This window comes from Asticcacaulis benevestitus DSM 16100 = ATCC BAA-896 (assembly GCF_000376105.1).
Classification (GTDB): domain Bacteria; phylum Pseudomonadota; class Alphaproteobacteria; order Caulobacterales; family Caulobacteraceae; genus Asticcacaulis; species Asticcacaulis benevestitus.
This window is the reverse complement of sequence record NZ_AQWM01000001.1, coordinates 1-56211: the sequence shown is the minus strand read 5'-3', so window position 1 is coordinate 56211 and position 56211 is coordinate 1. Positions and strand designations below refer to the sequence as shown.

Sequence of the window (56211 nt, the reverse complement as noted above, 5' to 3'; positions counted from 1 at the left end):
CGGCATCGCACCCGACGCCACCATCCACCTCGATTTCGCCCTGCGCCGCCTGGCCGGCGTGATCGATAACCTGCTGATCTATCCCGACAACATGCAGAAGAACATCGACCGTCTCGGCGGCCTGGTGCACAGCCAGCGCGTCATGCTGGCCATGACGCAGAAGGGCATGTCGCGCGAGGATTCGTATTCGGCCGTCCAGCGCAACGCCATGAAGGTGTGGCGCGGCGAGGGTAACTTCCTCGATTTCCTGGCGGCGGATGAAGATGTATCGAAGTTCTTCACGCGCGAACAACTGGAGCCGTTCTTCAATCTCGATTACCACACCAAGCACGTGGATACGATTTTCGCCCGCGTGTTTGGCGCTTAAGTTACACAAAAGAGCCCCACCACCACGCCTCACCTCAGGCGCTGTCCCCCTCCCCGAACATGTCCGGGAGGTATAAGAATTAATGCATACCCTGCTCCTCCCCGCTTGTCGGGGAGGGGGACCATGAGTGAAGCGAAACGAAGTTCCGCGAAGCGAATGGTGGTGGGGCATCTTACTTTCAAGGCCTCCCATGCCCACCCTGCTTACCGATCAGTTCGACTTTGCCGGCTATGAAAGCCGCTTTACCGGCAAGGGGCGCATCCGTCTCGAAGGCGCGCTGGCCGCTGAGGACGCCCTGCGCGTTCACCATGCGCTCGAACAGCAGACGCCGTGGGAACTGCAACTGGTCAGCAAGACGGGCAAGCCGGAAATCCTCTCCAGCGCCGAACTGAACACCCTGTCACCCGACATCATCCAGACCAAGCTACAGGACGCCGCCGAACGCGCCCAGTCCGGCCTCTCCTATCTGCGCCTCGGTCTCGACCTGATGGAGGCCGACACCATCGCGCTGGCGCCGCTGGCCAATCTGATCAAGTCCGAAGCCTTCGCGGCCTTCTGCAGCCAGCTTACGGGCCTCAGCGGCCTCGAACTGATGAGCTTGAGCGCCGTCTGTTATCGCAATGGCGATTTCTTCACCCAGCACACCGACCAGTCGGCCCGCCTGAGCTTTGAGTGGAACTTCACGCAGAACTGGCGTTCGGACTGGGGCGGCCAGATGCTGTTCCATTCGCCCTCGGGCGATATCGAAGGCGGCATCATGCCGCGTGTGAACGATCTGTCGCTGTTTGCCGGCGATCAGCCGCGCTCCATCGCCTCAGTCGCGCCCTATGCCGGCGGCCCGCGCTTCTCGATTACCGGACGGTTCGGCTGAATGGCGTCATAAGTAACTTGCTTAGACAAAGCAGGCTTCTTGAACACGTCTGCATAAAGAGTCATCGATACGTAAATGGCCAGGTATGTCATGACATTGACCGAATGTTCGTATGCCCTGCGGCCATCCCCAAACTGCTGTTGCCACAGGCAATGGACGTCTTCCCATGCGACCAAGAAAAATAATGGGATGGTAAATGACAGGAGAAGTAATCGCGGCAGTTCAAGCCAACTTTTTCGGCGACGGTAGCTTATGATGACGGTCGGCAGGAACAGTACCACTCCGGACGTCAGAAAAAAGGGAACGTACCAGTCCGATCGGATATCACCATATAGGATATCACCATAGATGATGACATAACTGACAATGATTCCTGCAAAAACGAAAATGACGAGATAAAATAAAGCTACCAGACGGTTTTTGAACCGCAACGCCTCAGCATCTTGTCTGGCTATAATATCCTTTAGCATATCCGCTCCGTGCTATTTATGCACCGTCGGTGGTGGTGGCGGCGGTGCATCTACCGGCTGCGTATCCAGCGGCGGCGGTGGCGGCGGTGCGCCGATCGGCTGGGTATCGAGATCGGAATGTCTGGGCATGGTGGCGCAACCGGCCATGGCCGTGGCAAACCCGATGATCATGAACGCAATAACAACCGACTTCATCATCATCTCCGTATTGAGAATTTAGCTTTTAAGGGCTTCTCTGGCCTGGGCCAGGAATTCCGCCGCCTTGGTGCGGACTTCGGATTCGCGCACGGCGATATTGGAAGCCGTCAGATCACCGAGGATCTTGCGAATCACGTCTTCTTCCGAAGGCTGATCACTCTCGGCGCGGACAACCGCCCGGGCGTAGCTTTCCGCCGACTTGCCCGACAGCCCCATTTTCTCAGCCCCCCACATCGCCATCATGCGATTGCGGCTGGCGGCAGCCTGGAATTCAAAGGCATCGCTGCCCTGAAACGGGACATCAATGGCTTTAGAGCTGGCTTCAGAAGAATTTTTGTCGGTCGAAGGCATGGGTGGCGGAACCTTTCAGGGTAATCCGGTTTTAGTTCCCCTTACGTCCCGGTGCAACCACAACCGACACTTTATCGACCGTTTTCTTACGCGACGCGCGCTCAAGGCGCATTTTCCCGGCGCTCCATGTTAAAAAAGCGACGAAATTCCCCGTGCGCGCCCTGTACATCCACTGCGTTTTTGTTTATTTGCGGGCGCAACTGGCATTCTCTATGATGCTGATGACCATGGCCCCTGAAATCCCCGCCTGTGAGCCTGACGGCCTGGCGCCGCTCATAGGGCCCCGCCCTTGTTCCGGACAATCCGCTATCCGGGATATTTTCCAACACTGGACACGCATATGACCACCAAGACCCGCAAGAAAATCTACGAAGGCAAGGCCAAGATTCTTTATGAAGGCCCCGAGCCCGGCACGCTGGTCCAGTACTTCAAGGACGACGCCACCGCCTTTAACGGCGAGAAGAAGGCGCAACTCGAAGGCAAGGGCGTCATCAACAACCGCATCAGCGAATTCGTGATGACCAAGCTGAACCAGATCGGCGTGCAGAACCACTTCATCAGGCGCCTGAACCTGCGCGAGCAACTGATCCGCGAAGTCGAGATCATCCCGCTCGAAGTCGTCTGCCGCAACGTGGTGGCCGGCTCGATGGCCAAGCGCTTCGGCCTGCCCGAAGGCCAGGCCCTGCCGCGTTCGATCATCGAATTCTACTACAAGAACGACGCCCTCAATGATCCGCTGGTCACCGAGGAGCACATCACGGCGTTCAACTGGGCCAACACCCAGGAAATCGACGATATCCTCGCCACCACCCTGCGCGTCAACGACTTCCTGTCGGGCATGTTCGCCGCCGTCGGCATCACCCTCGTCGACTTCAAAATCGAATATGGCCGCCTGTTCGAAGGCGATTTCGCCCGCGTCATTCTGGCCGACGAAATCAGCCCCGACTCGTGCCGCCTGTGGGATTCCACCAGCGGTGAGAAGCTCGACAAGGACCGTTTCCGCCGCGATATGGGCAATGTGATCGAATCCTACACCGAGGTCGCCAAGCGTCTCGGCATCATGGGCGACATGCCCCGCGTCATTGAAGGTGGAGCGCAGTAAGAGTTATGAAAGCCAAGGTCCACGTTTATCTGAAGCCCGGCGTTCTGGATGTTCAGGGCAAGGCCGTCGAAGGCGCCCTGCACGATCTTGGCTGGGGCGGCGTTTCCAATGTCCGCGTCGGCAAGCTGCTGGAATTCGATCTCGACGGCGCCGATCAGGAAGCCGCCAGGGGCGAACTGAAGGCCATGTGCGAAAAGCTCCTGGCCAATACGGTCATCGAATCCTACAAGGTTGAGGTCGCGTAACATGACGTTCAAGGCAGCCGTTCTCGTCTTCCCCGGTTCCAACTGCGATCGCGATTGCAAGACCGCCGTGGAAACCACCGTCAACGGCAAGGTTGATATGGTCTGGCACGAGGACACCACCCTGCCCTCCGGTCTCGACCTGATCGTCATTCCCGGCGGCTTCTCCTACGGCGATTACCTGCGCTGCGGCGCCATGGCCTCGCTGTCGCCAATCATGCAGGCGGTCAAGGCCGAAGCCGAGCGCGGCATGTCGGTGCTGGGGATCTGCAACGGCTTCCAGATCCTGTGCGAAGCCGGCATGCTGCCGGGCGCCCTGCTGCGCAATTCTGCCCTGAAATATGTCTGCAAGCCGATCGAACTGAAGATCGAGAACCGCAAAACCCGCTTCACCAACGCCTATGGCAATGCCCAAAGCGTCTGGATGACCCAGGGCAATGGCGACGGCAACTTCTTCGCCGATGAGGCGACGCTGAAGGACATCGAGGACAACAACCAGGTTGTCTTCCGCTACGCCGAAAACCCCAACGGTTCAATGAACGACATCGCTGGCCTCATCAACAAAAAGGGCAATGTGCTCGGCATGATGCCGCACCCCGACCGCGCCTTCGAAGACGCGCTCGGCTCGGCCGATGGCGGTCCGCTTTTCCGCAGTCTGGTCGGCGCGCTGCAAAGCGCCTGATCGCGCTAAGACGGAGGGGGAATGTCCGTCGAAAATTTGAAACACAGTTGGTGGTTTCCAGCACTCGCTCTCCTGTGGTTCGTGTTGGCTATGGGGCCACAAGTCTTAACTTCAACGGTTTTAAAGCTGTCATCGCAAGAGGCCGCTGCGGTCATCACGACCGCTCCCTTGGAACATGTTACCTGCAAATATCAGTTCAGTGTCGGCGATCGCTACTTTATCGGCAAAGGGCATGACTGCGCCAACGCCCCTGTCGGCGGCTCCATTACTATCTATTACTGGCCGACCCATCCCCTGATATCAAGCAATGTGGTTCCCGGTAGCGATTCCTCCGAAATCCTTTCGGATATCGTTATTGGTCTCCTGATTTTTATGGGAGCCACTTTGATAGCTTCCCTGAGATCTCGAGACGATTAATGCGGCGGTATATTGCTAAAGTGCGTCCGCATGATAATCGTATACGATTGTAGGCGATAGAGGACTGCCCCATGCGCGCGATGACGACCCTTCTGACGACCGCCGGTATCATTAGCTTGATGCTCACCGCTCAAGCCTCAGCAGCCCCCGCGGTTACGGAAGCCGATGTCGTCGTCAAGGATTTCCATTTCCACGATGGCGAAACCCTGCCGGAATTGAAGCTGCACTATCGCACGCTCGGCACGCCGCACCGTAATGCGCATGGCAAGATCGACAACGCCGTCATGATCCTGCACGGCACCGGCGGCTCTGGCGCGCAATTCCTAGCGCCGCAGTTCGCCGATGAACTTTACGGCCCCGGCCAGCCGCTCGACGCCACGAAGTATTTCATCATCCTGCCGGATAATATCGGCCACGGCGGATCGTCCAAACCGAGCGATGGCCTGCGCATGGCCTTCCCCAAATATGACTATGACGACATGGTGGAGGGCCAACGCCTCATACTGGCCAAGGGGCTGGGCATCGAGCATCTGCGCCTGATCTTCGGCACATCGATGGGCTGTATGCACATCTTCGTCTGGGCCGAGGCGCATCCGGATTTCGCCGATGCCTTGATGCCCATGGCCTGCCAGCCCATCGAGATCGCCGGTCGTAACCGCATGTGGCGGATCGGCTCGATCGACGCTATCAAGGCCGATCCGGCCTGGCAGGGCGGCAACTACACCAGCCCGCCCGCACAGGGTTTGCGAACGGCCGCCGCCCTATCGGTGATCGCCGGCAGCGCACCGGAATATCTGCAGGCGCAATACCCGACCCGGCAACAGGCCGAGACCTATTGGCGCGAACGCATCGACAAGAACCTGGCCTCCACCGATGCCAATGACATGATCTATCAGTATGACGCCTCGCGGAACTACAATCCCTGGCCGGGTCTGGAGCGCATCACAGCGCCGATGACATGGATCAATTCGGGCGACGATTTCATTAATCCACCCGAACTCGGCATCACCGACAAGGCCTTGCAGCGCCTGAAAACCACGCACATCCGCCTGATCCCGTCCTCGCCGGAAACACGCGGCCACGGCACCCATACCTGGGCGAAATTCTGGAAGGATGACCTGAGCGACCTTCTGAAACGGACCGCCAAACAGCCTCAGTAGCTTTACAAATCTGTCACGACCTGTAGAAACTGGTTTCAAGAGTAACAGAGGTTAGTATCATGTGGCGTAGGTTTGCAGTGGTTGTGGTGGCGGGTATGGCGCTTTTGGGCTGCACGCCGAAAAAGCCGGACACCAGCCTGGGTTATCACAAGGCGACCTGCTCTGCTCTTTATGCCGGCCTGAAAAATGTCGAGTGCGGCACGATGGTGGTCGAGGAAACGCGCGGCGCCAAAAACGGCCGCACCGTGGCCCTGCCCGTCGTCATCGCCCGCGCCACAGAGGCCAAAAAGCCCGATCCGGTCATCATGCTGCATGGCGGCCCCGGCGGCGGCATGGTCGAGAACCTGGCCTTTAGCCTGCGCCAGAAGAACCGCGTCACGCCCGATCGCGACTGGATCTTCTTCGATCAGCGCGGCACCGGCAAGTCCAATCCGTCGTTTGATTGCGGCGACGCGCCCCTGTCGGACGCTGGCATCACCAGCGACGCCGGTGTGAAGGTGCTGTCAGACTGCATGGCGAAATATCAGGCCGCCGGTTATGACCTGACGCAATACAACAGCGCCACGATCGCCAAGGATATCCGCGACCTGCGCACGGCCCTCGGCATCAAGAGCTACAATCTCTACGGCGGTTCCTACGGCACGCGCGTCGCCATGGCGGTGATGCAGCACGATCCGGAAGGTTTGCGCGCTGCCGTCCTGTCCTCGACCTGGCCGCCGGAAGGCAATGCCACTGCCCCTCTGCCGGCGCTGGTTTCGCGCGAAACCCGTCAGGTGCTCGGCTATTGCGAGGCCGACGCGGCGTGCAAGGCGAAGTTCCCCGGCATGGAAAAACGCCTCGACGCCCTTCTTACCACCTGGCTGAGCACGCCCGCCGTGGTGGATGGCAAGACCTATACCGCCGACCTGCTGGCGGCCTTCCTGCTCGATGAAATCTATTCACGTGACGGTGCCCAAAGCCTGCCGATGACGCTCGATACGATCATGAAAGGCGACTACAAGACTCTGGATAAATTCGAGAAAACCCAGGCCGGCTATACCGAGGGCCAGTTCTTCACCACCTTGTGCAACGAAGAATTCTCGTTTGAAAATCCCGCCGATCTCGACAAGATCGATCACAAGGATCCGATTCAGGTGGCCACGGCGCGCGACACCAGACGCTTCTTCGCCGTCTGTCAGGCCTTCAATGCCGGCAAGCCTGATCCTGTCGAAAACCTGCCCCTGACCAGCGACATCCCAACCCTGATGCTGTCGGCCGATATCGATGCCGGCTGTCCGGCAGAGTTGTCGGACGCGGTGGTCAAGCGCCTGAGCCACGGCAAGAATTACTTCTTCCCCAACCGCACCCACACCATTGCGGGCAGCGATTGCGCCAAGGCGATGATCCGGCAGTTCCTGGAAACCGCCGATCCGAATGTTGACGCCTCGTGCATCAAGACGGACCAGGCGAAGTTCATGTTCAATCTGGGCAAGTAAGCACCCACGAGGCCATGACGCTTCCCGCCGTTTCAAGTCGTTAAAACGGATATTTTCTGTGCGGGCGGCGTGACATCGGGCTTTGAATCCCCTATATGCGCGCGTATGAGCACAACATCCCCCGCACCCGCTAAATCCATGGCCCAAAAGGCCCTCGAATATGGCCTCAAGGCTGACGAATATCAGGTCATCCTGAACCGTCTTGGCCGCGAACCGAACGACGTCGAACTGGGCGTCTATTCGGTCATGTGGTCGGAGCACTGCTCATACAAATCCTCGCGCCTCCATCTGCGCAAGTTCCCGGTCACCGGCCCGCGCGTCATCTGCGGCCCCGGTGAAAACGCCGGCGTCATCGATATCGATGACGGTCAGGCCTGTATCTTCAAGATGGAATCGCACAACCACCCGTCCTTCATCGAGCCCTATCAAGGGGCTGCGACCGGCGTTGGCGGCATCATGCGCGACGTCTTCACCATGGGTGCGCGCCCCATTGCCCTGCTGAACGCCCTGCGTTTCGGTGAGCCCGATCACCCCAAGACCCGCCGCCTCGTCGAAGGCGTCGTGTCGGGCATCGGCGGCTATGGCAACTGCGTCGGCGTGCCGACCGTGGCCGGCGAAACCAATTTCCACGCCGGCTATAACGGCAACATCCTCGTCAACGCCATGTGCGTGGGCCTGGCCGATGCCGACAAGATCTTCTATTCCGCCGCGCCTGAACCCGGTCTGCCGGTCGTTTATTTCGGCTCGAAAACCGGCCGCGACGGCATCCATGGCGCCACCATGGCCTCGGTCGAATTCTCGGAAGACTCCGAAGAAAAACGCCCCACAGTTCAGGTTGGCGATCCGTTCGCCGAAAAGCTGCTGATCGAAGCCACGCTGGAACTGATGGCGTCGGGCGCGGTTGCCGCCATTCAGGACATGGGCGCCGCCGGCCTCACCTCGTCGTCGGTCGAAATGGCCGGCAAGGGCGGCCTCGGTATCACGCTTAACCTCGACAAGGTGCCGCAGCGCGAAACCAATATGACGGCCTATGAGATGATGCTCTCGGAGTCGCAGGAGCGCATGCTGGCCATCCTGAAGCCCGGCCGCGAGGAAGACGGCTACCGCATCTTCAAGAAGTGGGGCCTTGATGCCGCCGTTATCGGCGAAACCAACACATCCGGCAATATCGTGCTGCTGCACAAGGGCGAGGTCGTCTGCGACCTGCCGCTGGCCCCGCTCTCCGACGATGCGCCGCTCTATGACCGTCCGTGGGTCGAGCCACACGCCGAGGCCCCGATCAGCCACGCAGACGTGCCAGCGCACGATCTGAACGCCGCCCTGCTCAAGGTCATCTCCTGCCCCGACGAAGCTTCAAAGCGCTGGCTGTGGGAGCAATACGACCGTCACGTCATGGCCGACACGCTCTCCGACAGCTCCACCGGCCACGACGCCGGCATGGTCCGCGTCCACGGCACCAAGAAGGCGCTCGCCGTCACCTCCGACTGCACCCCGCGCTATGTCCAGGCCAACCCCTATGAAGGCGGCAAGCAGGCCGTGGCCGAAGCCTGGCGCAACCTGACCGCCGTCGGCGCCGAGCCGATCGCCATCACCGACAACCTGAATTTCGGCAGCCCGGAAAAGCCCGAGACCATGGGCCAGATCGTGCGCGCCATCGACGGTATGGCCGAGGCCTGCCGCGAACTCGATTTCCCGGTCGTGTCCGGCAATGTGTCGCTCTACAACGAGACCAACGGCATCTCGATCCCGCCCACGCCGACCGTCGGCGCGGTCGGCCTGCTGAAGGATTACGATCAGCGCGTTGGTTTCAACAAGGTGCAGCCGGGTCAGGTGATCATCCTGATCGGTGAAACCATCGGCGAAATGGGCTCGACCCTTTACCTGCGCGAAGTCTGTGGCATCGAAGCCGGCGCCCCGCCCAGAGTCGATCTGGCCTGCGAAAAGAACAACGGCACCCTGGTGCGCCGCCTGATCAAGACCGGCGTTGCCAAGGGCGTCCATGACCTTTCCGATGGCGGCCTGCTGTCGGCGGCGGTCGATGTCGTGCTGTCGTCGAAGGTTGGCCTGTCCCTGAAAAACCCGACCGATCTGGCCGACCATATCTTCGCTTTCGGTGAGGATCAGGCGCGTTACCTGATCGCGGTCGATGAAGCCTCCGCGCATCTGGTCGTCGCTCAGGCGGCGGAAGCCGATGTGCCGGCCGCGGTGATCGGCGTCGCCAGCGGCACAGACCTGACCTATGCCGGCCTGTCGCTTAGTATCACGCAACTGCGCGAAGCCCATGAGCACTGGCTGCCGAACTACATGGCCGGCAAGGCTTAGGTTCCGGCTATTCCGGTCAGTTCCCAGCGGCAATCCGTCCACCGAAACGTCAGCGCCAGCTCATCATTGCTGTTGGCGTTGATGTAGATGGTGGCCAGCCCGTGCGCCTTATCGAGCGAGGCGTCGCTTAAGCCCTCCCGGAACAGGTGATGCAGGTCGCCCTCCACGCCGTTGCAGGCGTAGAGATCGCAGTAGCGGCCGGTCTTGTTAGCGAAGTCGTTTTGCAGCGTGCGGTAGGCCACCTGCGCGCCATCGCTGCCGAAGCTCACCCCGTCATCACTGACCATTTTGAGCAAGCCTTCCGGATCATTGCCTCTGACCGCTTTCAGCGTGTCCCTGACAGTGCCATCAAGCGATGACGCCATATCGCGCGCGCAGACCGCCGGCTGGGCGCAGGCCGGCAGCGACAGGGCGGTAAGGGCCCATAGGGCTGCGGGTGCGCAAACGTGTTTCCAGAGCATCTGTATCTCCTGTTATCGCCACACCATAGCGCAGGCGCAGGCGCTTAACAAATTGCGCAAAATGGCCCTTCGAGAAAGAACCTTAAATCTCTCTTAACCGGTTTGCGGCCTATGCTGGCCTTGGGGTTTACCGTACTGCGAATCTGATTCCGCCGTGCTCACTGCCCGCAATTTTAGCCGTGGGACGGTTTTGACATGATCATCGTGATGCCGACCTGCGATTATGCCGACGGGGAGCGCTAACCATGCGCTATCGCCCCTTCGGCCGCTCGGGTCTGGCGCTGTCAACAATCGGCCTGCGCCTAAGCTTCGATAAGCTCGGCGGCAATCCGACCCTGCTACAGAAGCTGATCATCTCCGGCCTAGAAAACGGCATCAACACCTACCATTTCGACAGCACCGATACGGCCTTCCTGCAAAGCGCCGCCGATGCCTTTTCGGTGGTCGACCGCAAACTGCTGTTTGTGTCGGTGAATGCCCACGACTCCCATCAAGTGCCCGATCGCAACACCTATGCCTTGCCACCGCTGAAAGAACGCCTGCGCGGCGTCGTGAAGGACAGCGGGCTATTGTGGATCGATTTGCTCAACTTCGCTCAGCCCGGCGCGACCATCCTGTCCGATGACTGCCTCAACTTCCTGCTTAGCCTGCAAAAATCAAAGATGCTGCGCTATCTCGGCGGTATCGGCGAAACCGACGACATCGCCGATCTGATCGAGTCGGGTGAGTTCAACGTCATCATGACGAGCTTCGATATCGATTCAAGCTGGGACAAGCGCCGGCGCATCGACGACGCCATGACGCGCAATATGGCGGTTATCGCCGCCGACTTCTTCCCTGAGATGTATCGCAAGGAATCGGACGTTGTGCCCAAGGCGGCGCGGCGCGGTTTCTTTGGCGGCAAGGCGAAGAATCCGCTGGCCGGCGCCGGCACGCACGCCTTCCTGCACCAGACGCCCGACTGGACCCCGGAGCAGCTTTGCCTGGGCTATGCCCTGTCGCAGCCAAGCATGTCGTGCATCCTGATCGACGCCGAAAGCCCCGAGCACCTGGAATCGCTGGCCGATGTGCCGGAGCGTCACCTGCCCTCGTCCGTGCCCGCCCAGATCGAAATGGCCCGCTTCAACGAGCAATCTAAAGCAGGCTGACGCTTGCTTAAGATTGCATTTTTCGTAAGAGATTGCGCGCAAACGTGCGCGACGGCTAATTCGCCTTGCCAGATGCCACCTCGCCGGTGACATCTGGAAAATTGTTAGTCTGGGCGAATTTCGCTCTGGCCCTTTATTAAAGCGTCCGACACGCCTATATGCAGGTCAGATCATTTGTTGCAGGAGAGCGTAGCGTGAGCGCGGAAACCGACACCCAGACCTTTATCGACTCCACCATCAAGGGGCACGACATCGTGCTGTTCATGAAAGGCACGCCTGAAGCCCCCAAATGCGGCTTCTCCAGCCTGGTGGTGCAGGTGCTCGATCACCTCGGTGCTGAGTATGTCGGCGTCGATGTGTTGCAGGACAATGACCTGCGCGAGGGCATCAAGACCTATTCCGACTGGCCGACGATTCCGCAGCTTTACGTCAAGGGCGAATTCATTGGCGGTGCCGATATCGTCCGCGAAATGTTCCAGTCCGGCGAACTGAAGACGGCGCTGACCGAACAGGGCGTGATTGAGGCGTAAAATCGCCTCTTTTATAACTGCGGTTTTCGGTTCCCCCCCTCCCGAAATAATCGGGGGAAAACATGACATCTTTTTTTTGCGTAAGGGCATAGCTGCGCTTGCCGCAACGATGATCCTGGCGGCACCAGGTGGTCATGCCGCCGAAGCCGGCGCCAAAAAGTTTGGTGCTCTGCAGGGGAACGCATTTTCGGCTCAAAAAGCGCGTAAAAAAATAGAGCGCCGATCTGGTTCAATCAGATCGGAACAGGCTCTGGAAGGCCGGGGCCTCTTGCGCTCACACGTATGTCGCCTCCCCTTTTGGTGCCCCCACGGACATGTTCTTTTGTTGAATACGTACCAAGACAGCAGAAAGCATCAAAGCGCTAACCTCCGTAGTAAATACATTTATCAAGGTTGTATTCTTTAAACTTTGTATTCAGTTTTGAAAATTCTGATTTCGAAATTGAGGCATAATGCAATCTATCAAATTTTAAATACGCCTTTTTCATTTGACCATAAGATGGATATACGAACTTATCTTCACAATTGCCCCCAATGTAAATACCATCATATTTTCGAAATGCTTTCAAATTGACGCTGTACTTTTCCAGATACTTATCCTGAACGTCTTTTTGTCTGATCGTATCCTCGATCATATGCCGAGCGACTTTTGTTACATCGATGTTTTTATCTTTTGGTGCGTTCGCCAATACAATTTCCATTGCATGCTCTTTGGCATAATTGACGTCATTTTCGTCAACGAAACCATGAAATAGTATTACCGCACCATGACTGATGTATATATAACGAGCGGCTGGCAATATGTAGTTGACGCAACTTGACGCACAATAATTCTCGACTATTACGCTGTACTTTTTATCTATTTCGGCGCCAGCCTTCATGGATATTTCAACTTCGCCGCCCGGAGAATTTACAATTATTGTATTCAGATTGCCGTCTCTATTAGATTGAAGGCACCTAACAAAAGACTCGTCTATCGGTCCAGAAATACGAAGGCGGGCCTCACTGACACGCTCGCAGACTACCTCCTGATCGTGGACTAACAATTCTAAGTTATGGGCGAAATCCAATTCATTTGCTCCAATTTGAAAAGGCGTAATCGCTTAGATCACGCAAGCTCTAGTAGGCACCGTCGCGGGCCTGGCTGTCCAGAACGCTCAATATTTGTCCGGCCACCATATTAGCGCCCGTGCCATTGAAGTGGCCGTTGTCGTAATAGAGGGGAACGCCCTTCATCTGCCCCACGCAGCGCGACTTGGCGCCCCGTGAGCAGAGCGGGTCGACCGGGTTCACCGTCGTGACGTCAGGTTTTCTGCCCTCCTGGTCAATGAAAGTAATCGCCTTCTGCGCGCGGGCCTTGTGCAGGCCAAAAGGCAAGACGGTCTCATCCAGGCTTCCCGGCAGGCGCAGGCGTGACATCGTGTACGAGGGCAAATTCTTTGCATCTCGGCACCTAAACTCTTACATTACAACAGCTTGTGTCGCGTACCAAAGAACGACCTTTGATATGCGATTATGAGTCAAGCCTTCAACGATGTCCACTTTTTGTTTGCGCCGCAGCATAAGATCTGTGCCTGGCTTCCGCGCCTAATAGAAAACCCCGGAAGATCGCTCTTCCGGGGTTTTCCGTTTCGATATTCGGCCAGAACTTAGGACGAATAATATTCGATAACCAGGTTCGGTTCCATCTTGACGGGGTACGGCACTTCGGCCGATTCCGGCAGGCGAACCAGACGGGCGCGCATGGCCTTGGCGTCGAGTTCGATATAGTCCGGCACGTCGCGCTCAGGCGATTGCAGGGCTTCGAGAACCAGAGCCATGTTGCGCGAACGCTCGCGCACTTCAACCACATCGTCCGGCTTCACGCGGTAAGACGCGATGTTGACGCGCTTGCCGTTGACCAGAACGTGACCGTGGTTGACGAACTGACGGGCGGCCCAGACGGTCGGCACGAACTTCGTGCGGTACACGAAGGCGTCCAGACGGGTTTCGAGCAGAGCAATCAGGTTTTCCGAGGTGTTACCCTTGCGGCGATCGGCTTCTTCGTAGGTGCGCAGGAACTGCTTCTCGGTGATGTTACCGTAGTAACCCTTCAGCTTCTGCTTGGCGCGCAGTTGCGTACCGAAGTCAGAGATCTTGTTCTTGCGGCGCTGACCGTGCTGGCCGGGGCCATACGAGCGCTTGTTGACGGGGGACTTCGGACGGCCCCACAGGTTTTCACCCATGACGCGGTCGAGTTTGTACTTGGCGCTGTGGCGCTTCGACATAGTAGACCTATAATCTAACCCTGACCGGCCTCCCCGCGAGAGTGCGGAGGGCGATTGCAACGGCGGCTCAGGATCAACCCGTAGTAACGCCAAAGCGTGAGCCATGGCGTGAAGTCGCGGCTTATGTCGGAAAGGTGGGCGTGAGTCAAGCGCCGTAAGGCATTTTTGCGCAAATCAACGCTTGCGCCTTTACAGATAGCCGACTTAACTGAGCTGGCACATTCGTACAAGACGGCGGGACGGGGCAAGGCTACGCTATTCACGTAAACCTCAGGAAAGGCAAGACATGCCGGCCGACACGTCCTTTTCAGAAACGCCAATCGATATCCGCACCCGCGAGGAACTGATCTTCCTGCTCGCCGAAGCGGCGGAGATCGAGCATAACCTGATGTGCTGCTATCTGTTCGCCGCTTTTTCCATGAAGACCGAGGCCGACGGCCTGACACCCGAACAGGCCAGGATCGTGGCTGGCTGGCGGCGTGATATCATCTCGATCGCGGTCGAGGAGATGAGCCATCTGGCTCTGGTGGCCAATATCACCATCGCTGTGGGCGGCGCGCCGCATTTCAGCCGTCCGAACTTTCCGATTTCCGCCGGCTATCACCCCTCCGGCGTGGTGGTCGAACTGCACCCCTTTAACAAGTCGACGCTCGATCACTTCATCTATCTCGAACGTCCCGAAGGCAATGACCGTCCCGATGGCGCGGCTTTCGCGCAGAAGGCCCAGCCCTATGACCGTAATATGGGCGCGGACAAGCTCATGCCCAACGGTCAGGATTACGCCACGGTCGGGCACCTCTATCGCGGCATCCGCCAGGCACTGGAATCGCTGAGCGCGCGCCTCGGCGAAAGTCATCTCTTCATCGGCGATATGTCCTTGCAGGTCGGGCCTGACCTGACGCCCCTGCCCGGCCTGACCGTCGTCAAATGCCTCAAGACCGCGCTGGCCGCCTGCGACACCATTGTCAGTCAGGGCGAAGGCGCTGATGGTGACAACGCGCGCTCGCACTACAATCGCTTCCTTGGCATGTGCGAGGCCTATCACAAAATGGAAGCCGCTGATCCCGGCTTTGCGCCGGCACGACCGGTGGCCAGCAATCCGGTGATGCGGCGGGGACCGGACCGCGGCAATCTGTGGGTCGATGCGCCAGAGGCCGCCGCGGTGATGGACCTCGCCAACGCCATCTATAATGTGATGCTGCGCGCCCTTTCCCAGGGCTTTGCCGATCACGACCCTGTGCGCAAGCGCGCCTTTATCGATGTGTCGATCGACGGCATGTATGCCCTGACGCCGGTGGCCGAACATCTGACGCGCCTGAAGGCCTCGACCACCGTGCCGGACGTGACCGCCGGCATGTCGTTCGCCACCCTGCGCGATGTCACGCCCCTGCCCCACGGCAAGGCGGCGCTCGCCTTCATCGCCGAACGTCTCGAAGAACTGGCCACGGGCATACCGCGCGCCTTGAGCGGCGAACTGGCGGAAGGGACGCAAAAGCGCCTCTCCACCCTGGCGAGGAAACTGAGAGACATACATATACCAGAGCCGAAGAAGGAGAGCGTGATGGCCGAACCACGGGTAACAGGCGATCCGCAGACCACGCCCGATTCCGCCTCCGCCGCTTCCACACCCAATCCGCCTTCGGGGGCTGCGGAAAATCACGGCCAGACGCCGCCGATCGAGCGCGCCGAAGGCAAGGACGTCATCATCGAATTTGAAGCCAAACGCTGTATCCATGCCCGCTTTTGCGTGCTGCAGCAGCCTGGCGTTTTCAAGGCCAATGTTGTCGGCGAATGGATCATGCCGGACGATGCCGATTGCGCCGACAATCTGGTGGCAACGGCGCAGAACTGCCCGTCCGGCGCCATTCAATACACACGCAAGGATGGCCGCCCGCAGGAACTGGCGCCGCTGGTCAATCTGGTGCAGGTACGCGAAAACGGCCCCAATGCCTTTCGCGGCCAACTGACGCTTAACGGCGAACCGATCGGTTACCGCGCCACGCTTTGCCGCTGCGGACGCTCCAAAAACAAGCCGTTCTGCGATGGCGCACACAAGGAAGGTGATGATCCCTTCCAGGCCACTGGCGAACCGGAAACGGGCGATGTCACCGCACTTGAGGTGCGCAATGGCGAGATCAGCATCAACCCGCAAAAGAACGGGCCTTTACGCCTTTCCGGCAATGTCGAGATCCTGAGCGGCACCGGTCGGACCATCCGCAAGGCGCAGGCCCTGCAACTGTGCCGCTGCGGTCATTCGGGCAACAAACCCTATTGCGACGGCAGCCATGCCCGCGTCGGCTTTGTGAGCGAATAGCCCGAGGCATAAAGAGTTTATGTTTGAGCAACCGTTTCTACCCACTATGCCTATAACCGCGCGCCCCGCTGACCCGCGCGCGCTGGGCGTCCTGAAAGCCCATGCCGTCGAGGTCGACCGCCTGTCCCAGGAAAAACTGAAGCAAGAACAAAGTCTGCGCGAACTGGTTCTTGATTAACGCACGCCACCTGTATGATATAGCGCAATCTTCATACAGGGCTCCACGCGTCCATGCACAAGCTTGAATACCTCATCGAACGCGTCATCCTCGGCAGCCGCTGGCTGCTGGTGATCTTCATTCTGGGCCTTGCCGCGGCTTTGGCGGTCTATGGTATATCGTTCTGCGTCAAGCTCTACACGATCGCCCTGCATACCTTCGACTACGATCCCAACGAGATGATCCTGGCCATGCTGGCCCTGATCGACGCGGCACTGGTGGCCTCGCTGATCGTTATGGTGATGATCTCCAGCTATGAGAACTTCGTGTCGCGTTTTGACGCCAACGACCATGAGGACAAGGATCAGGTCAGCTTCCTCGGCAAGCTTGATTCCGGCTCGCTCAAGATCAAGGTGGCGTCGAGCATTGTCGCCATTTCGTCGATCCACATGCTTCAGGTCTTCCTCAATCTCGAAAAGTACGAAAACGAGAAGATCATGCTGATCATCGCCATGCACCTGACCTTTGTCGTGTCGGCCCTGCTCTTGGGGTTTCTTGAAAAAATGAACGCCAAGCCTAAATCGCCCGGTCCTGGCGGCGCCTGACCCTTTGCCGCTACCGACACCGAAGCGTTGTCCGGGCGGTGCAGGATTCGTCCGTTTATCGAAGAAAAACCGTATTCGATTCAATACTGATCATGGCGTCGACCTGCCGACCTTCCAGTTCCTTGCTGATGTGCTGGACATCAATGAGCTTGAAAGGTTTGGCGAGAATGTAGTCGACATGGGATCTGCGCGCGCGATTGATCGCCTCAGAGATACTGTCGCTTTCCGTGAAATCACCGGCGGTCATAACCGCGATCGCAAGGCCGGGCTGGAGCGCCTTATATTCGTGGAGATGATCCAGCGAATTATCCTCCGCCAGAAAAACATCCAGCAAAAGCAGGTCGAAAGACGCCCCGGCCAATTTCTCCAGCGCCTCCGCATGGGATGCCACGCTGTCTGTACGAAAGCCAAGCTGCTGAAACATAGCCCCGATGGCCTGGGCTTGTACGCGGCTGTCTTCTACAATTAAAACTGTCTTCTGCATAGGGTTACTCACTACAAAGAGCGGCGGCACACGGGTTGGGTCAGCGAGCGAAAGTATCAATCCTGACACAACTGCACAATAATGCTGTTATCAAAACCCCTAAAGGATAGTTAAAAACAACGCTGGCGTGAGGCGAATTGCATCATAACGCATAAAATTTGTTCAAGTTTCAATATCTTCCAACAGACGTCTATCGAATATCAAAAAGGGAATGGCTTTAGCCCATTACGCCGCCCCGATGGCCTCGGCCACCCAGGCCTGACGCGCCTGCGGAGACGGCTTGCCAAACAGATAGCCCTGCCCGGTCTCGCAGCCCATTTGCGTCAGTCGCAGCGCGTGCGCATGGGTTTCGATACCTTCCGCCGTTGTTTTCAGGCCAAGGCTGTGGCTCATGGCGATGATAGCCTTGACCAGCTTCCGGCTTTCCGCGCTCTCGCTCATACTCATGACGAACGACTGGTCAATCTTGAGCTTGTCAAAAGGCAGGGACCGCAGGTGTTGCAGACTGGAATAGCCCGTGCCGAAATCGTCGAGCGCCAGCGTCATCCCTCTGGCTTTCAACGAGATGAGGGTTCGGCGCGCCACGTCGACATCGTGCACCAGCGCGTTTTCGGTGATTTCGATTTCCAGACAGGTGGCGGAAAAACCGATCCTGTCCAGGATGTCGCAAATTTTTGTGCTGAGCTGAGAATCCCGAAGCTGGACCGGAGAAATATTGAGCGAGAGATAGGTCCCCTTTGGCCAGTCACGCGCCTGCTCGCACGCCTGCTCCAGGAGGGACAGGGAAATATCACCAATCAACCCCGCCTCCTCGGCAACGGCGATAAAGCGATCCGGTGCCACAAGCCCGAAGGACGGATGAATCCAGCGTGCCAGGATTTCATAGCCTTCAATCCGGCCGTCGCGCAGGCATATCAGCGGCTGAAAATAGGGGAGAATTTCGCCGTTCTCGACCGCATCGCGCAGCTCCAGTTCAATAAGGGTGCGCTCACGCGCCTTGGCGTCCATGGCGTCCTGGTAAACGCGGAACGTCCCGCGGCCTTCCGTCTTGGCGCGATAAAGCGCCAGGTCAGCCTTTTGCAAAAGCGTGTCCGGTGTCTGCGAAGCGCCGCCCAGAGCAAAGGCGATACCCATGCTCGCCCCGACGTGGCAGACGAGCTGGTCGATGCGAAAGGGCTCGGACAGGCTGGCGATAAGACGTTCGGCCAATCCGGATATATCCTCGTCGACCGCCCCGGTACGGACGATCAGGGCGAATTCATCACCGCCCAGGCGAGCCAACAGATCGCCCGAGCGAAGTTGCGCCTGAGCACGCTCCGCAATCTGCTGCAAGAGCTGATCGCCGACAAGATGGCCGTGGACGTCGTTGATCGGCTTGAAGCGATCGAGATCGAAGATGCACACCGCAAAACAGGATGCCTCGGCGGGATTAGTCTCCAGTCGACGCTTAAGGGCATCATAAAGGTGTCGACGATTGGCAACTCCGGTCAGGGCGTCCGTCAGGGCCAGGGTTTTCATCCGCCCTTCCGCTTTCAGACGCTGCTCATACTCCCGGCGCATATCCAGCGAACGCCTTATAGAAATGAACGTCGCGCCAATGGCGACAAACAAAACGATAATCAGCAGATTATCAATCTGTAGTCTCTCATAGGGGCGGGTAAAGTCATAAACGGCTTCAAACCAGTCGAACCTGTGCAGCACGAGGGTGCCCGTCACACCCAAAGCCATGACGACCCAAAGGTCTAACATTAGGGTGTGACTTACTATACGCGGCAGTCTGCCAGGACTCTTAAACAACGACATTATGGCTCAATAATCAAAAACAATGGGAGCCAGGTTAGCAAAATAAGATAGCAACGATATTAACAGGGACGGTTAATACACATGCCAAATAGCCTCTTGTACAATAACAACGGCGGGCCAGATTGACTGGCCCGCCGCTACATTAAGCCGCTCTTACCGTAGCGAGGAACGAATCCATCTCATAGCGCAGCTTTTCCGACTGTTGGGCGAGCTCGTTTGACGAGCTGAGAACCTGCGACGCCGCGGCCCCCGTCTGTTCGGCAGCCTGGGCGACGCCTGTGATGTTCGCGGTGACTTCGCTCGTCCCCACAGAGGCCTGGTTCACGGCCTGTACGATTTCCTGCGTAGCCGCGTTTTGTTGTTCGACAGCCGAAGCGATCGCGGTTGACGTGGTATTGATGTCCTGAATCGTAGTGGTGATACCCTGGATCACACCGACAGCCCGGACGGTTGCTTCCTGTATCTGTGCGATCTTGGCCGAAATCTCCGTCGTTGCCTTAGCTGTCTGTCCGGCCAGGGCCTTTACTTCAGACGCCACCACCGCGAACCCCTTGCCCGCCTCTCCGGCGCGTGCCGATTCAATCGTGGCGTTCAGTGCCAGAAGATTGGTCTGGCTGGCCAGTCCCGAAATCATGTCGACCACGCCGGTGATGCTGCTGGCGACCTCGTTGAGTTCAGACACCACCTGCATGGCCTGTTGCGCCTCATTGACCGCCGAGGCAGATATCTGCGCCGATGTCTCGACCTGACGTCCGATTTCAGACACCGAAGCGCCAAGCTCCTCCGCCGATCCGGCCACCGAGGTCACATTGGTGCCCGCCTCTTCCGCCGCCGCAGACACGGCGACCGACTGGGCGGACGCTTCCTGCGCTGTGGAGGTCAGTTGCGCGGCGGCAGCCTGCATTTCTGTCGCCGCCGAAGATACCAGGGTGACGATACCTCCGACCGAACGCTCGAACTGGTCGGCGAGGTCCAGCATGGCAGTCTTGCGTTGCGCTTCGGCCTGCTCGCGCTGCTCGGCCGTCGCGTTACGAAGGCGCTCCGCTTCCTGCAAGCCATCCTTGAAGACGCCCAAGGTTTTCGCCATGATGCCGATTTCGTCACCACGTGACAGACCGTCGATTTGTTGATCAAGCCTGCCGTTGGCAATGGCCTGCATCTGGCTTGTCAGGCGTCCCAGCATCTTGGCGATGTCGCCAAAGGCCAGCAAGGTCGCCAGAAGCGTGATCACTGCCGTGATCAATACCGAAATAATCAAACTATTGCGTGACTGGGCGGCAATATCGGCTTTTAGATTATCTGAAATCTTTGCATGCGCCTTTTGCTTTTCGTCAATCTTGGCGCCAATGTCGGTTGCCAGGGCCTCAATCAAAGGGTCTTGTTCCGCAAATATGGGCCGCAGCGCTTCCTGATCGTTACGCACCCCTGCTGGGACCGCCTGATTACCGATTACGTCAGCGATTTTATCGAAGCGTGCCTTCAGCGGCTCGAAATCGGCTTTGTATTCCGGTACAGTGTCAATGACAACTTGGTAACGCTCGACGAAACGTTCCTCCGATACTTTTTCCAGTTTCGAAAAGCTATCACAGAGTGGATTTGGGCATTCCTGAAACGCAAGACCATAGGCCGCGGCCTGCATGGCAAAGAGGTTCTGCCGCATGCGTGCACCCGAAAGCAGCGCGACGTCGAGATTATCGACGATGTGCTCGTAACTCTTTTGCGCCTTTGCGGTCGTCGAGTTCTGCCACAGCGTCATACCGATGCTGGACATGCCAAAGACGGCGATGATTGCCAAAATCTTATAACCGATCTTGATGTCAGATAGTTTCATTCACTTACCCCAGATGATCATGGATGGTAACGAAAATACGCCCATCTTCTACTTATAAACGCGAAGTTAAAGGCGAGTCGCTTTAAGATACCCACTTGGATCAACATCCGCTTTTACGGTAAATACTTCCTTAATTCACGTAGCGTCATCCGGATCAGCCGTTTCAGACACAAAGCCCTGATCAAGACGGCCTGCCCAATAAGGACGCTTTGAACAAGACTACCTTGTCTGTCGTAACAGCACAAAACTCTCCAGGACGCGCGATGCTCGCCGTCCACGACACAAAATCGTGATACCACTCATTATATTCAAAGGGGGGATGGCGGAGACGCAGGGATTCGAACCCTGGGTACCCTTTTAGGGGTACGCTCATTTAGCAAACGAGTGCCTTCAGCCTCTCGGCCACGTCTCCGTTACGGATCACTTAGCGCGTTCGTTTTAAAAAGGCAACGCCCTGCTTGTAATTGTTGCACAGGCTTTTTCTCAAGCCCTGCCCATGGCGCTGCAACGCGCGTTTTAACCTCACACCACCCTGCGCGAAAACCGAAACCCCGATTTTTTCAGGAAAAACGCCGCCTGTTAACCGGCTCCTAAGTCAAGTTGTGTAGGTTTACCGTATAAGAAAACTCGCCATATCAGCCAGGTCATGAACGCCGCCCTCCCCCTCACCACTCTTGACGATGCGACCGCGACGGACATCCTGCCGGGTGATCCGCGCAATCGCCGTGGCCCGTTCCGGCCGGAGAAGCTGGTCTCCGCCAGAGAACGGCGCAGCGGTGACATGTTTGTCCGCCTCTTCCGCACCATCGATTTCCTCGCCCTGGTTTTCCTGGCCGTCACCTGCGCCCGCGTCGTGGCGCCGCATGGCTTTTTCACCAGCCCGCTCGGCAATATCCTGCCCTTTATCGCCGCCACGCTCGGCATCTACTGGGCCCTTTATGTCTGCGGGCTCTACCGCTTTGGCCGCAAGGCGCGCATATCGATTCATCTGGTCAAGCTGACCCTGATCTTCGGCACCGGCTACCTCCTGGCCGATGCCCTGGCCGATCTTTCCATCAATGACTATGCCGTCACCGCCGCCGTTCGCTTCTGGATGGGTATCAGCCTGGTCTATTTCATGATCCAGCACCTGTTGTGGTGGCGGTTGGTCGAACGCTGGCGTCGTCAGGGCAAGCTCATCCCCAGCATCGTCATCGTCGGCGCTACCAAATACGCCGAAAAGCTGATCGAGGCCGCCTTGGCCGAGCGCCACGTCAACATTTTGGGCATCTTCGACGATCGTCTGGCGCGCAATCCGCAAGCCATTGTCGGCGTGCCGGTGCTGGGCGATGTCCAGTCGCTGCTGGGCCACAAGATCACTCCCTATGTCGATCAGATCGTGGTGGCCATCGACACCTCCGCCAAGGCGCGCGTCAAGACCATCATCGAGAAGCTGCGCAGCCTGCCCAATGAGGTGTCGCTGTTCGTCGACATGGACAATGACAACGCCGCCAAGGCCGCATGGGCGCGCATCGCCGATATTCCTCTGGCCCGCGTCTCCGGCGTGTCGGAGGACGAGCGCAAGGCCATGCTGAAACGCGGCGAAGACCTGATCATCGGCACCCTCGCCCTGCTCATCTTCGCGCCGCTCATGGTGGTCATCGCCCTGTTGATCAAGCTCGACAGCCCCGGCCCCGTCTTCTTCCGCCAGCGCCGCCATGGCTTCAACAACGAAGCCATTCTGGTGTGGAAGTTCCGCTCGATGTACACCCACATGACCGACCATACCGCTCAGCAGCAGGTGACGAAGGGGGATCCGCGCGTCACGCCGGTGGGCCGCTTTATCCGCAAGACCAGCATCGACGAGTTGCCGCAACTGTTCAATGTGCTGAAAGGCGAGATGTCGCTGGTGGGTCCGCGTCCCCACGCCATCGGCATGCGCACCGGCCCCGATGAGTCCGCGCGTCTGGTGGCCGAATATGCCTGGCGTCACCGCATGAAGCCGGGCGTCACCGGCTGGGCCGCCATCAAGGGTTCGCGCGGTCCGCTCAATCATGCCGATGATGTGCGCCGCCGCATCGGGCTTGATGTCGAATATATCGAGCGCCATTCGATCTGGTTCGATCTCTACATCATGGCCATGACCATTCCCTGCCTGCTCGGCGATGCGAAGACGGTCCGCTGATGTTCTTAAGAGGCCTCTGGGGCTACCTGCCCGCCAATATCCTGCAAGGCCTGATCGGGTTCGCCACCCTGATGGTGTTCACGCGCGTGCTTTCGCCTGAAGACTACGGCCGTTACGCCCTGGCCTTCGGCATATCCAGCCTGGCGCAAACCGTCTTCTTCACCTGGATCGAGGCCGCCATGGCGCGCTTCTATCCGTCGGAATCGCACACCGACGCCACCGCCCCCGAACTCTACGGCACGGTCTACCGCCTGTTCGCCATGATCGCGGTCGTCTTCACCCTCATCTGTGCGCTTGGCCTGTGGCTCTGGCCGCTGCACGGCGCGCTGAAAATGGCCATGGGGCTTAGCCTCGGCTGCGTCATCTTCCGCTCGCTGATCAAGCTGGTGCAGGAACAGCGCCGTTCCGAGGGCCGAGTCGGCGCCGCCTCTATCCTCGACATGATCCAGACCGCCGGCGGCTTCGGCCTCGGCGTGATGTGCGCCACGCTTGGCCTTGGCGGCGCCTCGCCCATCGTCGGTGGCGGACTGATCGCCCTGATGTGCCTGCCCTTCGTCGCCCGCGAAGACTGGGGCCGCGCCCTGAAAGGCCGCTTCAGCGCTGAAAAGGCCAAGACTTACGCCCATTACGGCTTCCCGGTCTCGGCCAGCCTGATCCTGACTCTGGCGCTCTATACGGTCGATCGCTTCCTCATCGCCTACTTCCTCAATGACGCCGAGGCCGGCGCTTACCATGCCGGCTTCTCGCTGGCCTCGCGCATCCTCGACGTCCTGTTCATCTGGTTCGGCGCCGCCGGCGGCCCGGCCATGGTTCATGCCCTCGAACACGAGGGTGAGGACGGTCTGAAACAGGTCGCGGCCCTGCAATTGCGCACCATGGCCTTCGTGCTCTTTCCGGCGGTCGGCGGGCTGATCATGGTAGCGCCTTCGCTCGGCACGCTTCTGATCGGCGAAGGCCTGCGCCAGCAGGCGCTTCTGGTCACCCCGCTGATCAGCCTGGGCGCTCTGTTTTCCGGCCTCAACACCTACTATTTCCTGCAGGCCTTTACGCTCGCCAAGCGCACCCGCCTGCTCATCGTCGCCATGGCCATTCCGGCCGTCAGCAATGTCGCGCTCAATGTCCTGCTGATCCCGGTCATGGGCCTGATGGGCGCGGCGCTCGCCTCGTGCATCAGCTTCGGTCTGGGCCTGATCGGCTCGTGGCTGCTCGGCCTGCGCACCCTCGCCCTGCCGGTTCACTGGGCCGATTTGGCCCGCCCCCTGCTGGCCGTCGCCGTCATGATGGGCGCGGTCGCCCTGCTGCCGACCTTCGGTCTGCCGATCGTCGATCTGGTGATCAGGGGCACGACCGGCGTCCTTGTTTATGGCGCCTTGGCTATCGCCCTTAATCTCAACAATATCCGCGCGCCCGCGCAGAAGATCGTCAACCGCCTGCGTGACAAGGTGTTCGCATGATACAGCCCATTTTGCGCAACGCCGCCTTCACCACCGTCAACCCACGGCTATCGGTGCTGATCCCCTTCTACAAGGAGTCGCCGCTGCCCCTGCTGCGCGTCCTGACCACGCGCGATCCGCAGGCGCTGGAGATCATCCTGATCGACGACGGCTCCGGCATGGCCGACATCACCGCCGAGGTCAGCGCCTTTATCAGCCAGAGCCCGCTGGCCTGCGAATTGATCACCCTGCCCGCCAACGAAGGCCGGGCGCGCGGCCGCAACCGCCTGACCTCGGCGGCGCGCGGCGCGTACTTCCTCTTCCTCGACGCCGACATGCTGCCTGATGACTCAGGCTTCCTCGACCGCTGGCGCGATCAGGCCGATGGCCTGAGCGCCGTCGTCTTTGGCGGCTTCTCGCTGTTGCAGGCCCCCGCCACCAGGGCCTTCGCCGTCCACCGCATGATGGCCGGCCAGAGCGACTGCCTGTCGGCCGATACGCGTCGCCTGCATCCGGAAAAATACGTCTTTACTTCGAACCTGCTGGTGCGCCGCGATGTCTTCGAGGCCGAGGGCTTCGATGCCAGCTTCACCGGCTGGGGCTGGGAAGATACCGAATGGGGGATGCGTGTCGCCGCCCGTTACGGCGTCGGCCATATCGACAACACCGCCACCCATATGGGGCTCGACACGCCGGAAACTTTGGCGCGCAAATATGAGCAATCGGTCGGCAATTTTGCCCGCGTCATCGCCCGCCACGAGGCCGTGGTGTCGCAGTATCCGAGCTACAAGGCGGCCAAACTGCTGAAACGCGTGCCGCTGCTCGGTGTGGTCCGCCCGCTGATCAAGGGGGTGAGCCTGTCACCGCTGGCGCCGCTCAAACTGCGCGCCTTCGCCCTGCGCCTTTACCGCGCTGCCCTTTACGCACAGGTGGTCTGAGCATGGAAGATACGCCCTATAGCGCCGACCGTTCGCTTTACGGCAAGCTGCGCCGCCGCGTCGCGCGCATGGTCCACACCCGTCCGGCGCAGCTCGATCTGACGCGCCCCCTGCTCACAGTCTCGTTCGACGATGCCCCCACCTCGGCGGCCGGCACCGGCGCGGCGATTTTGGAGAAGCACGGCCTGCGCGGCACATGGTTCATTTCCGCCGGCCTGATGGGGCAGTCGAGCCATCTCGGCGCCTATGCGCAGGCCGACGAGATCCGCCGTCTGGCCGCCGCGGGTCATGAGATCGCCTGCCATACCCACGATCATATCGATTGCGGCCAGTCGTCCGCCGCCACCATCGCCGCCGATCTCGACCGTAATCGCGAAGCTTTCGCGGCCTCAGGCTTTCCGGTCGCCACCACCTTCGCCTATCCTTACGGCGATGTGTCACCGCACGCCAAATCTATCCTGAAAAACCGCTTCACGGCCGCGCGGGCCCTGCACCACGGCCAGATCACCACCGGCACCGACCTCAATCAGGCGCCCGCCGTCGGCATCGAAGGTGCGGACGGCGAAGAGGTGGCCATGACCTGGCTGAAACGCGCTGCCGCGCAAAAGGCATGGCTCGTGCTCTATACCCACGATGTCCGCGAGCAGCCGTCAGGCTGGGGCTGCACGCCGGACGTGCTCGACCGGCTGGTGAGTACGGCGCTGGAGATGGGTTTCGAGGGCGTCACCTTCGCCGAGGGCGTCCGTCGCGCCACGGGCCAGGCTATTGCCAAGGCGGCATAAAGCTTTTTATAGATGTCCGTTTACAGGCAGGAGTTAGATACCATGCCCCAACACCGCATTTACGCCATGAGCTTTGCCAGTATCTATCCGCTTTATATTGCCAAGGCCGAAAGGAAAGGGCGCACCAAGGCGGAGGTAGACGAGATCATACAATGGCTGACGGGATACAGTCAGGCCCAGCTTGACGCCCAACTGGAAGCGAAGACGGATTTTGAGACCTTTCTCGCCGATGCGCCTCAGTTGCATCCTTCGCGCAACCTTATCAAAGGACTTATCTGTGGCGTTCGCATAGAAGGCATCGAAGAGCCGACCATGCGGGAAATCCGCTATTTGGATAAGCTGATCGACGAACTCGCCAACGGTAAAACCATGGAGAAAATCCTGCGACAACAGGCGTGATCTCCACGGATCAGTCCCTTTGCAGGATTAACTTATTTGAATGGAAAAATCATCAGGACGTGCAACCGGATTGTTGCGCAGGTGCTCCAGATAAGCCTCGGAATCGCTGGCCATCAGCCAGCCCATGGCTTCGTGATAATCCGTGAACATGCATAGGGTATCCTTCGGAAACAACGGCGAGATGTTGGGAAACCGGACCTCGTTCCACGAGTCGAGATCGACCACGGCCACCCGGGTGGGATCGTCATGCCCCTGCATGATCTCGGCCCACCTGGTCGCCATCTCATGAAGATGCTCATCCGCCAGCGCGGTTTCAAACCGCCGAAAATCGTTCAGACGGCTGTAGGTCCAGAGCGCTTCAATGTTCTCACAGGCCTTGAAGATCTGATCCATAAACTCGGAAGCGGGCAAAGGCCCTATGGGCCGAACTATGATGATCTTACGGGATTCATCGACAAACAGGTTCAGTCTGGATTTGGTACGCATGGCAAACTCCGCGGCCGCACCCTGCGTCCGTTTCATTTATAATTGCTTATCCGAAGAGGCAATAATCGCGTTTTCATCCAAATAATTCGACATGGCGCCGTTGCCAGCTGGTACTATCAGCCGCGCAAACGTCGCAAGGCGATCCGCCCTTCAGCCATCACGCAGCCAGAATTAGCGCTTTACGGTTCTTTCAAAATCGGTCGTTGGCTGCTACCATTTGGTCCTTAGGGAGATGGCTATGACACCAGAACTTAAAGCTGTTGTAGAAGCTCTTTATGACGAGTTCAAAGCTCCGACGCCACGCTATATTGAGGCTTGCCCCTGCTGTGCGGACGAAGCCTGCATAAACCTTTTAATACATACTCCCCTCAGAGAGTTAGACGCAGACCATCTTTCCCCCTACCTCGGATCGCTTTTTCACACGGTCGGAAATATTACCGATTACAAGTATTTTCTGCCTCGTATTTTTGAGTTGGCCCTCACTGATCCGTCTTGGTCTGCAACAACCGAGATCGTAATGGACAAACTTAAACTGGCTGAGTGGCAAAAATGGCCAATCTCGGAAAAGAAAGTCGTCCAGTCATTTGTCGATGCGTGGTTTGAATTTGTTCTTGAAGACGCACGAGAGCCGGAAGATGGAATTCATTGTTTGCCTGAAGTTGACGCGCTCATCTGCGGCATGGCTCATGCGGACATCGCCTTGGAACCCTACTTTACGCGTCTTCTGCATAGCCCAATCGCTCTAAGGGCACTGTACCTCAGCAATGAACCAAGTTTGAGCAAGAACAAACACCTAGCGAACCCATTCTGGCAAGGGCACGAAGAGGCAGCATCGACTGTGCAGGCGTTTTTGCAGTCAGATACCGTGCTTGGTGCTTTAACATGTTAGCTTTGCCTCAGACTTTGCGCTAGGGCAGCCGCTAACGCGACTTACCAAAGGTTTCCAGCCTTTTTTTTCTGACCAGAACGAAAGTCGAGACGGTATGGCCATTGCAGATGTGCAAAGACATTTCTTCAGAAGAAACTACTTCGCAGACGCCGGCAGATAGACCAGTCCCGGCGCATCATGGATGAAGGTGTCGAGCACGCCGTCGGCAATCTTGATCGGCCCCATAGGGCGGGTCGCGCCGGGGATGGTCTGGAATTTCGCCGCTTCATCCGCCAGACGCTTAGCCTCGGCGAACAGGCGCGGCGCCGTCGATGCGTCCTCCGTGCGCAGGCCGTCCACCGTCAGACGCAGGGCGCGGCCCCACAGCGCCGTCGCGTCCAGCCACGGCTGCGCCTCGGTCACAAAACCGGGCACGACCACGCCGGCGCGGATGCGGTCGGGCGCGGCCGCCAGATCGTCCGCCGCCTGCCCCAAAGCGGCAAGCGCGGCGGCGCGTTCGGTCGCGTCGTCCGTGGCCAGGGCATCACGCACGCGGTTGGTCAGGGCGCGCAGACGCGGCGCCTGCGGCTGCCACGGCTGGTTGCCGAAGGTCGGGGCCAGATGCTGGGTATCGAAGAAGACCAGCAGCGCCTCGGTCGTTTGCGCATCCCCGCCCGCCAGATAGCGCGCCGAGGCACGCCAGGTGCGCTCGGCGTCATAGCCGGTGTCGTTCCAGGCAAAGGCGATCACCCCCATCACGGCGGGGCGGCTCGCCACCTCCTGATTCATCGGGTTGGAGACGATACCGGCCAGTTCGGTCGAAAGACCGGCCTCGCGCCGTGCATAGGGCGCCAGCAGCAGGCGGCCGGCCGATTCGTTGTAATCATTGACCGGATAGTTGTCCCACAGCAGGGTCTTGCGCCCGAAGGCCTTGGTGGCGTTGCGCGCATCGGCGACCGAGATCGCCGCCGGCACGGTGTCTGTGCCGGTCCACTGGATCACCACGCGCGGGTCGAGTTCTTTGCCCAGGGTCGTCTTGTAGGGCGATACCGTGGCGTTGTAATATTCGGTCGGCACCATGATCAGCGATCCGTGGCCGTCCTTCGCCAGATCGGCCTGCACGGCGTTCAGCACCTTCGCCTGTGCCCGCGCCGCCGCCGTTTCATTCGATTGACCGAAGGCGGCCTCATCACCGGCGCAGTTCCATTTCGTGTATTCGATATCATCGAGCGCGACGTAGAAGCTGCGCACGCCGATGGTGCGCAGGGCGGCGAACTTGCTGCGGATCGCCTCCAGATCGGCCGGATCGCTGTAGCAGATCGAAGGCCCCGGCGAGATGGCGTAGACGAAATTGATGTGGTGGCGGTTCGCCGCCTCGACCAGTACGCCCAGTTGTTTCAGCGTTTCCGCCGGATAGGCCTCGCGCCACTTGTCGCGCGCATAAACCTCGTCCTTCGGGCTGTAGATATAGGTATTGGCCTTCAGTTCGGCGAGAAATTCGATGTGTTCGGCGCGTTCGGCCATCGACCACGGCTTGCCGTAAAAGCCCTCGATCGTGCCGCGCACCGGCATGGCGGGATGGTCGGCTATGGTGACGGCGGGGATGTGGTCGCCGCTGGCGATCTGACGCAGGGTGTGGGCGGCATGATAAAGCCCGTCGGCGTCCTTGCCCGCCAGCACGATCAGCGCGCCACCGTCAGCGGCCTTGCTGGCCAGGCTATAGCCTTCGTAGTCGGTCGGGAGCGCCGCGCCTGCGCGCCCGGCGGCGGCCTTGATGACGTCTGCGTCAGCCGTGCCGATCACCACATAGCTGGCGTCGAGCCGGGCGGGCAGCTTGGTGGCGGTGCGGATCGTCTCGACACCGGCGGCCGCCAGCACGCGGCGAACCAGCGCCTCGGTTTCGGCATCGACCGCACCGGCGCGCACCAGCACTGCGGTCTTGCCAAGCCCGATTGCGCTGCCGGTCAGTGTGAGCGATGCCGGCGCCGGGAAGATCGCCGGCGCTGAACTGAGGGGGGCCGCCTGCGCCGCGCCGGACAAGGCCAGAGCCGCACCGACACACACAAGGGCGCTGGAGCGGAAAAGCGAAAGTGACATGCGCATGCAGGAGCCCTCATCGTGATACAAGCTGACTGATGTATCGCCTCCATAGCGGGCTGTCGAGGCGAAATTTGTCATGACATTTAAGTCGAATACGCCCTGAGGCTTGCGATATTTTTGTGGTGTGCCTGACAGGCGCCTGCTCACTAGCTTGTGATGGCAAGGGCGCGCGTCGCAAAGGTCATACCCTTCTTCACCGCGAGGCGCGCCGCCCCTCGGATATGACGTGCCCCATCTGCCCTTCAAGCCAGGCGTCGATACAGACATAGATCTGCGCCACACCGGCATTGCCAGCCTTGCTATGGCTTTCAATCCGACGGCGTGCGCGTTCGCGCAACCGGGTCAGAAGGATGATCTTGCGGCATTGCTCAATCTGCATAAGGCGTCTCCATAGCCGGAAGCCTAGCGGATCAGGTTTAATATTTACTGCATGGCGAACGCCTTAATGCGTAACGCCTACCCATTCGGCCGACGCCCCAAACAAACGCCATCTTGCCAACGCCCTCCACCGTCAAGGCAAACATCCTGAGCAACGGAAGGGCTAAATCTGACGTAAGCCCACAGAGCAAAGCCTAGTAAAATTAAGACTGCGAGGCCCCACAATGCTTTTCTCACTTAGACTTTCCCCTATCCCAGATAGCCTTACATCAACCTGAATGGCGCGTCGTCAGATGTCTTCGTTTCATAAATATGGCCCCTATATCGTCCGGTAGCCCGCCGTCCACGCCATCTTGTCGATGATGTACTTGTCGATGCTGAAACCGTCCGGTGCGTCCTTGAAGCCCGGCAGGTTCAGCGCCCGCGCCCTGGCCCGTTCGGCGTGCTCCGGCGTCGAGAAAACGCCCAGAAGCTTGACGTCCTCATGGCCCTCTTCCAGGCTGTGGGTATGATGCAGCAGGTAAACCGGTTCCATGACGTCTCCTCTTATGTCCCCTGAGTTAAGCGCAGTTTGCCGGCGAAATCACGACTGTCCTCGTCTGTCGGCAGGGACATCTTGACCAGCACCATGACGAACAGGCACCAGCGCAGGTCATTCCAGCTCAGCGCCATGCTCTCGGTCAGGCTCGACAGGCCGTAGATCGCCACCATCGGCAGGCCGAAATAGCCGCCATCGCCGCGCCAGGTGCGAAACAACGCCTTGAAGCAGGTCTCGGCGAACACCAGCGCCCACAGCACCAGCCCAACCATGCCCATCCCCAGCCAGATTTCATACCAGCACGAATGGGCATGATAGGCGCGGAAACCGGCGACGGCGGTGATCTTGGCCAGCGGTGCGTAGTCGCCCTCGTCAGTCCACACCACGCCATAGCCATAACCGAGCATCGGCCGCGCCTCCATCACCCGCGCGATGCCATCCCAGATGTAGGTCCGGCCCGTGAGGGTCGGGTCCTTGCCGAGCAGCAGGAACAGATGATCGGGCGCATAGATGATGAAGCCCGCCAGCGCCAGCAGTCCGGTCAGGGCCAGCCAGGTGAGCAGGATGCCGAGCACCGGCCCGCGCCGCGCCAGATAGATAAAGACGATGCCGCTCACGCCCACCAGCAGGCACAGAAGCGAGGTCTTGGATTGCGACAACAGGGTCAGGGCCGCCATCCCCGCCGCCATGCTCCACCAGAACAGCCGCCGTCGCGGGTTGTGCAGCGCCGCCGCGGCCGCCACCACAAAGCCAATCGACATGCACGAACCGAGATTATTCTTTTCCAGCCACACCCCGCGCCACGCGCCGGGAAAAAGCTCCTGCATCCGCCCCAGCTGCGGCAGGCAGATCGCCAGAAAGGCCGACATCAGCATCATGATCGTGAAGGCCAGGGCCACCACCTCGGTCAGCTTTTGCCAGCTAAAGCGCGCCGCCAGCGCATACCCCGCCACCATGGTCATGATCAGGGCGATCATGCGCCGCAGCGTGCCGCTCGGGTCGATCGACCACAGGTAGGACAGGCCGCACAGGGCCAGCAGGGTCAGTATCAAGGGCGTGCGCCACAGGGCGTTGAACATCTGCCGCCAGCAGATCACCGCCAGCGCCGCGCTGGCCAGATAGAAGGGATAATAGAAGTTGCGGATCATCGCGCCGGAGGACGCCTGATTGGTGCTGTAACCAAACAGAGGCGCCAGCCAGGCCTGCGAGAAGACGTAAAGCACCGCAACGCCGCACAGCAGCGAGAACCAGCTATCGGCCCAGTCGTCCTTTACGCCCGGCCAGAAATCAGAGATTGCCTCGGAAACGCCGCGCCTCAAAGGGCCGCAAACCGCCCGAGCGGCCGCCTCGTCGCCCCGCCCATAATCCGGCTGGCGCGATTATAGACCATCCCCATCAGCCGGCCACCGGCCTGTTCGAGATCGGTCTTGAGGTCGAGGCGCGCCTGCACATCGCCTGCGTTTTCGCTGACCACCATGACGATGCCGTCAACGTGCGGCGCCAGTTGCTGAGCTGCCGAGGAACGGTCCGCCGCCGGCACATCGACCACGATGGTCTGGGTGTGCTGGCGCAGGGCCTTCCAATAGGTCGTCTGATCAAACAGCTTGGCGCGCTGGCCAGGCGCCAGGTTCTTCTGGCGAAAGCGCGTCACCCACAGGCGGCGGCCGAGAAAGGGCCGCGCCACCAGATAGTGCGAATCCTGCACCGCCGCGCCGCCGGCATTGCGTCCCGGCGGTGACAGGGTGAAAAAGACGGAGCCATCAGGCGAGGCCTGGCTGAGCGCACCGGCGGCGCCGAAGCGCTCGGGATCTTCGGTCAGGGTGTGCATCTGGGTCTGGTTGGCCAGATCAGCGTCGATCAGCCAGATCGGCTTGCGGGCAAAGGCGGCTTCGCAGCGGGCATATTCGCGCACCACGGTCGAGACGCCCTCGCCGCCATAGGCCGAGACGAACATCAGCACCCGTCCCTGCTTCGATTGCGGGCGGCCGAGCGCCGACATCAGATCGGCCATTTCGCGTGTCAAATCAACCATTAATGCCACTGAAAGTTGCGTGTCCGGAATCACAGTTGCACCGAATCGCTGATGGAACTGTCGCAAAGGCGCGTGTCGGGATCAAGGTGAAATACACCCGCTACCCTGAGAGCGTTCGTGAGCGGATGGAGGCTAGGCCGGCTTGGTCTTGGCCTGCGCCAGAACCGGCAGGTCCAGCGCCTTGGCGGCCATGTCCGCATTGGCGAACCCCTTGCGCGTATAGACCCGCAACAGGCCGGCGCACAGGGCGGTGAAGCCGGCGAACAGGAACGACAGGATCAGCACGACTCGCTTCAGGCTCTTGGGCTTATCCGGCATAGACGCCTTTTCGACCACGCGCACCGTATCGTCCGAGCCCTTGGTCATTTCCTGCGCCGCCTGATTTTCCTGAATACGCTGGGTCAGGGTCTTGAGGTTGTCCTGCAAGGTGTTGCGCTCGGTGGCGAGACGGCTGTTCTCGGCCTCCAGACCGCTCAGGCCCTGCAGCTTTTCCAGCACCTGAATGGCCTGACGCTGCAACAAGACCATGCGGCCATTGACCGAGGCCATGTCGGCTTCGAGGTCCATCTTCTGCGTCACCAGCCCCTGATAGACCGTATTGACGCCCATCTTGTGCGTGGCCTCGCCGACGCCGCGTCCGCTGCTCATCATGGTTTGCAGCGAAGCGATCTGTGCGTCGATATCCTTCACTGGCTGGGCGGTCGGCAGGTAGCGCGACAACAGGTCCTGACGCTGCTGCTGCAAGGCGAAAATCTTGTTGGGCACGCTGAGATCAAGATCGCGCTCGATGCTCATTTCAGGGCTCATGGTGGTGAGGTTAGAACGCACTTCCGTCAGCTTGGCCTGATCGGTGGCCAGTTGCGTCTGGGCGGCATAGAGGTCGGTCGTCACCTGATCATAGATCTTGGCGTAGGTCGCCTTGGCCGTATCGTAATCGCCCACGCCATTTTGCGCCAGAAAGGCGCGATAGGCGTTATCGGCCTCGGCAAGACGTGCATCAAAGGCATCCTTCTGCCGCTGCAGCACCGGGCCGGTCGAGTCGGTATAGACCTCCTGACGATAGGACTGATAGTCGTCGATCAGGGTGTTGAGGATCAGCGACGCGGCCTGCGCATCCTCATGCTTGAAGGTCAGGCGCACGACATTGTTCTGCGGCGCGGTCGTGGCTTCAAATCCGCCCTGCATAACCTTGAGCGCCGCCGCTTCGGCCGCGGCCTTGTCGGCGTCGTTGCGCGGGTTCCAGTAACCGGGATCGGACGGCAGGATGATCTTGAAGCCGAGCTTGTTGATCACCCGGCGCTTCAGTTCGGTCGAGTTGAGGATTTCGACTTCGGACTGCACCACCTGATCGATGGTGGCCGTGGCGCCGCGCGCCGCATCGCCGGCCACCGGCTCATAGACATAGTTCTTGCCGAGCTGCATCAAAAGGCTGGCGCCGGCGGTATAGCTTGATGACATCGAAAACGCGACGGCGAGGCCGAGGCCGAAGAGAACGCCGAACACAAGGGCCATCAGCCACAGCTCACGCAGCAACAGGGCGATGACATCGCCCAGCCCAAGCTGCATGATGCGGTTTCCCCCTGATTTACCTGCCTCGGCGGCCATGGATGTCCTCTGTCGACGTAAAATTCCGGCATGGCCCTGGCGCAGAGGCACCACCTTGCCGTCGTCGTCGTTCCACACGTCTTCAGTGTGCATAGATTCTCTTGTCCATTACCAGTGCTTTCGGGCGCCCCCACATCTCCCGTAACCTGGCACGGGAAAGTCGGCCGCCGGCAAATTAACGCCCTGCCCGTTAACGAATGTTTACCATATTTACCCTTATCCAAAGGACGACAGATATCTTCACTCCACCGGACAGATTCGCCGCTTAAAGCCATGCTCACACGCCGCGCACTTCTCACCACGGGCCTAGGTTTCGCGTTCGGCGGCAGCCTGATCGCGCCCTCCCTGATCGCGCAAAGCGCCCGCGCCAGCAGCAAGATGCCGGAAGCGCCGGATATCCGCTTCGCCACCTGGAGCGACGACGAGCCCCCTTACCTGCTCTTCCCCGGCGACAAGCTGGAAATCAGCATCCCCGGCGCGCCGGAACTGAGTCGCCAGACCCAGGTCGGGCCCGATGGCCGCATTACGCTGGGCCTGATCGGTCAGGTGATGGCGGCTTTCCGCAGCGTACCGCAGCTTCAGGACGACATCGAACGCAGCTATGCGCAGATCCTGCGCGATCCGCAGGTCATGGTCTATCCGGGCGAGACGGCGCCGATGCGCGTGCTCGTCGGTGGGGAAGTCAAGAATCCGGGCTGGGTCGATATGCAGGGCGATATGGACGCGCTGCAGGCCATGCTGGCGGCGGGCGGTTTCACCCACGGCGCCAAGGGGCATCAGGTCTTGCTGATCCGGCGGGGCCGTGACGGTCAGGCCATGCGGCGCATCATCGATCTGCAAACGCCGCTCAAGGGGCGCGCCAGCCAGATGACGGCGCTGCGTCGTTTTGATATTATCTATGTCCCGCGCACCAATATCGCGGAAGCGGGCGTCTTCATGGAGCAGTGGGTCAACAATGTGATCCCCGGCGGCATCATGAACTATTTCACGTACAAGACGTTCGGCAGCAATTAAGCGCTGCCTGTCAGGCACTCTGCCTGAACTCTTTCTTCAATGGCTCATATCTCCAAAATTCATGCTTTGAATTTTGGCAAGCGCCCCATCCTTCTGGAATAGGCACGCCCGAGCCGTTGCGAGGCATCTCTTACGAAAAAACCTTAATCGCGATCAAGGATCGCGATTAAGCAGCGTAGCCGATACGGCCGGCGTCGATCCACTGGCGGGCGGCCTTTTGTGCTTCGGCGATATCTTCACGGTCCATTTCGCGCGACAGTTCGCGGCGATAGACCTGGGCTTCCAGCGAACCGCGCATCGAGGCCAGATTGAACATCATGTGCGCCGAGACCAGATCGACGGGAGCGCCACCCTGGCCGGTCGAATACATCATGCCCAGCCTGAACAGCTCGTCACCGCCCATGTCGGCGGTCGGGAGCGGGATGGCCTTGAACTCTACTTCAGTTTGGATCGTGTTGATCATTTTGATGCCGCGCGTTTTGCGCGTCTCCGTTGCGGTTGATGCACTGAGTTCAACACCAGCGGATAAAATTAAAGTTAACAGCGATATTTATGATGATTTTTTTATGTAAATCAAAACTTAATGTTAACATTGACGTTAACATATTCACACATAATCATTAAATTGCGGTAAATATTTAAGAATAGACCGTGCATTGATTGTAAACTACTTGATTTATACATTGAATCAACAGATATACGCCGGTTAACGCCTGCAGTTTTAAAACGTCATGATCTGCCGGAGGCAAGTTTACGGCGCGCCTCACCCGGCATTACCTGCCCCGGAGTCTTGCCGGCAAACGCTGCGAACCTGATCAATTTTGTTCAGCTTCAGTTCACACAGTTTCTGTCATAAACCTATCAACGCGATAATTTTTATCGCCGCGCGTCTCAGATCCGCATATTCCTGATGAAAAGGGGATGATCTAAACAGACAGAGGACGAAAATGAACAGCAAGTTCGCAAAAATGGCCGCCTCCGGCCTGGCGCTTGGACTTATTTTGAGCCTTTCCGCGGCCCCGCAGATGGCAAATGCCGAACGCCCACGCGAAGACCGCCAGGAAAGCAACAGCGGCAGCAACCGCCAGCCGCGCGGCGAACGTCAGCAGGCCGCCCGCCCAGCGGAAAGCCGTCCGGCCCCTCAGCCGCGCGCCACGCCGCCGCAACGCGATACCAGCGCGCCGCGCGGTGATCGCGGCAACACTGGCGGGGATCGTGGAGACAGAGGCGACCGGGGTGATCGTGGTGATGGCGGCGGCCGCAACAGCGGCGTCTGGCAGGGCGGCAACCGTCCCGGCCAGCAACAAGGCGGCGACCGTGGCAATAACGGCGGCCAACCCGGTGGACAACCCGGCGGCGGACGCGGCGATCACAACGGCAATAACGGTCAGCCCGGCGGCGGCTGGCAGGGCGGTAACCGTCCTGGCCAACAACAAGGCGGCGGTCGCGGCGATCATAACGGCAACACTGGCGGTGATCGCGGCAACCATAATGGCGGCTGGGATCGTGGCGACCGGGGTCACAATGGTGGCTGGGATCGCGATCGTGATCGCGGGCACAATGGTGGCTGGGATCGTGACCGTGATCGTGACGGCGGCTGGAACCGCGGCGGCGGGCGTCATCATTTTGACTACCGCGGCGATCGTCGCTTCCGTGGCTACAGCGGCGTGCGCTTCGGCTTCTACTTCGCGCCGAACCACGGCTATTACCGCGTGCCGAACCAATGGTACGGCCACCGCTGGACGAACGGAGAATATCTGCCGGACTACTTCTTCTCGTACCGCATCTACGACTACATGTCCTATGGCCTGCCGACCCCGCCATATGACTGCGCCTACTTCTTCGTCGGTCAGGATGTCGTTCTGGTCGATCTGTCGAGTGGCCAAATCATCGATGTGTTCTACGACGTTTATTAGGTTTTGATTCTGTCGAAACCGCCTGAACTGGCCCCGGATGCTCTGCATCCGGGGCCTTTTCGTTGTCGCTGATGCTGGAACGCGGGAACAAACAGACGGGAAAACACTGTTTTTTGGCGCCCCTTACCTATGCCGCCATTACTATTCCGCCCCATTTCCAGCGGCATGCCGGCCCACAATGACGTCCTCGGAGGCCGATGACGCCTCACCATCATAAGAGGAAGACATCCATGACACGTATACTCACCCTGACCACAGCTCTGGCCCTGACTGCCGGACTGGCCCTTACCCCCGCCATTTCCAATGCCCAGCTTACGGGCGGCGCCCTGAATGGTGCAGGCCAGGTCGGCGGCCAGGTCGGCGGGCAGGTTGCCCCCCCTACAGGCCCAACCACCAGTCCAGTCACTGGCCCAGCCATTGGCCCGGTCACTGGTCAAGTCACTGGTCAGGTCCAGGGCAATGGCAGCCTGACCGGCGGCGCTGACGCGACCGGCGTTACTGACGGCCTGCAGGATCAGACCCGTTCCACCACTGACACCCTGAAGGACGATACGCGTATCCTGAAGGACCAGGCCAAGGATACGGTCAAAAAGACAGACGGCACCGCGACCGTGAACGGCGATGCCAATGCCAGCGCCACGACCGACAGCGATGGCCACCTGAAAGGCATGATCGATGCTGAGGCGAATGTCGCGGCAGATCCGAACGCGGCGGCCAATGCCACGCGCACGGGCGTCAATGCCGTGCGTGATGATGCCGGCCGGGTGACCGGTCAGGCCGGCGCCGCTGTCGGCGATACGATCGATACCGCCAAATCGGCCAAGCTCTCCGCTGAAGCCCAAGCCAAACTTGATGCCGAGGCCAAGGCCAAGATGGATAAGCACTAAGCGGCTAGAGCGCTTTCCGAAAAGTGTGACGCACTTTTCGGATAAAAAAGCGCGTCAAAACAAAAAATTACAGCGCCGATCTGATCCAATCAGATCGGAACACGCTCTAAGCGGCGCGCTTTCTTTCCGGAAAGCGCGCCGCCGCTCAGGATAGATTTCCAAGGAGATAGATTATGAAGACGTCATCCTATGTGCCCGCGCTCCTTATCGCAAGCCTTCTGACCGGCACCGCCGCTGTGGCGCAGACGACCGTTGCCACGCCGACGGGGCCTACACAGGAGATCAGCACGCCGCCCGCACCCGGCACCGCCCAGCACGATGCCCAGCTCAAGCGCGAACACGATCGCGCACTTGCCGCCGGAGATCATGCCAATGATCCCTACAATTCGACCAGCAGCGACGCGCTTAATCAGCATCAGGCCGCCCGGGCCGCAGAGTTGGGCACGGCGCCGGTGCCGGTCGATCTGGCCGCAAAGCCGGCAGCCCCTGAAGACGCGGCGCCCGTGCCGCCGGTGACCATTCCCCTGCCCGCTGATCCTGACCCGACTCAAGGGAAGCCCGTGGACGGCCCTCAACCGCCTATCCCCTGATCCCGCGCGGTCTTCGAAAAGACGGTCACAGGCTTATAAAGGCAAGGTTCTCGATCAGCCTGGATTAAATAAAGAGGCCATAAAGATAACCTCTATTTCGCCAACGCACCACAAACAGACCCCATCAATGACAAATTTGAGCCCCATTCTTACTAAAGTTTAACACTCGCTGAGACGACGTCTTATCAACCACTTTACAAACTCAGCGATACTTCCTGAAATATGCAAGTATATTCAGGGTCACTGTTAGTCATTCCTCCCCAACAGAGAAAGCAACTACACATGAAGTCTTCCATTCGCATCGCTTCCGCCGCCGCTGGTATCCTCGCCCTCGGCATCGTGCCTTTCATCTCGGTCGCTCAGGAAGTGCCGGCCACAGATCCCGCCGCCGCGACGGCCACCACCAGCTCGGCCAGCGAAAGCACCTCCGTCGCCGCTGACGGCACCGTCACCGCCACCTCGGAAGCTGCCTCCACCTCGGTCGCCGCCGATGGCACCGTGACAACGACGAAGGACTCCAGCAGCACCGAAAGCAGCGCTTCGTCCGACTCGGCCAGTTCGCAGTAAGCGGCTACGGGTTAAAAAGAACGACCCCCGATGCGATGCACCGGGGGTCTTTTTTTGTCTTTCATCAGGCGGCCGGCTTCTGCGTTGCAATCCGGAACAAGGTGCCCCAGGTCAGCTTGCCGCCGGTCAGCGCGCCCTGCTTGAAGGCCTTGCGGCCGACCACGATCATGAACCCGCCGACGATCACCATGCCACCCAGCGTCACCGCGATCTCCCACAGCGGCAGGGGCTGCGACAGACGCAGCGGCATCAGGAACGGCGTGAAGATTGGCACATAGCTCAGCCAGCGGATAATCGGCGAATCGGGCACCTGCAGGGCCGCCTGCATGCACAGCATCGGTATCATCAGCACCATCATGACCGGCCCCATCACCGCCTGCGCGTCCTTCTGGGTTTCGCAGAAGGCGCCAATCGCCGCGAACGACACGCCATACATCAGATAACCAAAGACGAAATAGACCGCCAGAAGTCCTAGATGCAGCGGCGACAACAACCCGCCGGCCGCCGCCTTGATAGCGCTGATCGCTTGCGGCGGAATCGAACTCAGGCCGTAGGTGCCCAGCAGCAGGCTGGCGCAGCCCCATATGCCGCCGACGGTCAGCAGCACCATGGCGACGCCCAGCACCTTGCCTATCAGCAGGCTTTCGGTCGAGGTCGAGGCCAGCAGCACTTCCAGCACCTTGCTCGACTTCTCCTCGATCACCCCGCCCAGCAGGATCATCGACGAGGAAAAGATGGTCATCCAGGTCGCGAAGCCCAGCATAAAGCCGATAAACCCGGTCCCGTTGTTGACCTGGGTATTTTGCGCCGCACCCGCCGCCGGCTTGGGTGTCAGGCTGACGATGTCGGCGCGGGCTTTACGCATGTCATGCGCCAGCTTCGCATCAACGCCATTCAGCCGAGCCACCTTTTCATATTGCAGGCCGTGCAGATCCCATTCGATCATATCCTTCAGGTTACCCGCCTGCGACGGCACCGACCAGATATCGAAATGCAGCTTCTCGCCTTCGTCATAGGCCAGCAGGATCGTCGACGGCTTGCCGCTGTCCTCCGACAGCAGGCCCGGTATCTTCGCCGCCGCCTCAGCGCGCGACATAACCGGCGTCAGACCGGCCGGCAAGGCCACAAGCCGGACCTCCTTCTGGTGCGCCATCCGCGCCGCCATGCGGGCCAGTGCGTCGTCAGGGGCCGATGCCGCGTCCGCCTTGGCCTGCACCATGGCGCGCAACTCAGGCTCAAGCCCCTCGCCGCTCAGATCGAGCACCGCCACCGACATGGTTTTGACCGGTGAGGTCTGGGCCAGCAACAGCGGCACCAGGATCACCGCGCCGATCAGCAGCGGCACGGTGAACAGCGACAGCCAGAAGCCGACGGTGCGGACAAAGGCGAGATATTCACGCTGGGCGATCAGGAAGGTATTACGCATCGGCTTCGCCTCCTGTCAGAACTATGAACGCCTCGTGCAGGCTCGGCTCCTTCGCCTCGAACCGCCGCACATCGAGCCCGCGCAGGAAGGCCGCCTTCAGCGCCTCGTGCGCCGATTGCCCCGCATGCAGCCGGCACTGCCACAGGTGCGCGCCATCCTCGGTCGCCCCCATATCGCTCACCGACGCGACCCCCGGCAGGGCCATCAAATCGGCCGCACCCAAGGCGCCTTCGAGATCGAGATGCCGCGGCGCCGCCGCCCGCGCCTCTTTCAGGCTGCCTTCAAACACCTTCTGCCCCTTGGTCAGCAGCACCACCTTCTCGCACAGGCGCTCGGCGTGCTGCATGACGTGCGTGGAGAACAGCACCGTCGCACCCCGTTTGGCCAGATCGCGGATCACCGTCTCCAGCCCCTGTTGATTGACCGGATCGAGCCCCGAAAACGGTTCATCGAGGATGACCAGTTCCGGCTCGTGCACCAGGCAGGAAATAAGCTGCACCTTCTGCGACATACCCTTGGAGAGCGAGCGGATCTGCTTGTTCATGAAGGGCCCTAGCCCCTGCGCCTCCAGCATCTCCTTGCCGCGTTTACGCGCCACCGAGGCCTTTACGCCCTTGAGGCCGGCCAGAAAGACGATCACGTCGACCGGCGTCATCTTGCGATAGAGCCCGCGCTCCTCCGGCATGAAGCCGATGCGGTCGAGCGCCTTAGCCGCTGTCCCGCCCAGCACGGTGATCTGGCCGGCGGTCGGTTCGGACAGGCCCAGCATCATCCGCACGCTGGAGGTCTTGCCGGCGCCATTGGGCCCCAGGAAGCCGCAGATCGTGCCGCGCTTCACCGCGAAACTGAGATCGCGCACGGCTTCGAAATCGCCATACTGTTTGCAAACGCCTTCAAGGCTCAGTGCCACATCCGCCATGTATCCCCTCCGGTTTGGCCGCACTATAGCCACACGCCGGACGATTGCACCAGATCAGACACAAAAAAGCCCCCGCACCTGCATGCGGGGGCTTTGATGTGATGCTCCCCTGTTTACGGGGGAGGATGAACTGGCCTACAGCCCCAGCTTGCTCTTCAACAGCTCATTGACCGCCGCCGGATTGGCCTTGCCGCCGGTGGCCTTCATGACCTGCCCGACGAACCAGCCCAGCGCCTGCGGCTTCGACGCCACTTCCGCGGCCTTGTCCGGATTGGCGGCGATGATCTCGTCGATGGCTTTCTCAATCGCGCCGGTATCGGTCACCTGCTTGAGGCCGTGTTTTTCCACGATCTCGGCCGGGGTGATCGTCCCCTTGCCTTCCCACATGTGCTCAAACACCGTCTTGGCGATCTTGGACGAGATTACATTGGTCTCGATCAGTTCCACCAGTCCGGCGATCTGCCCGGGCGGCAGCGGCGAATCCGAAATCTCCTGACCGTCCTTGGCCAAACGCGCCAGCAGTTCGTTGGTCGTCCAGTTGGCCACCAGCTTGGCGTCACGGCCCCCAAATTCTTTCAGTTTCAAGACGGCCTTTTCATAGTAATCCGCGCGGTCCTGTTCGGAAATCAGCACCTGCGCATCATACGACGACAGCCCGTATTGCGAGATAAAGCGCGCCTTCTTGTCGTCCGGCAGTTCCACCAGTGATTTGCGGATATCCTCGATCCACGCCTCTTCCAGCTCGACCGGCAACAGGTCGGGATCAGGGAAATAGCGATAATCGTGCGCCTCTTCCTTGGAGCGCATCGAGCGCGTCTCGACCTTCACGGAGTCGAACAGCCGCGTTTCCTGATCGATCTTGCCGCCGTCTTCCAGAATCTCGATCTGGCGGCGCGCCTCGAATTCGATCGCCTGCTGCATGAAGCGGAACGAGTTGACGTTCTTGATCTCGCAGCGCGTGCCGAAAGGCTCGCCGACGCGGCGCACCGACACGTTACAGTCGGCGCGCATATTGCCCTTTTCCATGTCACCGTCGCAGGTGCCGAGATAGATCAGGATGGTGCGCAGTTTCTTAAAGTAAGCAACGGCTTCGTCCGAAGATCTGAGATCGGGCTTCGAGACGATTTCCATCAGGGCTGTGCCGGCGCGGTTCAGATCGACATAGGTGGCGTTGGGGTCGAGATCGTGGATCGACTTGCCGGCGTCCTGCTCCAGGTGCAGCCGTTCGATGCGCACGGTGAAGCTTGAGCCGTCATCGCGCTCGACCAGCACCTCGCCCTCGCCCACGATCGGGTGGAAGAGTTGCGAAATCTGATAGCCCTGCGGCAGGTCGGGATAGAAGTAGTTCTTGCGGTCGAAGCGCGAGAAACGGTTGATCTCGGCTTTCAGGCCAAGCCCGGTTTTCACCGCCTGCTCCACGCAGTACTTGTTGAGCACGGGCAACATGCCGGGCATGGCGGCGTCAACGAGGCTGACCTGCTCGTTGGGGCCGGCGCCGAAGCCGACCTTGGCGCCGGAAAACAGCTTAGTGTTGGAGGCAACCTGCGCATGGACTTCGAGGCCCATGACGATTTCCCACAGGCCGGTCCGGCCCTGGATCAGTTTGCTGGGATCGGCCACGCGGCCGGAATCAAGAGGAGAAGCGATGTGTGTCATAGGGTGGATATAGCGGGAAGAGATGGCGGCATAAAGGTTTTTTTCTTCGGCAGATGAAAGGATCACAAAGCATTTAAGGATGTAATCTTATCTTTCTTATGTGGAGTAATTTTATGCACATTTATTCTTTCAGAAAATGGACATACACTCGGCCAAGTAAATCACTGCACGCTTTAAAGTAATCCTCCAGCTTCTAGGAGGAAACATTTACGTGGATACGCTTCCTATGGACAAGCGCAATGCGATCATCGACCATGTTGTCGATATGCTGCTTTTCGACTTCTCGCTCTTCATTCCATTGACGTTTAGGCACGCAGGCGTGTCTCCAAATGCGTCGGCGGCATTGGCTGCTTACAATGTCCCACTTGATAATCCGAGGTTTATTGAGGGCTACATCCTGCCGCCCATGGCCGGCCAGACCGGCCAGACCGCCCAAAGCGCCCCAAATTCGCCCTTAAGCCCTTAATTTAGCCGGCCTTTCAGCGAGCGCCTCCCTTCCCTGTTAGCCGCCCGTTCACCCGAAGCCTCGCCCCAGACGACCACACAGACGCAGACTCTGGCGCCACAAGAACGGCCTCAAGACCAACCAGAAGAGCCCTCGGAAGAGGTCGCGTTCGTCCAGCTATGATGACGACGCTATAGACGCCCCCGAAGAGGCCCCCGAAGCTCTTCCGCCCGCCGCCCTCGATCTGGAACAACGCGCCAACGCCATCTTTCAGGCCTATCTCGACAGCCGCGCTGCCGAGCCGGAAGACGAGGACGGGGACGAGGACGACGAAGACCCCACCGGCCCGCCGTAAACGCGGCGCGAACCACCGCATCCGCTGATCCGCCGTCTGTCTTCCCCTTAAAACCCCATCTCTATTGCCGTGCGAAGACGTAAGACGTCTTGGCCGGTATTGTCGTGCCCAGCGTTCCGTTGGCGGTCGACACCGGCGCCATGGCCGCCTCCCCCACCCCGCGCAGAACCTGCTGATACGTCCCTGCCCCGACCCTGAGGCTGACAGTCTGCGGCTTATCCGACAGGTTGATCACCACCGCGACCTGATCGGTGTCATTCGTGCGGGTGAAGCTAAGTACCGGATCGCCGGCCTTCGACTGCACCTCAAGCACGCCGGTGCCGAACACCGGCCGGTCGCGCCGCACCTGATAGAGCGCGCGGTAATATTCGAGCAGGGACGCCGGATCACCCGCTTCCGCCGCCACATTATGGCTGGCAACATTGATCGCCACGTCGCGGTAAGGCTTCCCCGTGGTGAAGCCGGCGGTGCGCGGATAGCCGGTCCAGCTCATCGGCGAGCGGATGCCGGGATCATTGAACACGCCGCCATTGCTCATGCCGATCTCCTCGCCGTAATAGCCAAAGGGCGTCGATGAGGCCAGGATGGCGATGGCCGCCGACAGCTTGTAATCGGCCGGATTGTTGACGCCGAACTGGTTGATCAGCCGGTCGCCGACATAGGAATCGTGGCTCTGCAGGGCCAGCGGCATCAGGTCGGCGTGGGGATTGGCCAGTTGCGCGCTCAAGGGCGTCTGCAGCGAGCCCTTGCGGGCGCTGTCGATGATCGAGGCCTGGACGCCATAGGCAAAGGCGCTGCACGCCTTCACGTACATCTCCGCGCCTTCGGAGGCCTCGCAGATCATGTAGCGGTTGTCGTAGGCGTCGAGCGTTTCGCGCAGCTTCGCCACGATGCCGGGATTGGCGGGATTGTTGAAATAGCGGTCCTTGCCGTCCTCGATCAGCATGGTGACCGCATCGAGCCGGAAGCCGTCGACGCCCTTGTTCATCCAGAAGCGCATGGTGTCCTGGAGGTAGGCGATGACCTTCGGGTTCTTCAGGTTGAGGTCGGGCATGCTGTCGGAGAAGACGCCGTAATACTGGCCCACGCCGCCAGGCACGGTTCGGCTGACCGGCTTCCACGGGTCGTTGTAAAAGGCGCCGCTGACGCCGCGCATCTTGGCATTATACCAGCCGGGGTTCTGGTCGGAGAAGACGTACCAGTCGCGGTAGGGGCTGGTTTTCGAGACGGCGGCGGCCTGAAAAAGGGCGTTGCCGCTGCCCGAATGGTTGACGACATAGTCGATGATAACGCCGATGCCGCGCTTGTGGGCTTCCTGCACGAAGCGCTCGAAATCGGCCATGGTGCCGTAGTCCGGGTTGACGGCGCGATAGTCATTGACCGCGTAACCGTGGTCGCCGTCTTCGCTCGGCATCATCGGCATCAGCCAGATGCCGGTGACGCCGAGGTCGTGGAGGTAATCGAGCTTTTGGGTGAGGCCGTTGAAATCGCCGATGCCGTCGCCGTCGCTGTCCTTATACGAACGGACGAAGATCTCCATGAAGGACGCCGAGCGGTTCCAGTCCTTCGGCAAGGCGCTGGCTTTGGCGGTGACCGCGACAGGCGACACGTCGATAACGGGTGCCGCCATCGCCGGCAAGGCAAGCAAGGACACGGCGGCGGCCAGCGCCAGGTGCGTAAAGGTCATGATCGGCTCCCTGTTTTTGACAGGGTGACACGGCAGGCGCGGGATGGAAACGTGAATACGTATGCGCGCCTTTGGGGGCACAGAACCGGAGTGCTTTTTATCGGGTTTGGGTGGTGATTCTTATGGCTTTCTTACCTTGTGGTCATAGTCTCGTATGTCTTCGCTACAGGGTTGCGTGCAGGATAAGCCTCAAAAGATATGGAGGTTTCCCATGGATATCTATGCCTATATCACCCGCGATCACCGCCGCGTGGCCGGCCTTATGAACGACCTGATGTCGATCCGCCTGCCCGCGATCCGCCAGACCCTGTTCGATCAGATCGTTGACGAACTGACGCTCCACAACGACAGCGAGGAACGCACCTTCTATGCGGCTCTTGAACACGCCACACAGACCCAGGCGATGAACGACAAGCTCGAACATGCCGAGCATGAGCACCATGAGATCAAGGCCCTGCTGCATGTGCTGAAACGCCTGTCGATCGGCTCGGAAGAGTGGATGGAGAAGTTCGGCGAGCTGAAATTCGCCGTCGAGCATCACGTGGCCGAAGAAGAAAGCACCGTATTTGACAAGGCCAAGATGGTCTTAAGCCCGCTCGATGCGCACCGGCTGGCACTCTCCATGGAGGCGCTCAAGCAGCAGATCCGGCAGGATCAGCCGGTCGCGGTTGGATAGAGCCTCGTCACGAAAGGGTGACCATCAATCGATATGCGTGAAAACTCTTGTTAAGCAACCTTAGGTAATGTGGCGTATCAGGGAGTTTTGTTATGGACATCTACAGCTACCTCGGCAAGGAACACAGTCGGCTCACCGGTCTGCTGAACGCTCTGCCCGAAGCCGCCACGCTCGATAAACGCTGGCAGGCCTTTGATATGCTCAAAGCCGAGCTGGAAGCCCATTTCGAAAGCAAGGCGCGCACCTTCTACGCCGCGCTGTCCGGTGCTGTGCCTGAGCTTCCCGATCAGGATGTCGCCATGATGCTGCATGTCCTGTCGCGCATGGATATGGACGATCTCGGCTGGGCCGACAAATTCGCCGAACTGCGCGAGACAGTGATCGGGCATTTCTACAGCGAGGAAAGCGCGGTCTTCGATCTTGCCCGTCAACAGATTGACCCGCAACAGGCGCACCATCTCATGCTGGAGATGGAGGTCATGAAGCAGGGCCTTCTCGGCGGCGACCTGCTGGTTATGGCGCCGTCTGATACAGAGAACGCCGTACAATAACTGGCAGCGCGTCAGACGTCTGCCGGCCTGGCAAACATCTGCGCCAATGCCCAGTAGGTGACGGCCGCCACGAAGAAGGCCGGCAGGGTGGCGCCGACCGCAGGCAGAAAACTGAGGACGTAATAATAGGTGGCGATGCCCGCACCCCACGCCGCGAAGGCGCTGACATGCACGCCATAGGTAAAGCGGTAGACGCCCATGATCCGAATGATATCCTTCGCCACGATCTGGCGTTTGCGGATGAGGAAGTGATCGACCAGCAGCACGCCATAGAGCGGTGTGAACACCGAACCAATGGCGTAAAGGAAGGTCATAAAATTGGCCATGGGCACGAACAAAGCGATCACCGTGCACAGCAGGCCAAAGCCTATCACCAGATGGCGGATGCGGAAGTGCAGCAGGCTGGCCATCGAACTGGCGGCCGAAAAGATATCGGCGAAGACATTGTCGGTCTCGTCGATCAGGATCAGCAACAGCGCCAGTCCGCCGCCGGTGGTGGCCAGGGCCGACAGCAGCATATCGGCCGGGTTTTCGGTCAGCAGGGCATAGGCCGCACCAAGCGAAAAGAACCAGATATTGGCCAGCACGAAGCCCGCCGAACTGCCGCGAAACACCGCCTTCGAGGACTTGCCGAAGCGGGCATAGTCGGCGATCAAAGGCAGCCACGACAGCGGCATGGCGATGACCAGATCGATGCCCCCGCCCAGCGACAGCGATCCATCACCCTTGCGTGCGAAGGCGTCGGCAAGGTTATGTCGCGACAACAGCGCCCAGGTCATCCAGGCGGCGCCCGCCAGCAGCAGCCACAGGCCATATTGGCGTAGGAAACGGCGGATAAAGCCGAGCGGCCCCATAACGGCCAGCAGGGTGGCGGCCAGTCCGAACACCAGCGTCCAGACGATCGGGAAGGTCAGGCCAAAGGTGTTGGTCGAGAGCGTGTTGGCGGCGTCGCGCATGGCGATGATCTCGAACGATCCCCAGCCGACAAGCTGAATAACGTTGAGCAGCGCAGAGATATGCACCCCGCGCACGCCCAGCGTCGGCCGCAAGGCGCCCATGGTGGCCAGGCCGGTATCGGCCCCGACCACGCCGGCCAGCCCGAGCAGGAGCGCGCCAGCCACACTGCCGATGACGATGGCCAGCAGGCCCTCGGTCAGCGACAGGCCCGGCACCAGATAGGCGCCGGCCTGCAGCACCAGAAGGCCGATGCCAAGCGAGAACCATAGCGAGAAGGCATCGCGCGTCGTCAGGCTGCGCTTGCCCTCCGGCACGGGGACGAGCGGGTCGTAGGCGTCGTGATCGGAACGTTCGGTGTTGTCTGACATGGATAAGCTTCAGGAATCGGGTAAACCCTAGCCTTAGCAGACTTACCGAAGCAAGAAACCCCATCACCGCATCTCGCGCTACGCGCGTCGTGCGGTCCCCGGCACCGGCCAGGTGAGCTTCCTAGCGGTTGCCGCCGATCAGATCGCCAAGGCCACCGAGCACCGAGCCCTCGCCGCTGTTCTGGCCGCTGCCGCCGATGGCAGCCCCAATCCGTCCGGCCAGACGCGCGAACGGCAGGGACTGGATCCACACCTTGCCGGGACCGGTCAGTTGCGCGAAGAAGACCCCTTCCCCGCCAAACACCATCGACTTGACGCCACCGGCCTGGATCAGGTCGAAATCGACCGTATCGGTGAAGGCCGCCACGCAGCCCGTATCGACATGCAGTTGCTCGCCGGCCTTCAGTTCACGCTCGATCACCATGCCGCCGAACTGGACAAACACCCAACCGTCGCCCTCCAGCTTTTGCATGATGAAGCCTTCGCCGCCGAACAGGCCGGTCATGATCCGCTTCTGGAAAGCGATACCGAGCGACACGCCCTTGGCCGCCGCCAGGAAAGCGTCCTTCTGACAGATCAGCCGGCCGCCGACCTGATCGAGCTTGATCGGCACGATGGCGCCAGGCACCGGCGCCGAAAAGGCGACGCGCGCCTTGCCATGGCCATTATGGGTAAAGACGGTGGTGAACAGGCTTTCGCCGGTGATCAGACGTTTGCCGGCGCCCAGCAGCGCGCCCATGAAGCCGCCGCCCTGTGCGCCGGAGCCGTCACCGAACACGGTCGTCATGCCAACGGACGCATCCTTCCAGACCATGGCGCCGGCTTCGGCGATGGCGCTTTCACCCGGATCGAGTTCGATCTCGACGAACTGGAGCTCCTGCCCCCTGATCTCGAAGTCGATATCGTCCGCCACGCCGGACTTGGCGTGGTGATGGGTGACGGGAACGGATGGGGTGCCGAACATGGTAATCCTCTCATAGCTGTGTTGTGAGAAGATGTAGGGCCACCGGCGCCGATGTGAAGAGACTTTGAAAAAAGAAGTGTGGGGTAAAAAGAAGTGTGGGGCAAAAAGAAGTGTGGCTTACCTGTAACGGAATTTCACATCGTGCCAGCGCGGCACGAAAAACCAGATCTTGCCGCCACGCTGGCTGATGACGACCTGCTCGTCCGATACCCAGCGTGCATTGACCTTGGCGCCGGTGCCAAAGGCCGCGACCGCCTTTCCGCCACGCGCCGTCTCGCCGGCACGACGAATGAAAATCTTCTGCTCGGGCACGGCGCCAAAGCAACTGACGCTGGCGATATTGAGTTCTAGCGTGCCCCCCGGCGACCGGATCACCTTGCCGGGTTCGCTCGCGCAAAAGGGCGCGGCGATCTCATGGACCTGCCAGCTCACAAAACCGGCAGCGAGGGCCAGAACAGCGGTGACGCCAAGGCCGGCGAACCAGTACCAGTGATGGCGCTCGCGGACATGGGCATAGCCGTGGGCATGGTGCACCTCATCATAGGCGCCGGTCTGCAAATGCAGATCCTGCTCCGTCACCTGTGTTCCCGGCCCTTGCAGCGGCATGTCTATCCTTGCTGGCGGCGCTCCGCCCTGTGGATAAGTTTACCGCTATCCCCTTAAGGAAGCCTCAACGGCCATTCTGTCCTTGCTCCCCTCGCCGGCTTCCTCTAAATTCGCCCACAGTTCACCGGGGTGTCCGCGCGTAAAGGCGGGCTGAGACGAGGGTCTAGTCCTTCAAACCCGTCGAACCTGATCCGGGTCATGCCGGCGAAGGGAGATGACACGCTGTGCGTCCACATCCGGATTCCAGCCATACCTGACGCTCATGATCCCTCTTTTATCGCCCTCAAGCCGCAAAGCGGTAGGGCAATTTGAATGTGAGGGACATAATGAATAAGCCAATCAAAGACTTGAAACCCATCACGGTCGAGGCCTCGCCAATCCCCGGTTCGCGCAAGGTGTATGAGCCCGGCGTCCGCTTTCCGGACATCCGCGTGCCCTTCCGCGAGGTGGCGCTGCACGAAAGCGCCAACGAACCGCCGGTGACGATCTATGATTCCTCCGGCCCCTATACCGATGCCGGCTTCACGCCCGACATCGCCAAGGGCCTGCCGCGCCTGCGTGAACAATGGATCGTGGACCGCGGCGATGTCGAATATATCGAGGCCCGCGAAGTGAAGCCGGAGGATAATGGTATTTTATTAAGGGGGGGCAACGTCTCCGAAGGTGCTTTGGCCCCGCAATTCCCCAACCTGCCCAAGGTGTTGCGCGCCAAGGACGGCAAGTCCGTCACGCAGTATGAATACGCCCGCCAGGGCATTATCACGCCGGAAATGGAATATATCGCTATCCGCGAAAATCTGCGCCGGAAAGAACAGGCCGAGACGGTCCGCGATGGCGAGGACTTCGGCGCGTCGATCCCTGACTATGTGACGCCGGAATTTGTCCGCGATGAAGTGGCGCGTGGCCGGGCGATTATCCCCGCCAATATAAACCACCCCGAGGTCGAGCCGATGATCATCGGCCGCAACTTCCTGGTCAAGATCAACGCCAATATCGGCAATTCGGCGGTCACCTCCTCGATGGAGGAAGAGGTCGAAAAGATGGTCTGGGCCATCCGCTGGGGCGCCGATAACGTCATGGACCTGTCGACCGGCCGCAATATCCACAATATCCGTGAGTGGATCATCCGCAATTCCCCGGCCCCGATCGGCACGGTGCCGATCTATCAGGCGCTGGAAAAGGTCAATGGCGTGGCCGAAGACCTGACGTGGGAGGTCTACCGCGACACCCTGATCGAACAGGCACAGCAGGGCGTCGATTACTTCACCATCCATGCCGGCGTGCGTCTGGCCTATGTCCACCTGACCGCCAAACGCGTGACCGGCATCGTGTCGCGCGGCGGCTCGATCATGGCCAAGTGGTGCCTGGCGCACCACAAGGAGAACTTCCTCTACACGCATTTTGAGGAAATCTGCGACATCATGCGCGCCTATGACGTGTCGTTTAGCTTAGGCGATGGCCTGCGCCCCGGCTCGATTGCCGACGCCAACGACGCCGCGCAGTTCGCCGAACTGGACACGCTCGGCGAACTGACCAAGATCGCCTGGGCCAAGGGCGTTCAGGTTATGATCGAAGGCCCCGGCCATGTGCCGATGCACAAGATCAAGGCCAATATGGACAAGCAGCTTAAAGTTTGCGGCGAAGCGCCCTTCTACACCTTGGGGCCCCTCACCACCGATATCGCGCCGGGCTATGACCACATCACCTCAGGGATAGGCGCGGCCATGATCGGCTGGTTCGGCACCTCGATGCTGTGCTACGTCACGCCGAAGGAACACCTCGGTTTGCCTAACCGCGACGACGTGAAAACCGGCGTGATCACCTACAAGATCTCGGCCCACGCCGCCGATCTCGCCAAGGGACACCCCGGTGCGCAGGCCTGGGATGACGCCATGAGCCGCGCCCGCTTCGAGTTCCGCTGGCAGGACCAGTTCAATCTGGCGCTCGATCCGGAAACCGCCCGCGCCTTCCACGACGAAACCCTGCCGAAGGAAGCCCACAAGACGGCGCACTTCTGCTCGATGTGCGGGCCGAAGTTCTGCTCGATGAAGATCAGTCAGGAGGTGCGGGATTACTCTGCCGCGATGACCGATAATGAACGCGCGGATATCGAAAACGGCATGGCCGATATGTCGCAGAAATTCCGGGCTCTCGGCTCGGAGATTGACGTACCGGCAGAATAGCAGGGGCACAGCCCCTGCACCCATATGTTAGACGGCGCTTTAGTAACGGGGTGTGGGGTCTGTGACCTCACATCCTTTCTTTTACTGGTTGCGATTGCAACTTGTAATTCGCCTGAAAAGCGTCTATATAGGCTCTATCAACGCCGATAGTCCGGCGGGTTTCCGATATTCGATCGAGCCCCGGACGCGTACTTTCTCGCACATCACCGTTTGATTGCCGTGCCATTCGGGCGCGGCTGCTTCAGCTATTGAGCTTTCAATCGCTACATACCCATAAGAAAGACCGTCCGGCAGCAACCGGCGGCAAGGATTTCTACTATGCAACATCTTACCCAAAAGACTCACCCTCGTCCCGATCTGCGACTTGTGGCCGCCCGCGCCCTGCGCTGGCCCCTGGCCCACGTGGCGCCCGGCTTCAGCCGCCGCGAACTGCAGCGCCTCGTCGCAGACATGATCGACTAGAGCGCTTTCCGAAAAGTGTGACGCATTTTTCGGATAAAAAAGCGCGTCAAAACAAAAAATTAGAGCGCCGATCTGATCCAATCAGATCGGAACACGCTCTAGGTTCGGCCCCGCCTGTTCAGACGTAAAAACACCCCGCGACCTGATGATCGCGGGGTGTTTCCGTTTTGGGAAGGGCGCGCCAACACCCTCCCCGCTTTTCATCCGGCCTGCGGCAACCCGGAGAGGAAGCCAAACCGGACAAAACTCATACAATTGTCCGTAGACATCTTGCCGGCCTTTCGCAACGGATATAGTATATTTTATTCTAAATAACCCTGACTGTTACTTTTTAGGCGCAGTTATAACGCGCGCACCACCGGTGCGCGCGTTTCAGGTCAGACTATATTGTGAGACGGCTTAAGCCAGGGTGCGGACGCCCGGCTCGCGGTCAAAATAGCGCTTGGCCCCGGCCTTGGGCAGGTCTTTCAGCGCCACAATGCCGGCATCCGGCACCACGCCCGCCTTATCGAGCAGGGCCTGAGCGGCCGGCGTATGGCCGATCGCCTTGAGGTGCCCGAAGGCGTCCATAACGAACTGCACCGCCGCGCTCTCCTTAAGTAAGGCAGCGGTCGCCTCTTCTGACAGCACCAGCGCGACAGCGTCGAAAATCTGCGACGGCGAACCGGCCAACTGGCCATCCGCCTTGACGGCCGTACCGTCCGACAATGTGGTTTTCCCCACCTTCGGCGCGACCACCACCGCCTTGCCGCCGGCATCCTGCACCGCCTTGATCAGCGCCTGCAGGGCCTCGGCATCGCTGCCGTCATGGATCAGGATGCCGACCTGGCGACCTTCAAGCGTTGCCTTCAGCTTTTTCTGAATGCTGAGGGCGGGTGAAGCGTCCATATCGACCAGGGCTCGCGCCGCCGGGTTCGCGTCGGGCACGTCAATGCCAAGGCCCTCAGCGACCCGCTTGGTCAGGTCTTCATCGACATTGCGCAGATTGGCCACCGTGCGGGTCTGTACGGGTGCAATACCGACCTTGGAGAGCTCAAACACGAAGCTGGAGGCGATATGCGCCCGCTCATTATCCGTCTGCGATATCCAGAACAGGCGTGCCTGCGAATAGTGGTCGGCGAAAAGCTCAGGCCGGACGCGCAGCTTAGGCCCCTGCTCGTCATGATCCGCCCGCCCCTCGAAGCTGGTAAAGCCGGTGGCCGGACATTCGCGCGGCCCGCCCTCTTCCCCCTGCGCCGCCAGCGAGTTCGGCTCATAATTGGCGCGTCCCTTGGGAACCTGCATCTGCATCATGCCGTCGCGCTGGAAGTTGTGCATCGGGCATTTCGGGGCATTGACCGGAATCTGGTGGAAGTTGGCGGTGCCAAGACGCGATTTCTGCGTATCGAGATAGGAGAACAGCCGGCCTTGCAGCAGCGGATCGTTCGAGAAGTCGATGCCGGGCACGATATTGGCCGGGCAATAGGCCACCTGCTCGGTTTCGGCGAAGAAGTTGTCCGGGTTGCGATCCAGCACCATGCGGCCGACAATGCGCAAGGGGAGCACTTCTTCGGGAATGAGCTTGGTCGAGTCGAGCACATCATAGGGCTGGCTGTCGGCGAAGGCCTGATCGAAGACCTGAAGCCCCAGTTCCCATTCGGGGAAGTTGCCGGTGTCGATCGCCTCATAAAGATCACGGCGATGGTAGTCATTATCCGCCGCCTGAAGCTTCAGCGCCTCTTCCCACAGGGTCGATTGCGCGCCGAGCTTGGGCCGCCAGTGGAACTTGACGAAGCTTTCCTTGCCCTCGGCATTGACCATGACGAAGGTGTGGATGCCGAAGCCCTCCATCATGCGTAAGCTACGCGGAAGGGTGCGGTCCGACATCGCCCACATCAGCATATGGGTGGTCTCCGGCATCAGCGACGCGAAGTCCCAGAAGGTATCGTGCGCCGAACCGGCCTGCGGATAGGCCTTGTCGGCCTCCATCTTGACGGCATGGATCAGGTCGGGAAACTTGATGGCGTCCTGGATGAAGAAGACCGGAATGTTGTTGCCCACCAGATCCCAGTTGCCTGCCTGGGTGTAGAACTTGACCGCGAAACCGCGCACGTCACGCGGGGTATCAACGCTGCCGGCGCCACCGGCCACCGTGGAGAAGCGCGTGAACACCGGCGTTTTTTCGCCGACGCGCTGGAACAGGTCGGCTTTCGTGAGATCGGCCAGCGATTCGGTCAGTTCGAAATAGCCATGGGCGCCGGAACCGCGGGCATGGACGATGCGTTCCGGAATGCGCTCGTGGTCGAAATGAAAGATCTTTTCGCGCAAGACAAAGTCTTCGAGCAGGGCCGGCCCGCGCGCGCCGGCCTTGAGGCTATTCTGGTTATCGGAAACGCGAATGCCCTGATTGGTGGTCAGATGCGCGCTTTCGCGGGTCGGGCTGTGTTCACCGCCCTCATGATGCACCTGCTGATGGGTTTCGCCGCCCTTGCCTTGCGTGGTATCGAACGTGTCCATGGTATCGCCCTGTGTTTGAAGATGTGCCTTAGATGGCGTCCACCACCGGTAAGGAAGCCATGCCTATGCCCGCACGCGCCGTAAGGAGATTATAAGTTGGATATCAGTGCCTTTCAGCCCATCGAGGCCATTACGGCGGATACGCCCGAAGAGGCCGACCGTCTGCGCGGTCTGGCGGTCGAAGCGCTCGATTATATTCAGGGCTTTAGCTGGTGCCCGCGTAACCGGGGCACATTCCGGTGCAGCTACGTTGCTGCGAGCCTGACGAGGGTTGGTAGCTTTTGGACGTATGGAGCGTCTTGGACTGTGAAGCGGTCGCCAAGGAATCGGTAGAACGAGATCTTGAGCTTTGCGCAGGTTTTCATCAGGCCGAGCATGGCATCTCGGGCGGCCTTTCCGGCGTCGCTCATGGTCCCGCCTGATATTTTGCGCTTTGTCACGATAGAGCGGATGTCGTTTTCCGAACCGTTTGTGTGTAGTGGGATGTCTGGGCGGTCCAGCACACG

56 protein-coding genes, 1 tRNA gene, 1 pseudogene and 1 riboswitch (1 of these 59 only partly in view) are annotated in these 56211 nt (G+C 59.9%); of the genes and pseudogenes, 30 read left to right on the top strand and 28 right to left on the bottom strand.

Going from position 1 to position 56211, the window contains the following annotated elements:
* Positions 1–367 carry the end of an adenylosuccinate lyase gene (purB, locus tag B060_RS0100295; protein ID WP_018079745.1) on the top strand. Its footprint begins 938 nt before the window's first position, so only the last 367 of its 1305 coding nucleotides appear in the window; its start codon lies beyond the left edge, outside the window; its stop codon occupies positions 365–367.
* A 190-nt stretch (positions 368–557) separates the two neighbouring features.
* On the top strand, positions 558–1238 hold the full coding sequence (locus B060_RS0100290) for a 2OG-Fe(II) oxygenase family protein (RefSeq protein WP_018079744.1): 681 nt from the start codon (positions 558–560) through the stop codon (positions 1236–1238).
* Here B060_RS0100290 and B060_RS0100285 read toward each other — a convergent pair.
* From B060_RS0100285 to B060_RS0100275, 3 genes are read right to left on the bottom strand one after another with little or no spacing between them, the layout of a single operon-like run.
* A complete protein-coding gene (locus B060_RS0100285; RefSeq protein ID WP_018079743.1) occupies positions 1193–1708 on the bottom strand; it encodes a hypothetical protein in 516 nt (171 codons plus the stop codon). The two genes, B060_RS0100290 and B060_RS0100285, sit on opposite strands and share 46 nt — an antisense overlap.
* Positions 1709–1720: 12 nt before the next feature.
* On the bottom strand, positions 1721–1903 hold the full coding sequence (locus tag B060_RS0100280; protein WP_155847588.1) for a hypothetical protein: 183 nt from the start codon (positions 1901–1903) through the stop codon (positions 1721–1723).
* 21 nt (positions 1904–1924) lie between these two features.
* Positions 1925–2257 carry a DUF1476 domain-containing protein gene (locus tag B060_RS0100275; protein WP_018079741.1) on the bottom strand — a complete coding sequence of 111 codons (333 nt, stop codon included), beginning with the start codon at positions 2255–2257 and terminating at the stop codon, positions 1925–1927.
* A 340-nt stretch (positions 2258–2597) separates the two neighbouring features.
* Here B060_RS0100275 and purC point away from each other — a divergent pair, with 340 nt between their 5' ends.
* The 7 genes from purC to purL all read left to right on the top strand — a co-directional run bounded on the left by purC (position 2598) and on the right by purL (position 9657).
* On the top strand, positions 2598–3359 hold the full coding sequence (gene purC, locus B060_RS0100270) for a phosphoribosylaminoimidazolesuccinocarboxamide synthase (RefSeq protein ID WP_018079740.1): 762 nt from the start codon (positions 2598–2600) through the stop codon (positions 3357–3359).
* A gap of 5 nt (positions 3360–3364) precedes the next feature.
* Positions 3365–3604, top strand: coding sequence for a phosphoribosylformylglycinamidine synthase subunit PurS (purS, locus tag B060_RS0100265; protein ID WP_018079739.1), 240 nt, complete (start codon positions 3365–3367; stop codon positions 3602–3604).
* Between the two features lies 1 nt (position 3605).
* On the top strand, positions 3606–4283 hold the full coding sequence (gene purQ / locus B060_RS0100260) for a phosphoribosylformylglycinamidine synthase subunit PurQ (protein ID WP_018079738.1): 678 nt from the start codon (positions 3606–3608) through the stop codon (positions 4281–4283).
* Positions 4284–4304: 21 nt separating this feature from the next.
* Entirely contained in the window at positions 4305–4700 is a 396-nt protein-coding gene (locus B060_RS0100255; protein WP_018079737.1) for a hypothetical protein, read from the top strand.
* Positions 4701–4771: 71 nt separating this feature from the next.
* Positions 4772–5860, top strand: coding sequence for an alpha/beta fold hydrolase (locus B060_RS0100250; protein WP_018079736.1), 1089 nt, complete (start codon positions 4772–4774; stop codon positions 5858–5860).
* Positions 5861–5919: 59 nt separating this feature from the next.
* Complete coding sequence (locus tag B060_RS0100245; RefSeq protein WP_018079735.1) at positions 5920–7335, top strand: alpha/beta fold hydrolase; 1416 nt, start codon at positions 5920–5922, stop codon at positions 7333–7335.
* Positions 7336–7440: 105 nt separating this feature from the next.
* Positions 7441–9657, top strand: a complete 2217-nt coding sequence (purL, locus tag B060_RS0100240; RefSeq protein ID WP_026172467.1) for a phosphoribosylformylglycinamidine synthase subunit PurL — start codon at positions 7441–7443, stop codon at positions 9655–9657.
* Here the strand turns inward: purL and B060_RS0100235 are convergent.
* Positions 9654–10118: a hypothetical protein gene (locus B060_RS0100235; RefSeq protein ID WP_018079733.1), complete on the bottom strand. Its 465-nt coding sequence runs from the start codon at positions 10116–10118 to the stop codon at positions 9654–9656. The genes purL and B060_RS0100235 overlap by 4 nt on opposite strands.
* A gap of 245 nt (positions 10119–10363) precedes the next feature.
* Between B060_RS0100235 and B060_RS0100230 the strand changes: the two genes are divergently transcribed.
* On the top strand, positions 10364–11266 hold the full coding sequence (locus tag B060_RS0100230; RefSeq protein ID WP_018079732.1) for an aldo-keto reductase family protein: 903 nt from the start codon (positions 10364–10366) through the stop codon (positions 11264–11266).
* A 194-nt stretch (positions 11267–11460) separates the two neighbouring features.
* Entirely contained in the window at positions 11461–11796 is a 336-nt protein-coding gene (gene grxD, locus B060_RS0100225; RefSeq protein WP_018079731.1) for a Grx4 family monothiol glutaredoxin, read from the top strand.
* A gap of 362 nt (positions 11797–12158) precedes the next feature.
* On the opposite strand, the gene B060_RS0100220 is transcribed toward grxD, so the two are convergent.
* From B060_RS0100220 to rpsD, 3 genes are all read right to left on the bottom strand, one after another.
* Positions 12159–12866: a Clp protease/crotonase-like domain-containing protein gene (locus tag B060_RS0100220; RefSeq protein WP_018079730.1), complete on the bottom strand. Its 708-nt coding sequence runs from the start codon at positions 12864–12866 to the stop codon at positions 12159–12161.
* Positions 12867–12915: 49 nt separating this feature from the next.
* Positions 12916–13215 (bottom strand): SGNH hydrolase domain-containing protein, encoded by a 300-nt coding sequence (locus B060_RS0100215; RefSeq protein ID WP_018079729.1) that lies wholly within the window; start codon positions 13213–13215, stop codon positions 12916–12918.
* Positions 13216–13445: 230 nt separating this feature from the next.
* Complete coding sequence (gene rpsD, locus B060_RS0100210) at positions 13446–14063, bottom strand: 30S ribosomal protein S4 (RefSeq protein WP_018079728.1); 618 nt, start codon at positions 14061–14063, stop codon at positions 13446–13448.
* 286 nt (positions 14064–14349) lie between these two features.
* Here rpsD and B060_RS27915 point away from each other — a divergent pair, with 286 nt between their 5' ends.
* Genes B060_RS27915 through B060_RS0100195 form a run of 3 tightly spaced genes read left to right on the top strand, consistent with a single transcriptional unit; the run spans position 14350 to position 17139 of the window.
* Positions 14350–16377, top strand: coding sequence for a ferritin-like domain-containing protein (locus B060_RS27915; protein WP_018079727.1), 2028 nt, complete (start codon positions 14350–14352; stop codon positions 16375–16377).
* 46 nt (positions 16378–16423) lie between these two features.
* Entirely contained in the window at positions 16424–16555 is a 132-nt protein-coding gene (locus B060_RS28180) for a hypothetical protein (protein WP_018079726.1), read from the top strand.
* Positions 16556–16608: 53 nt separating this feature from the next.
* Entirely contained in the window at positions 16609–17139 is a 531-nt protein-coding gene (locus B060_RS0100195) for a TIGR00645 family protein (RefSeq protein WP_018079725.1), read from the top strand.
* A 55-nt stretch (positions 17140–17194) separates the two neighbouring features.
* Here B060_RS0100195 and B060_RS23605 read toward each other — a convergent pair whose 3' ends face one another.
* The 4 genes from B060_RS23605 to B060_RS0100175 all read right to left on the bottom strand — a co-directional run bounded on the left by B060_RS23605 (position 17195) and on the right by B060_RS0100175 (position 21669).
* The gene (locus B060_RS23605; protein WP_081606765.1) at positions 17195–17623 is read right to left on the bottom strand and encodes a response regulator; all 429 of its coding nucleotides are present in this window, start codon (positions 17621–17623) and stop codon (positions 17195–17197) included.
* Positions 17624–17848: 225 nt separating this feature from the next.
* Positions 17849–19372 (bottom strand): putative bifunctional diguanylate cyclase/phosphodiesterase, encoded by a 1524-nt coding sequence (locus tag B060_RS23600; protein ID WP_018079723.1) that lies wholly within the window; start codon positions 19370–19372, stop codon positions 17849–17851.
* A gap of 196 nt (positions 19373–19568) precedes the next feature.
* A complete protein-coding gene (locus B060_RS0100180; RefSeq protein WP_018079722.1) occupies positions 19569–21257 on the bottom strand; it encodes a methyl-accepting chemotaxis protein in 1689 nt (562 codons plus the stop codon).
* A 320-nt stretch (positions 21258–21577) separates the two neighbouring features.
* Positions 21578–21669: transfer RNA gene (locus tag B060_RS0100175), tRNA-Ser, on the bottom strand.
* 234 nt (positions 21670–21903) lie between these two features.
* Between B060_RS0100175 and B060_RS0100170 the strand changes: the two genes are divergently transcribed.
* From B060_RS0100170 to B060_RS0100150, 5 genes are read left to right on the top strand one after another with little or no spacing between them, the layout of a single operon-like run.
* Positions 21904–23421: an exopolysaccharide biosynthesis polyprenyl glycosylphosphotransferase gene (locus tag B060_RS0100170; RefSeq protein WP_018079721.1), complete on the top strand. Its 1518-nt coding sequence runs from the start codon at positions 21904–21906 to the stop codon at positions 23419–23421.
* Positions 23421–24875 (top strand): lipopolysaccharide biosynthesis protein, encoded by a 1455-nt coding sequence (locus B060_RS0100165; protein WP_018079720.1) that lies wholly within the window; start codon positions 23421–23423, stop codon positions 24873–24875. Before B060_RS0100170 ends, B060_RS0100165 begins: the two co-directional genes overlap by 1 nt.
* Entirely contained in the window at positions 24872–25792 is a 921-nt protein-coding gene (locus B060_RS0100160) for a glycosyltransferase family 2 protein (protein WP_018079719.1), read from the top strand. The genes B060_RS0100165 and B060_RS0100160 overlap by 4 nt, the downstream gene beginning before the upstream one ends.
* A gap of 2 nt (positions 25793–25794) precedes the next feature.
* Positions 25795–26574, top strand: coding sequence for a polysaccharide deacetylase family protein (locus tag B060_RS0100155; RefSeq protein ID WP_018079718.1), 780 nt, complete (start codon positions 25795–25797; stop codon positions 26572–26574).
* Between the two features lie 42 nt (positions 26575–26616).
* Positions 26617–26973: a DUF2200 domain-containing protein gene (locus B060_RS0100150; protein ID WP_023447264.1), complete on the top strand. Its 357-nt coding sequence runs from the start codon at positions 26617–26619 to the stop codon at positions 26971–26973.
* A 27-nt stretch (positions 26974–27000) separates the two neighbouring features.
* Here B060_RS0100150 and B060_RS0100145 read toward each other — a convergent pair whose 3' ends face one another.
* Positions 27001–27459, bottom strand: a complete 459-nt coding sequence (locus B060_RS0100145) for a hypothetical protein (RefSeq protein WP_155847585.1) — start codon at positions 27457–27459, stop codon at positions 27001–27003.
* Positions 27460–27697: 238 nt separating this feature from the next.
* On the opposite strand from B060_RS0100145, the gene B060_RS0100140 reads away from it, so the two are divergent.
* Positions 27698–28348, top strand: coding sequence for a hypothetical protein (locus B060_RS0100140; protein WP_155847584.1), 651 nt, complete (start codon positions 27698–27700; stop codon positions 28346–28348).
* 135 nt (positions 28349–28483) lie between these two features.
* On the opposite strand, the gene B060_RS0100135 is transcribed toward B060_RS0100140, so the two are convergent.
* The 6 genes from B060_RS0100135 to B060_RS0100110 form a co-directional block, all read right to left on the bottom strand.
* Positions 28484–30430, bottom strand: a complete 1947-nt coding sequence (locus B060_RS0100135; RefSeq protein ID WP_026172465.1) for a glycoside hydrolase family 84 protein — start codon at positions 30428–30430, stop codon at positions 28484–28486.
* 190 nt (positions 30431–30620) lie between these two features.
* On the bottom strand, positions 30621–30806 hold the full coding sequence (locus B060_RS0100130; protein ID WP_018079713.1) for a hypothetical protein: 186 nt from the start codon (positions 30804–30806) through the stop codon (positions 30621–30623).
* A gap of 318 nt (positions 30807–31124) precedes the next feature.
* Entirely contained in the window at positions 31125–31340 is a 216-nt protein-coding gene (locus B060_RS0100125; protein WP_018079712.1) for a DUF7336 domain-containing protein, read from the bottom strand.
* Positions 31341–31351: 11 nt separating this feature from the next.
* On the bottom strand, positions 31352–32662 hold the full coding sequence (locus tag B060_RS0100120; protein WP_018079711.1) for an O-antigen ligase family protein: 1311 nt from the start codon (positions 32660–32662) through the stop codon (positions 31352–31354).
* Positions 32659–33375, bottom strand: a complete 717-nt coding sequence (locus B060_RS0100115; protein ID WP_018079710.1) for a P-loop NTPase family protein — start codon at positions 33373–33375, stop codon at positions 32659–32661. The genes B060_RS0100120 and B060_RS0100115 overlap by 4 nt, the downstream gene beginning before the upstream one ends.
* Positions 33376–33507: 132 nt before the next feature.
* On the bottom strand, positions 33508–35073 hold the full coding sequence (locus B060_RS0100110; RefSeq protein ID WP_236621692.1) for a GumC family protein: 1566 nt from the start codon (positions 35071–35073) through the stop codon (positions 33508–33510).
* A gap of 180 nt (positions 35074–35253) precedes the next feature.
* On the opposite strand from B060_RS0100110, the gene B060_RS0100105 reads away from it, so the two are divergent.
* Positions 35254–35994, top strand: coding sequence for a polysaccharide biosynthesis/export family protein (locus B060_RS0100105; protein WP_018079708.1), 741 nt, complete (start codon positions 35254–35256; stop codon positions 35992–35994).
* A gap of 166 nt (positions 35995–36160) precedes the next feature.
* Here the strand turns inward: B060_RS0100105 and B060_RS0100100 are convergent, their stop codons facing one another.
* Positions 36161–36457 (bottom strand): hypothetical protein, encoded by a 297-nt coding sequence (locus tag B060_RS0100100; RefSeq protein WP_018079707.1) that lies wholly within the window; start codon positions 36455–36457, stop codon positions 36161–36163.
* A gap of 484 nt (positions 36458–36941) precedes the next feature.
* Here B060_RS0100100 and B060_RS23595 point away from each other — a divergent pair, with 484 nt between their 5' ends.
* From B060_RS23595 to B060_RS0100080, 4 genes are all read left to right on the top strand, one after another.
* Positions 36942–37910, top strand: a complete 969-nt coding sequence (locus tag B060_RS23595; RefSeq protein ID WP_018079706.1) for an RcnB family protein — start codon at positions 36942–36944, stop codon at positions 37908–37910.
* Positions 37911–38140: 230 nt separating this feature from the next.
* A complete protein-coding gene (locus B060_RS0100090) occupies positions 38141–38797 on the top strand; it encodes a hypothetical protein (protein ID WP_018079705.1) in 657 nt (218 codons plus the stop codon).
* A gap of 173 nt (positions 38798–38970) precedes the next feature.
* Positions 38971–39387, top strand: coding sequence for a hypothetical protein (locus B060_RS0100085; RefSeq protein WP_018079704.1), 417 nt, complete (start codon positions 38971–38973; stop codon positions 39385–39387).
* 282 nt (positions 39388–39669) lie between these two features.
* Positions 39670–39954, top strand: a complete 285-nt coding sequence (locus B060_RS0100080) for a hypothetical protein (RefSeq protein ID WP_018079703.1) — start codon at positions 39670–39672, stop codon at positions 39952–39954.
* A 64-nt stretch (positions 39955–40018) separates the two neighbouring features.
* On the opposite strand, the gene B060_RS0100075 is transcribed toward B060_RS0100080, so the two are convergent.
* From B060_RS0100075 to gatB, 3 genes are all read right to left on the bottom strand, one after another.
* A complete protein-coding gene (locus tag B060_RS0100075; RefSeq protein ID WP_018079702.1) occupies positions 40019–41380 on the bottom strand; it encodes an ABC transporter permease in 1362 nt (453 codons plus the stop codon).
* A complete protein-coding gene (locus B060_RS0100070; protein WP_018079701.1) occupies positions 41373–42299 on the bottom strand; it encodes an ABC transporter ATP-binding protein in 927 nt (308 codons plus the stop codon). The genes B060_RS0100075 and B060_RS0100070 overlap by 8 nt, the downstream gene beginning before the upstream one ends.
* Positions 42300–42434: 135 nt before the next feature.
* Positions 42435–43955 (bottom strand): Asp-tRNA(Asn)/Glu-tRNA(Gln) amidotransferase subunit GatB, encoded by a 1521-nt coding sequence (gene gatB, locus B060_RS0100065; protein ID WP_051081001.1) that lies wholly within the window; start codon positions 43953–43955, stop codon positions 42435–42437.
* A gap of 226 nt (positions 43956–44181) precedes the next feature.
* On the opposite strand from gatB, the gene B060_RS0100060 reads away from it, so the two are divergent.
* Positions 44182–44421, top strand: coding sequence for a hypothetical protein (locus B060_RS0100060; protein WP_018079699.1), 240 nt, complete (start codon positions 44182–44184; stop codon positions 44419–44421).
* Between the two features lie 395 nt (positions 44422–44816).
* Here the strand turns inward: B060_RS0100060 and B060_RS0100050 are convergent, their stop codons facing one another.
* Positions 44817–46442, bottom strand: a complete 1626-nt coding sequence (locus B060_RS0100050; RefSeq protein ID WP_018079697.1) for an alpha-amylase family glycosyl hydrolase — start codon at positions 46440–46442, stop codon at positions 44817–44819.
* A 211-nt stretch (positions 46443–46653) separates the two neighbouring features.
* Here B060_RS0100050 and B060_RS23590 point away from each other — a divergent pair, with 211 nt between their 5' ends.
* A complete protein-coding gene (locus B060_RS23590) occupies positions 46654–47118 on the top strand; it encodes a hemerythrin domain-containing protein (protein ID WP_018079696.1) in 465 nt (154 codons plus the stop codon).
* Positions 47119–47210: 92 nt separating this feature from the next.
* On the top strand, positions 47211–47669 hold the full coding sequence (locus B060_RS0100040; RefSeq protein ID WP_018079695.1) for a hemerythrin domain-containing protein: 459 nt from the start codon (positions 47211–47213) through the stop codon (positions 47667–47669).
* 11 nt (positions 47670–47680) lie between these two features.
* Here the strand turns inward: B060_RS0100040 and cytX are convergent, their stop codons facing one another.
* From cytX to B060_RS0100025, 3 genes are all read right to left on the bottom strand, one after another.
* Positions 47681–48994, bottom strand: coding sequence for a putative hydroxymethylpyrimidine transporter CytX (gene cytX / locus B060_RS0100035; protein WP_018079694.1), 1314 nt, complete (start codon positions 48992–48994; stop codon positions 47681–47683).
* 121 nt (positions 48995–49115) lie between these two features.
* Positions 49116–49958 (bottom strand): TIGR00266 family protein, encoded by an 843-nt coding sequence (locus B060_RS0100030; protein ID WP_018079693.1) that lies wholly within the window; start codon positions 49956–49958, stop codon positions 49116–49118.
* 117 nt (positions 49959–50075) lie between these two features.
* Entirely contained in the window at positions 50076–50564 is a 489-nt protein-coding gene (locus B060_RS0100025; protein ID WP_018079692.1) for a hypothetical protein, read from the bottom strand.
* A gap of 115 nt (positions 50565–50679) precedes the next feature.
* A riboswitch (TPP riboswitch) is annotated at positions 50680–50795 on the top strand.
* 95 nt (positions 50796–50890) lie between these two features.
* Between B060_RS0100025 and thiC the strand changes: the two genes are divergently transcribed.
* Together thiC and B060_RS27045 are read left to right on the top strand one after the other, a co-directional pair.
* Positions 50891–52747, top strand: a complete 1857-nt coding sequence (gene thiC, locus B060_RS0100020; protein ID WP_018079691.1) for a phosphomethylpyrimidine synthase ThiC — start codon at positions 50891–50893, stop codon at positions 52745–52747.
* Positions 52748–53065: 318 nt separating this feature from the next.
* The gene (locus B060_RS27045; protein WP_018079690.1) at positions 53066–53209 is read left to right on the top strand and encodes a hypothetical protein; all 144 of its coding nucleotides are present in this window, start codon (positions 53066–53068) and stop codon (positions 53207–53209) included.
* 399 nt (positions 53210–53608) lie between these two features.
* On the opposite strand, the gene B060_RS0100010 is transcribed toward B060_RS27045, so the two are convergent.
* Both B060_RS0100010 and B060_RS0100005 read right to left on the bottom strand, forming a co-directional pair.
* The gene (locus B060_RS0100010) at positions 53609–55705 is read right to left on the bottom strand and encodes a catalase (protein ID WP_018079689.1); all 2097 of its coding nucleotides are present in this window, start codon (positions 55703–55705) and stop codon (positions 53609–53611) included.
* Positions 55706–55950: 245 nt separating this feature from the next.
* Positions 55951–56211, bottom strand: a pseudogene (locus B060_RS0100005) (hypothetical protein); the annotation flags it as partial.

Bases quoted from the DNA above. Each gene is read 5' to 3' on its own strand.
- B060_RS0100195 (WP_018079725.1), top strand. From the start codon at position 16,609: ATGCACAAGCTTGAATACCTCATCGAACGCGTCATCCTCGGCAGCCGC.
- B060_RS0100230 (WP_018079732.1), top strand. From the start codon at position 10,364: ATGCGCTATCGCCCCTTCGGCCGCTCGGGTCTGGCGCTGTCAACAATC.
- B060_RS23605 (WP_081606765.1), bottom strand. From the start codon at position 17,623: ATGCAGAAGACAGTTTTAATTGTAGAAGACAGCCGCGTACAAGCCCAG.
- thiC (WP_018079691.1), top strand. From the start codon at position 50,891: ATGAATAAGCCAATCAAAGACTTGAAACCCATCACGGTCGAGGCCTCG.
- B060_RS0100280 (WP_155847588.1), bottom strand. From the start codon at position 1,903: ATGAAGTCGGTTGTTATTGCGTTCATGATCATCGGGTTTGCCACGGCC.
- gatB (WP_051081001.1), bottom strand. From the start codon at position 43,955: ATGACACACATCGCTTCTCCTCTTGATTCCGGCCGCGTGGCCGATCCC.
- B060_RS0100145 (WP_155847585.1), bottom strand. From the start codon at position 27,459: ATGCGTACCAAATCCAGACTGAACCTGTTTGTCGATGAATCCCGTAAG.
- B060_RS0100105 (WP_018079708.1), top strand. From the start codon at position 35,254: ATGCTCACACGCCGCGCACTTCTCACCACGGGCCTAGGTTTCGCGTTC.
- B060_RS0100235 (WP_018079733.1), bottom strand. From the start codon at position 10,118: ATGCTCTGGAAACACGTTTGCGCACCCGCAGCCCTATGGGCCCTTACC.
- purS (WP_018079739.1), top strand. From the start codon at position 3,365: ATGAAAGCCAAGGTCCACGTTTATCTGAAGCCCGGCGTTCTGGATGTT.
- B060_RS0100110 (WP_236621692.1), bottom strand. From the start codon at position 35,073: ATGCACACTGAAGACGTGTGGAACGACGACGACGGCAAGGTGGTGCCT.
- B060_RS27045 (WP_018079690.1), top strand. From the start codon at position 53,066: ATGCAACATCTTACCCAAAAGACTCACCCTCGTCCCGATCTGCGACTT.
- B060_RS27915 (WP_018079727.1), top strand. From the start codon at position 14,350: ATGCCGGCCGACACGTCCTTTTCAGAAACGCCAATCGATATCCGCACC.
- B060_RS0100135 (WP_026172465.1), bottom strand. From the start codon at position 30,430: ATGCGCATGTCACTTTCGCTTTTCCGCTCCAGCGCCCTTGTGTGTGTC.
- B060_RS0100160 (WP_018079719.1), top strand. From the start codon at position 24,872: ATGATACAGCCCATTTTGCGCAACGCCGCCTTCACCACCGTCAACCCA.
- rpsD (WP_018079728.1), bottom strand. From the start codon at position 14,063: ATGTCGAAGCGCCACAGCGCCAAGTACAAACTCGACCGCGTCATGGGT.
- B060_RS0100070 (WP_018079701.1), bottom strand. From the start codon at position 42,299: ATGGCGGATGTGGCACTGAGCCTTGAAGGCGTTTGCAAACAGTATGGC.
- B060_RS23590 (WP_018079696.1), top strand. From the start codon at position 46,654: ATGGATATCTATGCCTATATCACCCGCGATCACCGCCGCGTGGCCGGC.
- B060_RS0100150 (WP_023447264.1), top strand. From the start codon at position 26,617: ATGCCCCAACACCGCATTTACGCCATGAGCTTTGCCAGTATCTATCCG.
- cytX (WP_018079694.1), bottom strand. From the start codon at position 48,994: ATGTCAGACAACACCGAACGTTCCGATCACGACGCCTACGACCCGCTC.
- B060_RS0100090 (WP_018079705.1), top strand. From the start codon at position 38,141: ATGACACGTATACTCACCCTGACCACAGCTCTGGCCCTGACTGCCGGA.
- B060_RS0100040 (WP_018079695.1), top strand. From the start codon at position 47,211: ATGGACATCTACAGCTACCTCGGCAAGGAACACAGTCGGCTCACCGGT.
- purL (WP_026172467.1), top strand. From the start codon at position 7,441: ATGAGCACAACATCCCCCGCACCCGCTAAATCCATGGCCCAAAAGGCC.
- B060_RS0100075 (WP_018079702.1), bottom strand. From the start codon at position 41,380: ATGCGTAATACCTTCCTGATCGCCCAGCGTGAATATCTCGCCTTTGTC.
- B060_RS0100245 (WP_018079735.1), top strand. From the start codon at position 5,920: ATGTGGCGTAGGTTTGCAGTGGTTGTGGTGGCGGGTATGGCGCTTTTG.
- B060_RS0100010 (WP_018079689.1), bottom strand. From the start codon at position 55,705: ATGGACACGTTCGATACCACGCAAGGCAAGGGCGGCGAAACCCATCAG.
- B060_RS0100130 (WP_018079713.1), bottom strand. From the start codon at position 30,806: ATGCAGATTGAGCAATGCCGCAAGATCATCCTTCTGACCCGGTTGCGC.
- B060_RS0100170 (WP_018079721.1), top strand. From the start codon at position 21,904: ATGAACGCCGCCCTCCCCCTCACCACTCTTGACGATGCGACCGCGACG.
- B060_RS0100085 (WP_018079704.1), top strand. From the start codon at position 38,971: ATGAAGACGTCATCCTATGTGCCCGCGCTCCTTATCGCAAGCCTTCTG.
- B060_RS0100125 (WP_018079712.1), bottom strand. From the start codon at position 31,340: ATGGAACCGGTTTACCTGCTGCATCATACCCACAGCCTGGAAGAGGGC.
- B060_RS23600 (WP_018079723.1), bottom strand. From the start codon at position 19,372: ATGTTAGACCTTTGGGTCGTCATGGCTTTGGGTGTGACGGGCACCCTC.
- B060_RS0100115 (WP_018079710.1), bottom strand. From the start codon at position 33,375: ATGGTTGATTTGACACGCGAAATGGCCGATCTGATGTCGGCGCTCGGC.
- B060_RS0100215 (WP_018079729.1), bottom strand. From the start codon at position 13,215: ATGTCACGCCTGCGCCTGCCGGGAAGCCTGGATGAGACCGTCTTGCCT.
- purQ (WP_018079738.1), top strand. From the start codon at position 3,606: ATGACGTTCAAGGCAGCCGTTCTCGTCTTCCCCGGTTCCAACTGCGAT.
- B060_RS0100030 (WP_018079693.1), bottom strand. From the start codon at position 49,958: ATGTTCGGCACCCCATCCGTTCCCGTCACCCATCACCACGCCAAGTCC.
- B060_RS28180 (WP_018079726.1), top strand. From the start codon at position 16,424: ATGCCTATAACCGCGCGCCCCGCTGACCCGCGCGCGCTGGGCGTCCTG.
- B060_RS0100060 (WP_018079699.1), top strand. From the start codon at position 44,182: ATGGACAAGCGCAATGCGATCATCGACCATGTTGTCGATATGCTGCTT.
- B060_RS23595 (WP_018079706.1), top strand. From the start codon at position 36,942: ATGAACAGCAAGTTCGCAAAAATGGCCGCCTCCGGCCTGGCGCTTGGA.
- B060_RS0100100 (WP_018079707.1), bottom strand. From the start codon at position 36,457: ATGATCAACACGATCCAAACTGAAGTAGAGTTCAAGGCCATCCCGCTC.
- B060_RS0100285 (WP_018079743.1), bottom strand. From the start codon at position 1,708: ATGCTAAAGGATATTATAGCCAGACAAGATGCTGAGGCGTTGCGGTTC.
- B060_RS0100025 (WP_018079692.1), bottom strand. From the start codon at position 50,564: ATGCCGCTGCAAGGGCCGGGAACACAGGTGACGGAGCAGGATCTGCAT.
- purC (WP_018079740.1), top strand. From the start codon at position 2,598: ATGACCACCAAGACCCGCAAGAAAATCTACGAAGGCAAGGCCAAGATT.
- B060_RS0100050 (WP_018079697.1), bottom strand. From the start codon at position 46,442: ATGACCTTTACGCACCTGGCGCTGGCCGCCGCCGTGTCCTTGCTTGCC.
- B060_RS0100250 (WP_018079736.1), top strand. From the start codon at position 4,772: ATGCGCGCGATGACGACCCTTCTGACGACCGCCGGTATCATTAGCTTG.
- B060_RS0100140 (WP_155847584.1), top strand. From the start codon at position 27,698: ATGACACCAGAACTTAAAGCTGTTGTAGAAGCTCTTTATGACGAGTTC.
- B060_RS0100155 (WP_018079718.1), top strand. From the start codon at position 25,795: ATGGAAGATACGCCCTATAGCGCCGACCGTTCGCTTTACGGCAAGCTG.
- B060_RS0100165 (WP_018079720.1), top strand. From the start codon at position 23,421: ATGTTCTTAAGAGGCCTCTGGGGCTACCTGCCCGCCAATATCCTGCAA.
- B060_RS0100275 (WP_018079741.1), bottom strand. From the start codon at position 2,257: ATGCCTTCGACCGACAAAAATTCTTCTGAAGCCAGCTCTAAAGCCATT.
- B060_RS0100180 (WP_018079722.1), bottom strand. From the start codon at position 21,257: ATGAAACTATCTGACATCAAGATCGGTTATAAGATTTTGGCAATCATC.
- B060_RS0100080 (WP_018079703.1), top strand. From the start codon at position 39,670: ATGAAGTCTTCCATTCGCATCGCTTCCGCCGCCGCTGGTATCCTCGCC.
- B060_RS0100290 (WP_018079744.1), top strand. From the start codon at position 558: ATGCCCACCCTGCTTACCGATCAGTTCGACTTTGCCGGCTATGAAAGC.
- B060_RS0100255 (WP_018079737.1), top strand. From the start codon at position 4,305: ATGTCCGTCGAAAATTTGAAACACAGTTGGTGGTTTCCAGCACTCGCT.